The organism is Shewanella chilikensis (genome assembly GCF_002836945.1).
Taxonomy (GTDB): domain Bacteria; phylum Pseudomonadota; class Gammaproteobacteria; order Enterobacterales; family Shewanellaceae; genus Shewanella; species Shewanella chilikensis.
In genome coordinates this window covers 1-56,465 of the sequence record NZ_NIJM01000018.1, presented here as the reverse complement: position 1 = coordinate 56,465, position 56,465 = coordinate 1, and the positions used below count along the sequence as shown (strand labels likewise).

54 protein-coding genes and 1 tRNA gene are annotated in these 56,465 nt (G+C 53.7%); 19 read left to right on the top strand and 36 right to left on the bottom strand.

What is annotated here, in order from left to right:
* The first annotated feature begins 313 nt into the window (after nucleotides 1-313).
* The gene (locus tag CX651_RS09005) at nucleotides 314-736 is read left to right on the top strand and encodes a DsbA family protein (protein WP_224867892.1); all 423 of its coding nucleotides are present in this window, start codon (nucleotides 314-316) and stop codon (nucleotides 734-736) included.
* 11 nt (nucleotides 737-747) lie between these two features.
* On the top strand, nucleotides 748-1,350 hold the full coding sequence (locus CX651_RS09000) for a disulfide bond formation protein B (protein ID WP_101055732.1): 603 nt from the start codon (nucleotides 748-750) through the stop codon (nucleotides 1,348-1,350).
* A 75-nt stretch (nucleotides 1,351-1,425) separates the two neighbouring features.
* On the opposite strand, the gene CX651_RS08995 is transcribed toward CX651_RS09000, so the two are convergent.
* Together CX651_RS08995 and CX651_RS08990 are read right to left on the bottom strand one after the other, a co-directional pair.
* Nucleotides 1,426-1,845: a VOC family protein gene (locus tag CX651_RS08995; RefSeq protein ID WP_101055680.1), complete on the bottom strand. Its 420-nt coding sequence runs from the start codon at nucleotides 1,843-1,845 to the stop codon at nucleotides 1,426-1,428.
* A 42-nt stretch (nucleotides 1,846-1,887) separates the two neighbouring features.
* Nucleotides 1,888-2,490 (bottom strand): NADPH-dependent FMN reductase, encoded by a 603-nt coding sequence (locus tag CX651_RS08990; protein WP_101055679.1) that lies wholly within the window; start codon nucleotides 2,488-2,490, stop codon nucleotides 1,888-1,890.
* A 139-nt stretch (nucleotides 2,491-2,629) separates the two neighbouring features.
* On the opposite strand from CX651_RS08990, the gene CX651_RS08985 reads away from it, so the two are divergent.
* Together CX651_RS08985 and CX651_RS08980 are read left to right on the top strand one after the other, a co-directional pair.
* Nucleotides 2,630-3,268, top strand: a complete 639-nt coding sequence (locus tag CX651_RS08985) for a helix-turn-helix transcriptional regulator (RefSeq protein WP_101055678.1) — start codon at nucleotides 2,630-2,632, stop codon at nucleotides 3,266-3,268.
* Entirely contained in the window at nucleotides 3,258-3,971 is a 714-nt protein-coding gene (locus CX651_RS08980; protein ID WP_101055677.1) for a 16S rRNA pseudouridine(516) synthase, read from the top strand. The genes CX651_RS08985 and CX651_RS08980 overlap by 11 nt, the downstream gene beginning before the upstream one ends.
* A gap of 15 nt (nucleotides 3,972-3,986) precedes the next feature.
* Here the strand turns inward: CX651_RS08980 and CX651_RS08975 are convergent, their stop codons facing one another.
* Both CX651_RS08975 and CX651_RS08970 read right to left on the bottom strand, forming a co-directional pair.
* The gene (locus tag CX651_RS08975; protein WP_101055676.1) at nucleotides 3,987-5,069 is read right to left on the bottom strand and encodes a methyl-accepting chemotaxis protein; all 1,083 of its coding nucleotides are present in this window, start codon (nucleotides 5,067-5,069) and stop codon (nucleotides 3,987-3,989) included.
* Nucleotides 5,070-5,206: 137 nt separating this feature from the next.
* The gene (locus tag CX651_RS08970) at nucleotides 5,207-6,742 is read right to left on the bottom strand and encodes an MFS transporter (RefSeq protein ID WP_101055672.1); all 1,536 of its coding nucleotides are present in this window, start codon (nucleotides 6,740-6,742) and stop codon (nucleotides 5,207-5,209) included.
* Nucleotides 6,743-7,058: 316 nt separating this feature from the next.
* On the opposite strand from CX651_RS08970, the gene CX651_RS08965 reads away from it, so the two are divergent.
* Entirely contained in the window at nucleotides 7,059-7,316 is a 258-nt protein-coding gene (locus tag CX651_RS08965) for a putative hemolysin (RefSeq protein ID WP_198552048.1), read from the top strand.
* Between the two features lie 24 nt (nucleotides 7,317-7,340).
* On the opposite strand, the gene CX651_RS08960 is transcribed toward CX651_RS08965, so the two are convergent.
* Nucleotides 7,341-7,898: an acyloxyacyl hydrolase gene (locus CX651_RS08960; RefSeq protein WP_101055668.1), complete on the bottom strand. Its 558-nt coding sequence runs from the start codon at nucleotides 7,896-7,898 to the stop codon at nucleotides 7,341-7,343.
* A gap of 404 nt (nucleotides 7,899-8,302) precedes the next feature.
* Entirely contained in the window at nucleotides 8,303-9,304 is a 1,002-nt protein-coding gene (gene trpS, locus CX651_RS08955) for a tryptophan--tRNA ligase (protein WP_101055666.1), read from the bottom strand.
* Between the two features lie 336 nt (nucleotides 9,305-9,640).
* On the opposite strand from trpS, the gene CX651_RS08950 reads away from it, so the two are divergent.
* Nucleotides 9,641-10,240: a HupE/UreJ family protein gene (locus CX651_RS08950; RefSeq protein ID WP_101055664.1), complete on the top strand. Its 600-nt coding sequence runs from the start codon at nucleotides 9,641-9,643 to the stop codon at nucleotides 10,238-10,240.
* 74 nt (nucleotides 10,241-10,314) lie between these two features.
* Here the strand turns inward: CX651_RS08950 and CX651_RS08945 are convergent.
* The 11 genes from CX651_RS08945 to lptD all read right to left on the bottom strand — a co-directional run bounded on the left by CX651_RS08945 (nucleotide 10,315) and on the right by lptD (nucleotide 22,534).
* A tRNA-Pro gene (locus CX651_RS08945) sits at nucleotides 10,315-10,391 on the bottom strand.
* 112 nt (nucleotides 10,392-10,503) lie between these two features.
* Complete coding sequence (locus CX651_RS08940) at nucleotides 10,504-10,956, bottom strand: SufE family protein (RefSeq protein ID WP_101055662.1); 453 nt, start codon at nucleotides 10,954-10,956, stop codon at nucleotides 10,504-10,506.
* A 3-nt stretch (nucleotides 10,957-10,959) separates the two neighbouring features.
* The gene (locus CX651_RS08935) at nucleotides 10,960-12,174 is read right to left on the bottom strand and encodes an aminotransferase class V-fold PLP-dependent enzyme (RefSeq protein WP_101055660.1); all 1,215 of its coding nucleotides are present in this window, start codon (nucleotides 12,172-12,174) and stop codon (nucleotides 10,960-10,962) included.
* 79 nt (nucleotides 12,175-12,253) lie between these two features.
* Nucleotides 12,254-13,294 carry an NADP(H)-dependent aldo-keto reductase gene (locus tag CX651_RS08930; protein ID WP_101055658.1) on the bottom strand — a complete coding sequence of 347 codons (1,041 nt, stop codon included), beginning with the start codon at nucleotides 13,292-13,294 and terminating at the stop codon, nucleotides 12,254-12,256.
* A gap of 300 nt (nucleotides 13,295-13,594) precedes the next feature.
* Complete coding sequence (locus CX651_RS08925) at nucleotides 13,595-15,616, bottom strand: methyl-accepting chemotaxis protein (protein WP_101055657.1); 2,022 nt, start codon at nucleotides 15,614-15,616, stop codon at nucleotides 13,595-13,597.
* A 97-nt stretch (nucleotides 15,617-15,713) separates the two neighbouring features.
* Nucleotides 15,714-16,535 carry a symmetrical bis(5'-nucleosyl)-tetraphosphatase gene (locus CX651_RS08920; RefSeq protein WP_101055655.1) on the bottom strand — a complete coding sequence of 274 codons (822 nt, stop codon included), beginning with the start codon at nucleotides 16,533-16,535 and terminating at the stop codon, nucleotides 15,714-15,716.
* 13 nt (nucleotides 16,536-16,548) lie between these two features.
* Complete coding sequence (gene apaG / locus CX651_RS08915; RefSeq protein ID WP_025011370.1) at nucleotides 16,549-16,929, bottom strand: Co2+/Mg2+ efflux protein ApaG; 381 nt, start codon at nucleotides 16,927-16,929, stop codon at nucleotides 16,549-16,551.
* A 59-nt stretch (nucleotides 16,930-16,988) separates the two neighbouring features.
* A complete protein-coding gene (rsmA, locus tag CX651_RS08910; protein WP_101055654.1) occupies nucleotides 16,989-17,795 on the bottom strand; it encodes a 16S rRNA (adenine(1518)-N(6)/adenine(1519)-N(6))-dimethyltransferase RsmA in 807 nt (268 codons plus the stop codon).
* Between the two features lie 15 nt (nucleotides 17,796-17,810).
* Nucleotides 17,811-18,797, bottom strand: coding sequence for a 4-hydroxythreonine-4-phosphate dehydrogenase PdxA (gene pdxA / locus CX651_RS08905; RefSeq protein ID WP_071475819.1), 987 nt, complete (start codon nucleotides 18,795-18,797; stop codon nucleotides 17,811-17,813).
* A gap of 5 nt (nucleotides 18,798-18,802) precedes the next feature.
* Nucleotides 18,803-20,107, bottom strand: a complete 1,305-nt coding sequence (gene surA, locus CX651_RS08900) for a peptidylprolyl isomerase SurA (protein ID WP_101055649.1) — start codon at nucleotides 20,105-20,107, stop codon at nucleotides 18,803-18,805.
* Between the two features lie 114 nt (nucleotides 20,108-20,221).
* On the bottom strand, nucleotides 20,222-22,534 hold the full coding sequence (gene lptD / locus CX651_RS08895) for an LPS assembly protein LptD (protein WP_101055646.1): 2,313 nt from the start codon (nucleotides 22,532-22,534) through the stop codon (nucleotides 20,222-20,224).
* Between the two features lie 159 nt (nucleotides 22,535-22,693).
* Here lptD and CX651_RS08890 point away from each other — a divergent pair, with 159 nt between their 5' ends.
* From CX651_RS08890 to CX651_RS08870, 5 genes are all read left to right on the top strand, one after another.
* Complete coding sequence (locus CX651_RS08890; protein ID WP_101055645.1) at nucleotides 22,694-23,752, top strand: aminoglycoside phosphotransferase family protein; 1,059 nt, start codon at nucleotides 22,694-22,696, stop codon at nucleotides 23,750-23,752.
* Complete coding sequence (gene murU / locus CX651_RS08885; RefSeq protein WP_101055644.1) at nucleotides 23,749-24,432, top strand: N-acetylmuramate alpha-1-phosphate uridylyltransferase MurU; 684 nt, start codon at nucleotides 23,749-23,751, stop codon at nucleotides 24,430-24,432. Before CX651_RS08890 ends, murU begins: the two co-directional genes overlap by 4 nt.
* 81 nt (nucleotides 24,433-24,513) lie before the next feature.
* Nucleotides 24,514-25,287 (top strand): co-chaperone DjlA, encoded by a 774-nt coding sequence (gene djlA, locus CX651_RS08880; RefSeq protein WP_039033160.1) that lies wholly within the window; start codon nucleotides 24,514-24,516, stop codon nucleotides 25,285-25,287.
* A gap of 58 nt (nucleotides 25,288-25,345) precedes the next feature.
* Nucleotides 25,346-25,960, top strand: a complete 615-nt coding sequence (locus CX651_RS08875; protein WP_101055643.1) for an outer membrane beta-barrel protein — start codon at nucleotides 25,346-25,348, stop codon at nucleotides 25,958-25,960.
* Nucleotides 25,961-25,982: 22 nt separating this feature from the next.
* Entirely contained in the window at nucleotides 25,983-26,936 is a 954-nt protein-coding gene (locus CX651_RS08870; protein WP_101055642.1) for a D-2-hydroxyacid dehydrogenase, read from the top strand.
* Nucleotides 26,937-26,952: 16 nt separating this feature from the next.
* Here the strand turns inward: CX651_RS08870 and cyaB are convergent, their stop codons facing one another.
* Nucleotides 26,953-27,501, bottom strand: coding sequence for a class IV adenylate cyclase (gene cyaB / locus CX651_RS08865; RefSeq protein WP_101055641.1), 549 nt, complete (start codon nucleotides 27,499-27,501; stop codon nucleotides 26,953-26,955).
* Between the two features lie 11 nt (nucleotides 27,502-27,512).
* Entirely contained in the window at nucleotides 27,513-28,688 is a 1,176-nt protein-coding gene (purT, locus tag CX651_RS08860; RefSeq protein WP_101055636.1) for a formate-dependent phosphoribosylglycinamide formyltransferase, read from the bottom strand.
* A 184-nt stretch (nucleotides 28,689-28,872) separates the two neighbouring features.
* Between purT and CX651_RS08855 the strand changes: the two genes are divergently transcribed.
* Nucleotides 28,873-30,339: an AAA family ATPase gene (locus CX651_RS08855; protein ID WP_101055633.1), complete on the top strand. Its 1,467-nt coding sequence runs from the start codon at nucleotides 28,873-28,875 to the stop codon at nucleotides 30,337-30,339.
* Here CX651_RS08855 and CX651_RS08850 read toward each other — a convergent pair.
* Nucleotides 30,330-30,857 carry a DUF4136 domain-containing protein gene (locus CX651_RS08850; protein WP_101055631.1) on the bottom strand — a complete coding sequence of 176 codons (528 nt, stop codon included), beginning with the start codon at nucleotides 30,855-30,857 and terminating at the stop codon, nucleotides 30,330-30,332. The two genes, CX651_RS08855 and CX651_RS08850, sit on opposite strands and share 10 nt — an antisense overlap.
* 150 nt (nucleotides 30,858-31,007) lie before the next feature.
* Between CX651_RS08850 and CX651_RS08845 the strand changes: the two genes are divergently transcribed.
* Nucleotides 31,008-31,319, top strand: coding sequence for a DUF1289 domain-containing protein (locus tag CX651_RS08845; protein WP_101055629.1), 312 nt, complete (start codon nucleotides 31,008-31,010; stop codon nucleotides 31,317-31,319).
* Here CX651_RS08845 and CX651_RS08840 read toward each other — a convergent pair.
* Genes CX651_RS08840 through CX651_RS08825 form a run of 4 tightly spaced genes read right to left on the bottom strand, consistent with a single transcriptional unit; the run spans nucleotide 31,306 to nucleotide 34,613 of the window.
* Nucleotides 31,306-32,583, bottom strand: a complete 1,278-nt coding sequence (locus CX651_RS08840; RefSeq protein WP_101055626.1) for an ATP-binding protein — start codon at nucleotides 32,581-32,583, stop codon at nucleotides 31,306-31,308. The two genes, CX651_RS08845 and CX651_RS08840, sit on opposite strands and share 14 nt — an antisense overlap.
* A 19-nt stretch (nucleotides 32,584-32,602) precedes the next feature.
* Nucleotides 32,603-33,316: a response regulator gene (locus CX651_RS08835; RefSeq protein WP_101055623.1), complete on the bottom strand. Its 714-nt coding sequence runs from the start codon at nucleotides 33,314-33,316 to the stop codon at nucleotides 32,603-32,605.
* Nucleotides 33,316-33,735, bottom strand: a complete 420-nt coding sequence (locus CX651_RS08830; protein ID WP_039033170.1) for a DUF3019 domain-containing protein — start codon at nucleotides 33,733-33,735, stop codon at nucleotides 33,316-33,318. The genes CX651_RS08835 and CX651_RS08830 overlap by 1 nt, the downstream gene beginning before the upstream one ends.
* Before the next feature lie 5 nt (nucleotides 33,736-33,740).
* The gene (locus CX651_RS08825) at nucleotides 33,741-34,613 is read right to left on the bottom strand and encodes a MipA/OmpV family protein (protein ID WP_101055619.1); all 873 of its coding nucleotides are present in this window, start codon (nucleotides 34,611-34,613) and stop codon (nucleotides 33,741-33,743) included.
* A gap of 203 nt (nucleotides 34,614-34,816) precedes the next feature.
* Here CX651_RS08825 and CX651_RS08820 point away from each other — a divergent pair, with 203 nt between their 5' ends.
* Nucleotides 34,817-35,992: an acyl-CoA dehydrogenase gene (locus tag CX651_RS08820; protein ID WP_101055616.1), complete on the top strand. Its 1,176-nt coding sequence runs from the start codon at nucleotides 34,817-34,819 to the stop codon at nucleotides 35,990-35,992.
* Nucleotides 35,993-36,005: 13 nt separating this feature from the next.
* Nucleotides 36,006-36,539: a GNAT family N-acetyltransferase gene (locus tag CX651_RS08815; protein ID WP_224867864.1), complete on the top strand. Its 534-nt coding sequence runs from the start codon at nucleotides 36,006-36,008 to the stop codon at nucleotides 36,537-36,539.
* Here the strand turns inward: CX651_RS08815 and CX651_RS08810 are convergent, their stop codons facing one another.
* From CX651_RS08810 to pepA, 7 genes are all read right to left on the bottom strand, one after another.
* Entirely contained in the window at nucleotides 36,540-37,634 is a 1,095-nt protein-coding gene (locus CX651_RS08810) for a calcium:proton antiporter (RefSeq protein ID WP_101055614.1), read from the bottom strand.
* A 253-nt stretch (nucleotides 37,635-37,887) separates the two neighbouring features.
* Nucleotides 37,888-38,844, bottom strand: coding sequence for a TerC family protein (locus tag CX651_RS08805; RefSeq protein WP_101055730.1), 957 nt, complete (start codon nucleotides 38,842-38,844; stop codon nucleotides 37,888-37,890).
* 331 nt (nucleotides 38,845-39,175) lie between these two features.
* Nucleotides 39,176-42,055 (bottom strand): valine--tRNA ligase, encoded by a 2,880-nt coding sequence (locus CX651_RS08800; RefSeq protein ID WP_101055612.1) that lies wholly within the window; start codon nucleotides 42,053-42,055, stop codon nucleotides 39,176-39,178.
* A gap of 15 nt (nucleotides 42,056-42,070) precedes the next feature.
* Nucleotides 42,071-42,535: a DNA polymerase III subunit chi gene (locus tag CX651_RS08795; protein WP_101055728.1), complete on the bottom strand. Its 465-nt coding sequence runs from the start codon at nucleotides 42,533-42,535 to the stop codon at nucleotides 42,071-42,073.
* A gap of 441 nt (nucleotides 42,536-42,976) precedes the next feature.
* The gene (locus CX651_RS08790) at nucleotides 42,977-44,014 is read right to left on the bottom strand and encodes an NADP-dependent oxidoreductase (protein WP_101055608.1); all 1,038 of its coding nucleotides are present in this window, start codon (nucleotides 44,012-44,014) and stop codon (nucleotides 42,977-42,979) included.
* Between the two features lie 92 nt (nucleotides 44,015-44,106).
* On the bottom strand, nucleotides 44,107-44,712 hold the full coding sequence (locus CX651_RS08785) for a TetR/AcrR family transcriptional regulator (RefSeq protein WP_101055726.1): 606 nt from the start codon (nucleotides 44,710-44,712) through the stop codon (nucleotides 44,107-44,109).
* A gap of 510 nt (nucleotides 44,713-45,222) precedes the next feature.
* Nucleotides 45,223-46,731 (bottom strand): leucyl aminopeptidase, encoded by a 1,509-nt coding sequence (pepA, locus tag CX651_RS08780; RefSeq protein WP_028781604.1) that lies wholly within the window; start codon nucleotides 46,729-46,731, stop codon nucleotides 45,223-45,225.
* Nucleotides 46,732-46,969: 238 nt separating this feature from the next.
* On the opposite strand from pepA, the gene lptF reads away from it, so the two are divergent.
* Nucleotides 46,970-48,082 carry an LPS export ABC transporter permease LptF gene (gene lptF, locus CX651_RS08775; protein WP_101055606.1) on the top strand — a complete coding sequence of 371 codons (1,113 nt, stop codon included), beginning with the start codon at nucleotides 46,970-46,972 and terminating at the stop codon, nucleotides 48,080-48,082.
* Complete coding sequence (gene lptG / locus CX651_RS08770; RefSeq protein ID WP_101055604.1) at nucleotides 48,079-49,137, top strand: LPS export ABC transporter permease LptG; 1,059 nt, start codon at nucleotides 48,079-48,081, stop codon at nucleotides 49,135-49,137. Before lptF ends, lptG begins: the two co-directional genes overlap by 4 nt.
* Before the next feature lie 194 nt (nucleotides 49,138-49,331).
* Here lptG and CX651_RS08765 read toward each other — a convergent pair whose 3' ends face one another.
* From CX651_RS08765 to CX651_RS08745, 5 genes are all read right to left on the bottom strand, one after another.
* Nucleotides 49,332-49,841 (bottom strand): RDD family protein, encoded by a 510-nt coding sequence (locus CX651_RS08765; RefSeq protein ID WP_028781602.1) that lies wholly within the window; start codon nucleotides 49,839-49,841, stop codon nucleotides 49,332-49,334.
* Nucleotides 49,842-49,866: 25 nt separating this feature from the next.
* Complete coding sequence (locus CX651_RS08760) at nucleotides 49,867-50,118, bottom strand: DUF2960 domain-containing protein (RefSeq protein ID WP_025011397.1); 252 nt, start codon at nucleotides 50,116-50,118, stop codon at nucleotides 49,867-49,869.
* Nucleotides 50,119-50,144: 26 nt separating this feature from the next.
* On the bottom strand, nucleotides 50,145-50,495 hold the full coding sequence (locus CX651_RS08755) for a DMT family protein (RefSeq protein WP_025889282.1): 351 nt from the start codon (nucleotides 50,493-50,495) through the stop codon (nucleotides 50,145-50,147).
* A gap of 3 nt (nucleotides 50,496-50,498) precedes the next feature.
* Nucleotides 50,499-50,984: a GNAT family N-acetyltransferase gene (locus CX651_RS08750; RefSeq protein ID WP_025011398.1), complete on the bottom strand. Its 486-nt coding sequence runs from the start codon at nucleotides 50,982-50,984 to the stop codon at nucleotides 50,499-50,501.
* A gap of 66 nt (nucleotides 50,985-51,050) precedes the next feature.
* On the bottom strand, nucleotides 51,051-52,541 hold the full coding sequence (locus tag CX651_RS08745; RefSeq protein WP_101055724.1) for a carboxypeptidase M32: 1,491 nt from the start codon (nucleotides 52,539-52,541) through the stop codon (nucleotides 51,051-51,053).
* A 393-nt stretch (nucleotides 52,542-52,934) separates the two neighbouring features.
* On the opposite strand from CX651_RS08745, the gene CX651_RS08740 reads away from it, so the two are divergent.
* Nucleotides 52,935-53,567: a YqiJ family protein gene (locus CX651_RS08740; RefSeq protein ID WP_039033177.1), complete on the top strand. Its 633-nt coding sequence runs from the start codon at nucleotides 52,935-52,937 to the stop codon at nucleotides 53,565-53,567.
* Nucleotides 53,568-53,593: 26 nt separating this feature from the next.
* A complete protein-coding gene (locus tag CX651_RS08735) occupies nucleotides 53,594-55,426 on the top strand; it encodes a flotillin family protein (protein WP_101055602.1) in 1,833 nt (610 codons plus the stop codon).
* Nucleotides 55,427-56,465: the final 1,039 nt, after the last annotated feature.

Sequence of the window (56,465 nt, the reverse complement as noted above, 5' to 3'; positions counted from 1 at the left end):
TTGTTTATTTTGTTGTTACTCACAGTGTCATTAATTATCTGGGGTGGCTTGTTGTGATTGGTTTTTATATTGGCATTATGGGGTTGAATCTGAATTGATGGATAAGAGGTCGAAAATGAAATTTATTAAAAAAATTGTAGTGGGTGCTTTTCTACTGGGAAGCTGCAATGCAATGGCATTGGATTTGGAAGAAGGAAACCATTATCAAGTTTTACCGGAAAATGTTCAGTTTCAGGTTAATAAACAGGTAACCAAAATTTTTTCTGTCAACTGCCCGTTCTGCTACAAGTATGAGAAGTCTGTTGTTCCCGGGATGGTTAAAAATTTGCCATCCGGCGTGGATTACGATGCTTATCATATTTCCAGTAAATCGCCTTTTGGTGCCGAAGCCTCTGAGGTCTTGGCGGTGGCCAAGGTGTTAAGTGAAGACAAATATAAAGCCGCCAAAATGGCTTTATATGCCAGGATCCACGATAAGAAGGCCAAGTTTACCAGTGGTGATGAGCTCATCCGTTTTGGCCTGAGTCAGGCCGGGATCTCGCAAGAAGAGTTCAACCGTCTCAAGGGAACCCCTGAAGTGAAACAACTCTTGGCCAAGTGGGACCAAGGAATTGCCATCGCCAAAATCCAGGGGATCCCGGCGCTGGTGGTCAATGGCAAGTATCTGATCAATACCAAGTCGATTCGCAGTATGCCTATGCTGGACGAAATGATCCTTGAATTGTCCAAGAAGTGAGGATAATGCAGATGAATCTTGTTAGCCGTTTGTTTGGGGAGTTTAAACAGGCTCCTTTATTAGCCCTGGGCCGCTGGCAGGCCCAGAGAGGTGTGTGGTTGCTGATGGCTGGAGCTGCGCTGTTTCTGTTGTTGTCGGCAATGGGGTATTTCCAGTGGTTCTTGGCGATGGATCCCTGTGAGCTCTGTGTTTATATTCGTTTTAGTCAGTGCTGTATCTTGATTGCCGGTATTGCCATGGCGATTAAGCCTTCCAGTCAATGGCTCAAGGTCTTGGGATTGGCGCTGGCTTGGTATGGTGTGATCCAGGGGATGCTCTGGTCAGTTGAGCTGCAACAGATACATGCCGCGGCGCACATGCTGGATGGTGGCGATATCTTTGCTACCGGCGGCGGTGGTGCCGCTTGTTCCACCGAGCCGCATTTCCCCTTGGGGTTACCGTTGCATGAATGGTTACCCTATGAGTTCGCGCCGACAGGGGGCTGTGGTGAAGATGATTGGTCACTGCTGGGAATGAATATGGCTGACTATTGCATCATAGCCTACAGCATTTTCAGCCTGGCGCTGGGTGCCGTCACCCTGGGCTGGTTATACAGTTTGTTTACCAAGAGGTGAATCAAGGCGGCTCCCCCACCCAGTGAGCGAAGGTGAGGGAGCCTGTAAGGTTATGTTTGACTGCCCTTAGCTTGCTTAGCTTGGGCGATTGCGCTGTTTTGGCAGATCGCTCAGGTACTGGACAAACTCCACTTCAAACCCGGCCGGGTCGATAAAGTACACATTGCGGCGCCAGGGCTCGTCGGCTCCGTCTTTATCTATGCTATAGCCAGCGTCCTGCAGGCGCTCGATCACCCCGTCTATGTCAGCAGTGACAAAGGCGAAGTGGGCCAGCCCGGGTTGATGACCGCTCAAGTCGCGGTTATTGCCTTCGCCATTATCGCTGAAAGCCAGGTATTGATAGTCATCACCGAAGTGGAGCCATTTTCGTGGCTTGCCATACCAGCTTCCTTCTCCTTGGCAGCGGATCTGCCAGTGAGGAAACGCGGCGCGGTAAAAATCCAGGGTCTTGGGCAGGTCTGCAACCACCAGGTTCAGGTGTTCCAGTTGTATCATTTGCGTTCTCCTTGGTATTTGTCCTTTATTTGGGCCTTTTGTTTACATGCCGTAGCAATATTCCTGTTGTTTGGGAAAGGGGGCGTCCCTGTGGGCAAAACGTATCTGTGCCAGTGCGGCTGCATACTGGGCCAACATATGCAGGCTATAGCTGATCCTTTCTCTTAATCTGGCATCGCGGATGCTGTCGCATTCGGGGTTGAGCATTTTCTCGACATCGCGGACGATCAAATGATCCGGAACGGCCACCAGTTTGTTGTTTTTCATGGCGTTCATTCTCAATTCACTGATGGGATAGGCGCCGCTTATGCCTGAGACAACCGCAACCAGTAGCACTGGCTTATGGGCCGTATGTTGGCTGTCACACATCAGCAGAAAGTTCTTCAGCAAAGGTGTCGCCATGCCGCCCCATTCCGGAGTGATAAGCACCAGAGCATCGGCCTCAGTCACCTTGGCTTCTATCCGTTGCCAGTCGGCGCCCTTGTTTTGTTGCTCACCATCCCAGAAGGGAAGATTGAAACCGCAGAGCTCCAAATGCTCCGCCTCTGCGAGTTGCTTGGTCTTTATTTCCCGGGTGATGAATTCTGCGACCTTGGCACTCTGGGATTGGAAACGTTGGCTGGCGCTGACGACTAGGTATTTCATTTTAAGTAAACCTTTTTGTTTATTTATTATTTTATAAGGTATGTGCTTTACTTAATGATGTAAAGATAAAATAAACAAAAAAGTTTATTTATTCTGGATGCGGCGTCCTGATCCGGGCATAATCAGCGCTGGAGGTACCATGAAGACCACAGACAAGATAGTCGATATTCTCAAGTTGAACGGAGCCCAGACGGCCCAAAGCCTGGCCGCAGAGCTGGGGCTGACCAGTATGGGGGTACGTCAACATCTGCAAGCCCTTGAAGCCGAGGGGCTGGTGCGGACCGAAGACAGGGCCGAAGGCCGCGGCAGACCTGCACGTTATTGGACGCTGACCGAGCAGAGTCGCTCGCTGTTTGCCGACCGTCACGATGAGCTGAGCCTACAGCTGATAACTTCAGTGCGTCAGGTCTTTGGTGACGAGGGCTTGGATAAACTCATCAGTCACAGAGAGCAGCAAAGCCTCGAGAGCTATTCGAGCCAGATGGCCGCTGCCGCTTCCCTTGCCGATAAGCTGGAATGCCTGGCCGAGATCCGAAGCCGTGAAGGCTATATGGCGCAGATTGAAGTGGACAGTACCGGCTTTTGGCTGCTGGAAAACCATTGTCCTATTTGTGCGGCGGCCACGAGTTGCCAGAACTTTTGTCGCTCTGAGCTGGCATTGTTCCGGCAGCTGCTGGGGCCTGAGGTGGAAGTCAGTCGCCGCGAACACATGCTGGATGGCTCACGTCGCTGTGCTTATCGGATTGAAGCTAAAGGTACTTTAAACGATGCGCAGTAAGAGGGGGCGGCTGGACAGGTTTCTCGCTGGGCAACTGAATATTCCCCGCAAACAGGCCAGGCAATTGCTTGTCGATGGCAGGGTTTGGCTCGATGACGAGCAGGTGTTTGCCGCAGACAGGCTTATCCATGAGTTCAGTCATATTCGTTTCGATGAGCAATGGCTGCAGCGGCAAAACCCTGTCTATTGGATGCTGAACAAGCCTGCCGGAGTAGTGAGTGCCACTCAAGATCCCGAGCATAAAACCGTACTCGACTGCCTGCCCCCGGCGGCATTGGTGCCGGGGCTGCATATCGCCGGCCGCCTGGATAAGCAGAGTACCGGGTTGGTGCTGCTCAGTAATGACAGCCGCTGGACCCAGGCGTTGACCCTGCCTTCATCGAGTAAGGCCAAGCGTTATCGGGTGCGTCTGGCCAATCCGCTGGATGACACTTATATCGAGGCTTTCAGGGACGGATTTTTCTTTGAGTTTGAAAACGTCATTACAGCGCCGGCCGAACTGAGAATTTTGGCAAGCCATGAGGCCGAGGTGATACTCACGGAAGGCAAGTATCACCAGATAAAACGCATGTTCGGCCGCTTTCGTAACCCTGTGCTGGCGCTGCATCGCAGCCAGATAGGTCAGATAGTGTTGGATGACTCTCTGGCCGAGGGCGAAGCCAGAGAGTTGACCCGGGAAGAGGTGGAGTCGGTCGCTTACTGACGATTTTACTGACGGCTACTGAACTGCGGCGATAATGCTATCTATGGCCTGCACCACCTGCATACTGGCATCTTCCATCCGTTGCAGCGCCATCACCTGCTCTGTGGTGTCGCCGGCAGCGGCGTGCTCCAGCGCCAGGCGGCCACTCTCGTGCACCAATGCATGCGGCGCTTCCAACTCGCGGAAACCCGGGAGTGAGCTATAGAGGCTGGCGCCTTGTCCTTCGTAGTACCACTTACCCAAACGGCAGTCATGGTGGCTGTTTACCGGCTGATCAAAACACTGGTTTTGCAGCAGTTCATAGATATTCTGCTTCCATACCGCATGATCGAGCTTGGTGGTGTTGAGGAAAGACACTGTCGCGGCATGGCTGATCACCTGCTGCATCTGCGCCGATTGCGCCAACACCTGAGTGACCACAGTGTCTATCTGCACCGCTGAGCTGGCCACTTCATCGGCGCAGCCTTGGTTGTCATCTGTCAGGGTTCGTATGCTTTCCGACTGAGTGATGATCTGTTGCACCAACTGCTCTATCTGTTGGCTGGCGTCACTGGCCTTGGCCGCCAACTGCCGGACTTCATCGGCCACCACGGCAAAGCCGCGACCTGCCTCTCCGGCGCGGGCGGCTTCGATGGCGGCATTGAGCGCCAACAGGTTGGTCTGTGCCGAAATACCCTGAATGGCGCTGACAAACTGGCTGATGCTTTGGGTACTGGTATCCAGCTGCGCCACAGTGCTCAGGCTATGCTGTGACTGTGAACTGAGCAGATGGGCTCGCTCTCCCAGCCTGGCAACCGCGCTGCGGGTTTGCTCGAACAGGGCGTTGAGCTGCTGCAGTTTGCTCTGCTCCTCAAGCAGATGTCCGGCGTCTTCGGCCATGGCCTCGCGTACCGATTGCAACATGAGCCCCCCCTGGTTCTGGCAGGCCAGCATGGCGGCGAAGTCGCGGTTTTGCGCCAGTGCCTGGTCCCTTTCCTGTTTGAGCTGCCCCAGTTGCAGCTGCAGTTGCTCCAGTGTCGCCTGGTGCTGCTGGCCCTGTTCCTCGAGTCGTTGTTTCAATGAATCTATCTGTCGGTGAAGACGATGGTTAAAAAGCATAAAACTTCCTTGGATACAAATGGTTGCATTCTATTTATGGCTATTTTAAGCATAGGATTTGGCCCGTTCCCTTGGCGGGATCAAGCTCTCATTTACAATCAATATATAAAAACGCCACCCTAAGGTGGCGTTTCCAATTAGGCTTGGGCTTGTTGCATTCTCAGCAGCCACTTACCGTAGATATAGATGCCGACGGCGGAAATGGTGCCTATGGCGCCTATGATGTACCAGGCCATACCTATATTGTGGCTCTGGTAGAGGATTTCTGTCAGCTCGCGGCCACTTTGGCCGGTGAACTCAACCAGTTTATGAAAGGCTTCCCCCTGCGGAATGGCGGCCACATCGGTCTGTGACATGCCCTTATCCAGCAGCATCTCACGAGAGAAGATCTCTTTGGAGGCAAAAATTTCATAAAGTTTGGGGCCGAAATAGCCTTCCAGGCCCCAGCCAATGCCCTGTGGCAACATCACAAAGCCGAGGTACATGGCCTTCTTGCCTTCGGGGGCGATATTGCCCATAAACTCGTTCTTTTTTGGGCTTATCATCATTTCGCCGAGGGAGAACATGGCGATAGCCAACACTATAAACCAGGCCGCATGGGTGGCGCCAATCAACACAAAGGCAAATATAGACAGCAGACAGCCGGCCAACATGGCGCTGGTGATGCGGTACTTGGCGGTCAGGGCGGCTATCAGGAAGCAGCTGGTCATAATCAGACCCGCGTTGAGGTTGAGCATGCCTTCCGGCATCACCTTGGTGCCTTCGTTGTTCAGCCCGAGCCAGAATTGCAGTATGCCATTACTGGTGCCTTCAGGGCCAAACAGGCTGGTGACAATCACGCTGGTATCCACCCATTCGGCGATATGAATAGGCAGCACGTCAAACAGGGAGTTGAACAGGAACCAGAAGCCGGAGAACACCAGCATATAGTAGATGACTACCGGCTTTTTCAGCTCGCTCCAGGCATCTTTCCAAAGCATTTCCTGCTTGAGTTCGCCGGATTTGATCTTACGTTGCCGCTCCAGACGTTGCTCTTTACCCGGCTCTTTGTAAGTCAGCAGGAACAGGAAGTTGAGCGAGATAATGGCGGCGCAGGCGTAGAACACATTGTCCCAGGACAGCTGCCGCATATGCACTGCCACCAAGGGGCCAAGGAAGCCACCGATATTCACCACCTGATAGAAGATACCCCAGGCCATGGAGGTGTTGTTACGGTTGGTGGACAGCACCAGCGTCCCCTGGATGCCGGGCTTGAAGATGCCGGTACCGGCTGCCAGCAACATGGCGCCGAACAAAAAGCCCCAGAAGCTGGGGAAGAAGGCCATACAGAGGTAGCCACAGATCTTGATAATGGTTGAGGCAAAGATGGTCTCTTTGTAGCCGACCCTATCTGAGATCCCGCCGGTAAATACCGGCACAAAGGTCTGCAGTAAGGCCCAGACTGAAATAATGATACCGTAATCGCTGAGGCTGATACCTAGGCCACCTTCGGAAGCCGGTGCCTTGGCATAGAGTCCGGCACTGGCCTTAACGCCGTAGTAGGCGATACGTTCAACCAGTTCCATGCCGCCGACCAGCCAGAAGATATAGCTTAAACTGGCGATGGAGGCCCACATTCCCAGTTGCTTGACTTCGCGCAGGTCATTGCCCGCACAGGAGTTGGAGTCGCTCATACTCTTCCCTTGTCTGTATTATTATGTTTGTAGGTCTTTTATCAATTGCAGGCTAATGCCTTGTATCAAAAAAGGTGATAACCGCGACACTTTACCCGCTTTACTGTCAAACACCAAAAAACAAGCCTGATCAAATTGGAAAAATCACGATCTGCCTGGCAAAAACTGCTGCTCGTTTTTAACAATATTTATCATTTTCAATTTATTAACTTGGATAAATTGTTCGTGCCTTTGTAGCCTGAAGAGGGGGAGTGCTGACCGCGGACAATCTTTGGCTGCAATTGAGCGCGCCCAAGGGACTGAGTAAGGAGCCAAGATGCGAGTATTAACGGTAATGACTGTGGGCACTCTGTTGTTGTTGGGGGGCTGCTCTGAAGAGGCGGCAAAAACCGAGCCCGAGAGTCTGAAAGATGCTGTGGGAAGCCCTAATCCGGCAGCGGTATTTTGTGTCGAATCCGGCGGTAGGCTGCAGCTGGTTCAGGAACAAAAGGGCACAATAGGCTATTGTCACCTGCCGGATGGCAGCATTGTGGAAGAGTGGGCCTATTTTCGGGCCAATCATCCGCTAAATTGATTGGCCCGATTCCCTAAAAAGGGGTTAGAAACGGTAGCTGTAGGCCAGGTTGACAAAGTCGAGCCCAGGGTTGGGCTTGCTGAGGCCGGCATTGGAATAATGCAGGTAGGTGATGGAGACAGTCTGTTTGCGCTCCCGGCCAAATTTGAAGGCAAAGCCCAATCTGTCTTCAAACTGATAGTGTGAGCCGACATCCTTACCGGCAAATTGGCTGTCATCCAAGAGGGCAAAGCCGATCCCGGCCTCCAGATAAAAGTCCAGCCACTGCCCCCTCATCAGCGGATATCTCAATATGGGTGACATGGCCAGCACATGATTGACATCATGCTGGTTATTTTCGCCATATTCCCAAAAGTTAATACTGGCTTCCAGGGTCAGTTCCAAATCTTCACTGATAGGTGTCAGGGTATCCAGATACAGCTGATAAGCCAGTTTGATACCGTTGGCCTGGCCTTCGCCATGGATATAGTTGATTGCCACGCCCTGTTCGGCGGCGTTGGCATCTCCCGGCAATATAGAGCCCGGCAATATCAAGCTGAGCATGAGTGCCAGCAAGGGGAATCGTTTCTGTGAGTGTTTCATCTCGTTTCTGCCTCTCGAATGATGTCGGCAGTTTAAATCCGTAAAATCATAACAATGTCGCCATAAAGGCATTTTTCTGAATAAATAGAACTATTTACCTGTGCCAAATCGAATGCAAACCGAGCCTTGTTTGGGGTAAGCAAATGAGGTGGTTAGATTCAGTTGGTTAAGGCCAAGTGGATTTAACGCCTTTAAGGGGTATTACAGAGGGGATCTCGCTGTATGTGACTATTCTAACTCTGTTGGTATGCCAGGATTAGTCACTCAGACGGTGACAGTGTGTTGCATCTTGGCGGGCAATGCCGGCCGGCGAAAAGTCCGACCGATTGCGCTGCGAGAGGCTCAGCCAAGGGGCGGGCTTATGGCCCCTTGGGCTGAGCTAGTACAGCTGAGTGACCCATTGGTTAGCGAAATAGATTAAGCCCCATGGCGGCTTTGACATCTTGCAGTACAGCATCACTGATGGCTCTGGCTTCTTCCGTGCCCCGCTGCAGTATCGCCAGCAGTTGCCCCTTGTCTGCCATAGCCTGACTGCGCCGTTCACGCATGGGCGCGAGTAACTCCTGCAGGCAGTCGTTGAGTATCCGTTTGCACTTCATATCCCCGAGGCCTCCTCGGCGATAATGGGCCTTGAGCTCGGCTACCAGCGCCTTGTCCGGGTGGAAAGCATCGAGATAACTGAATACCGTATTGCCCTCGACTCTGCCCGGATCTTCTACCCTCAGATGGTTGGGATCCGTATACATGGAAAACACCGCTTGCTTGAGTTCGTCACTGCTCATTCCCAGTTCTATGGTATTGCCAAGGGATTTGGACATCTTGGCTTTACCGTCGAGCCCAGGCAGGCGGCCTGTGTCACTGAGAATAGCCTGACACTCCTTGAGCACTTCAGTCCCCACCAGATTGTTGAAGCGACGGACGATTTCATTGCTTTGCTCCAGCATGGGCAACTGATCTTCACCCACTGGCACATGAGTGGCGCGAAAGGCGGTAATATCAGCGGTCTGGCTGACGGGGTAGACCAGAAAACCCGCCGGGAGGCTGCGCTCAAAACCTTTTTGCTGAATTTCGGCCTTGACTGTGGGATTGCGCTCAAGCCGGGCAACCGTCACCAAGTTCAAGTAGATGCAGGTGAGTTCCGACAGCGCCGGTAGTGTGCTTTGCAGGCAAAAACGTGTCTTGATAGGATCCAGCCCGGCCGCCAGGTAGTCGGCCATGACTTCGAGAATGTTTTCGGTCACCTTGGCCGGGTTATGGCCGTTGTCGGTTAAGGCTTGATAGTCGGCAATCATCACGTTCTGATCGAACTCGTCCTGAACTTGGACTCTTTGCCTGAGTGAACCGACATAGTGACCGATATGCAGTTTGCCTGTGGGTCTGTCGCCTGTGAGTATGATCTGTTTCATCTTGTTCTCCTTGAAATTGCCGGAGCCATAAGACGTACAGATACACAAAGGCCGCCTTATGGCGGCCCGGAAGATATGATTTTACCTATGTTTAATCCTGACGCCGCCGGTTTGGGCTGCGCCACCAAGTCTGTAGCATGAGCAGTGAGTCTGCTGGGGAATACATAGGCTTTGAAATAACAATCGATTTAAAGACCCAAGGATAGTAAGGCTTGAGTCTGTGTTATGCAAGTTAATAAAGCTGGGTTATTTGTCAGGAGTTTGTGCCAGGTCAAGCATTTTCTGGCCCTAAGGTATAAAGTTAAAGAATAGTCACTCGGCAAGTGAGAGGTGCTTATGATGCGGTCCTTGTTTGCTGGCAGATCTTGGCTGTTCTTGGGTGTTGGCGCCAGTCTGCTGTTGTCGTTGGGGGTTGTGGGACGCTTTCCCGAGCAGGTGATGCAACTCAACCCATTGATGTTGTTGGCCAGTCTGCTGGTGGCTGTAGGAGTCGGCGTCTGGTCGGCGCAGCTTGGCGGCAAAGCCTTGTGGGTGGTGCCGCTATCTTTTGTGCTGGTGATGTTGGCCGGCACTTTGACGGCGCAAACCTCTGTGGCGCTTATCGTCAGTAAATCCTTTGTCCTCTTATCCATGTTTGTGCTCGGCATGTTGATTGCCGGCAATATCTGTTTTGCCACCCATATCGCTGCGGCCATGGTTGCCATGTTGGCATTTGCTCATGGCTACACCCTGGGCAGCACCAATCTGGGCGTAGCCGACTGGACCCTCAGTGGCTCCAATTTGTTTTTGGGCTATCTGGTGGGGATCGGCGCGACTGTGTTGATCCTCAGCATGGTGGGGGAGGTAACCTGTAAAGTGCTGGCCAAGAAACAACTGCAATACGTGCTCGGCACTTGTTTGTTGCTGGCCGGCTTGATGATGGTTGTGGCAGTGTGACGAAACAGAAACAACAAGGGCAAGTTCAATGAACCTGCCCTTGAGTCTTTATGCCGCTTGGGTAGCGGTTTGATTGGTCGGAGCGACAAGATTCGAACTTGCGACCCCTGCCTCCCGAAGACAGCGCTCTACCGGGCTGAGCTACGCTCCGACTCTGGAACCAGATGGTAAGTGAAGCTTAATTGGAAAAATGCCAACCAGGCCGCAAAATTATTCTCCGATGTGAGCTGGATAGTTGAAACGCTGAAAAAATCAGCATGCCATTACTCTCGGCTGAGCTCGATGATCCTGCTTATCAGGGCATAGAGGCCGTTGCTGCGGGATGGGCTCAGTTGCCCCTCCAAACCCAGTCGCTTGAGATAAGCCTTGGGCTCAAATTGCGCCAGGGTTTGGCTGTCGCTGTTATTCACCGCATGCAGCAACAGGGCGATTAGCCCCTTGACGATGCGGGCCTCGCTGTCGGCAATAAACAGATGTTTGCCCTCGACTTGGCAGTGGTAGAGCCAGGCGGCGCTTTCACAGCCGCGTACCCGGGCGGCTTCTGTTTGCAGCTCGGGTGGCAGGGCCGGCAACAGTTTGGCTCCTTGCATCAACTGGCGGTATCTGTCCTGCCAATTATTGGCTGAGGAAACGGCTTCAAATAAGTCGGCCAGGGGCGCCTGGGTTTGCTTGGCAAACTGGATAAAGTCGGCAGCAGTGAGTGTTTGCTCTGTCATGGTTCAGTATCCCAATAGTTCGGCGCTTGCCTTTAAGGCATCGAGAAAACGTTTGATATCTTGCTCATCAGTGTAGATCCCCACAGAGGCCCGGCAGCAGCCCTTGATACCCATCAGCGACATCAGTGGCATGGCGCAATGATGGCCGCAGCGTACCGCTATGCCTTGTTGATCCAGCAGTATGCCTACATCCTGGTGATGCTCACCCTTGAGGTTAAAGGCCACGGCGCCCAGATTATCCCTGTGAGCGCCGTAAAGTTCGACCCCGGCAATGGCGGATAACCCCTGTTGCAACTTGCTTAGCAGTTTTTGTTCGGCAAGTGCCAGGGCTTGTCTGTCCTGCTGTTTTAGAAAGGCGACGGCCTCTCCCAGACCTATGACCTCGGCTATCGGCGGGGTGCCGGCCTCGAGGCGGTTGGGCAAGTCGCCAAATGTACTGCCTTGGAAACTGACGGTTTTTATCATCTCACCGCCGGTCAGCAGTGGCTCCAAGGTGTCGAGCAATTCATAGCGGCCCCAGAGTACGCCTATGCCGCTGGGGCCATACATCTTGTGGCCGGAAAAGGAATAAAAGTCGCACCCCAGTTGCTGCATATCCAGCGGCAGATGGGCGACGGCCTGGGCACCGTCCACCACACTGATGGCGCCGGCGGCGCGAATATCCTGACACAGGGCTTGTATGTCATTGACTGTACCCAATACATTGGAAACATGGCTGAGGGCCACCAATTTGGGCTTTTGCTGGAGCAGCAGGCTAAAGGCCGCCTTATCGAGGCGCAGATCTTTATCCAGTGGTATGGGTTCCAGCCTGGCACCACTGCGTTTGGCCAGTTGTTGCCAGGGCAGCAGATTGGCGTGATGAGCGCAGCTGTCGACCAGAATGAGGTCATCCTTGCCAAAGCGCTCGCCAAGGCCCCAGGCCAGCAGGTTGATGGCTTCGGTGGTGCCGTGGGTGAAGATGATCTCTTCCCGCCGGGCAGCATGGATAAAATGCTGCAAGGCATCACGCACAGCTTCGTAGGCCTGGGTCGCCCGGGCAGAAAGCTGATGGGCCGCTCTGTGCACATTGGCGCAATCTTCACGGTAAAAACGCGCCATAGCTTCCAGCACCCGCTGAGGCTTTTGGCTGGTGGCGGCCGTGTCGAGATAGACCAGGGGATAATCCCCCAGCATTTGGGTGAGCGCGGGAAACTGGGCGCGCAACTGTGGAGTGCTCATTGCTGTGGATCTTCAATCAAAAGGGCGCACAGATCTTTATGGATTTGTGCGCCCAATGCAAGGCGAAATATCTCAGCCCTTAAGGACAGGGCAGGCGAAAGCGGCTCGACAGCGAGTTGAGTTCATTGAGCAGTTCATCACTCAGCTTAAGCTGCGAGGCGGCAATGTTCTCCTTTAACTGCTCCAGATTGGTGGCACCTATGATATTGCTGCCCACGAAGGGACGGGAGTTGACGAATGCCAGTGCCATCTGCGCCGGACTCAGGTGGAATTTTTGGGCCAGCTTGACGTAGGCTTCGGTGGCCTCAAGCGCCAACTCGGTGCCGGTATAGCGGGCGAAGCGCTTGAACAGGGTCAACCTGGCACCTGCTGGCCACTGACCGTCGAGATACTTGCCTGTGAGGGTACCGAAGGCCAATGGCGAGTAGGCCAGCAGTGGCAATTCTTCACGGTGGCTTATTTCACTCATGCCTACTTCAAAGCTGCGATTCAGCAGGTTATAGGGATTCTGCACGCTGACAATTCGCGGCAGGCCATGTTTCTCGGCCAGTTGCAGGTATTTCATCAGGCCCCATGGGGTTTCGTTGGAAACCCCGATATAGCGCACCTTTCCGGCGCGGATCACTTCGCTCAAGGCTTCCAGGGTATCCAGGATGGGAGTCATCGACTCCTGCTCCTGCTGCTCATAGAAGAGTTCGCCGAAGAAGTTACAGTTTCTGTGGGGCCAGTGGATTTGGTAGAGATCGATACAGTCTACGCCCAGGCGCTGCAATGATGCATCCACCGCCAGCTGGATATTGCGCCAGTCAAGTGCCATTTTACTGCGGATATAGTCACTCTTGCCGCCGGGAGCCGCCACCTTGGTGGCAATCACCAGGTTGTCTCTGTTGCCGCGGGCCTTGAGGTAGGCGCCAAGGATGCGTTCGGTCTCACCCTGAGTTTCGGGTTTTGGCGGCACCGGATACATCTCGGCAGTGTCGATAAAGTTAATCCCTTCGGCTAGGGCCATATCCAACTGGTCGAAGGCGTCGGCCTGGCTGTTTTGCTCGCCCCAGGTCATGGTGCCGAGGCACAGTTTGCTCACTTCCAGAGTGGAGTGGGGGATACGTCTGTATTCCATTGAAAGCTCCCGCTAATTTCCTTATCTGCAAGCTAACAAGCGACAGAGGTTGATTGTCAATAAATAAAACAGGTTTTTGTGTCACTTTTGTTGCTTGTGCCCGTTGCTGTAGAGAGGCGAAACACAGAAGTAATCGATGAGGGAAATAACCAATGACGAACTTATACCTTGTTTGAGCCCCTAAAGCTTGGTTCTGCTTTGGAGTCTGTGGGGCGTCAATCCACCGACCTCAGGATTGAGCGCCGAATTTTTTCTCTATTCAGACGATAAAACATTCTCGGCTCAGGCCAACTATTGGCATTAAACTTTGAACTCGCCAACGGAAGCCTGCAACTCTTCGGCGAGTTGTGCTACCTGGTGACTGGATTGGGCGGTCTGTTCGGCGCCTGAGGCAGTTTCTTCCGAGATCAGCGCGATCTGTTCCAGTTTTTCTGAAACCTGTTGACTGACCTGGTTCTGCTCCTGAGCCGCGTTGGCGATTTGGGTGCCGGCATCAAAGGCTTGATGTACAGATGTGCTGATGGTTTCCAGAGCCTGATTAGCTTGCTCTGTCTTGGCGACGCAGGAGTTGGTCTGGGCGCGCCCCTGTTCCATGACAGCGACTGCTTCTTGGGTGCCTGTTTGCAGCACCTGGATCATCTGCTGGATCTCTTGGGTCGACTCCTGGGTACGGGATGCGAGATTGCGTACCTCATCGGCGACAACGGCAAAGCCGCGTCCCTGTTCACCGGCCCTGGCGGCCTCGATGGCGGCGTTGAGTGCCAGTAAATTGGTCTGCTCGGCAATGCCACGAATCACATCCAGAATTGAGCCTATGGCGTCACTGTCGGAGTGCACCTTGTTAATCACTTCTCCTGCCTTGGCAACTTCCTCAGCCAGCGCTTCTATGGTGCGACGGTTTTCCTCGGCAATGATTCGCATATGCTGAGCTTCTTCATCGGCCTGTTTAATCTGGCTCAGGGCGTGATCGGCGCTGTGGGATACCTGCTGGGCACTGGAGCTCAGCTCTGTGGTGGCTGTGGCTACCTGATCCACCTGACTCTTCTGCTCCTGGATCCCGATAGTGGTTTGTGAGGTGACCGCCGAGGTTTGTTCGGCAGCGGCTGCCAATTGGTTGGATCTATCCAAAATGCCGCGAATAAGGCCTCTGAGACTGTCGATAAGGCGGTTACAGTTGCGGGAAAGCTCGGCAAACTCATCCTGGCCAGAGTCGTCCAGCTTATGGGTCAAGTCACCGGAAGCGAGGATATTCAATGCTTGATTGATACGGTTGAGTGAGGCGGTAAGAGGTTTCACCACGGCAATACTCACTGCGATGGCAACCACTATTGCCACCAGCACCACCAAAAGGGTCTGCATACTGGCCGAGTCGATACTAGCCAGGGTTTTGGCGTTGATCTCATTGGTCAGGGTTTCGATGGCTCCGGAAAGGGCAGCCATTGCCTGATTGACATTTTGTTTGTCGGTTTCCACCTGAGCCAGTGCTGCCTGAGTACTGGCTTGAAGTTCAAGTTGGGTCGCTTTCTGGGCCTGAATCGAGTTATTGCCCTTAAGATGCTGGCTGAGCTTGCCAAGCTCGGCGTTTATTTCGCTGAGCACATCGGCATCAATGACGCCGGCGCCATGGCGACCGATGTACTCCAGTTTGGCCTCGGCTTCGTTGCTGATATAGCTAAGTTCTTTGACTATGATTTCGTACTTGCTGCGCTCTTCGGTAGCCACCAGATCGTAAACAGTGCTGATCACATTGGTGACATTGCTGTCCAGTGCTGCAGCTGAGGCGGCAATTTCCCGCTCAGTGGTGTTTTCACTTTGCTCAAGATCCATCAGGTCCAGCAGCAAACTGGCGGCATCATCGGCGGTTGTTTCCAGTTGATCTCGCTGTTCATTGAGGCTTTCCTGCTGTTCCAGCGCTCTGAGGTGGTCAGCCATCATGCGTTCGCTGGTGTTAATAAAAGCCTGATAATTGCGCTCTACCTGGGGCAGGATCTCTTTGAGCCCGGGCTCCTGCTGTACCAGCTTCGACAGACTGGCAAATTGCGCCTTGAAGCTTTGCTTTTGACTGGCAAACTGCTGTTGGAGCGGCGGAAGCTTATTGGCCTTGGTGACATGGTAGCCTACCAGAACCAATCTTTGTTGTTCGCTGAGGGTCTCACTCAGCGAGCCGGTTGATTTCAGTGCCGGAATACTCAGTTGTTGCAGAACTTCGGTGGTGTTTTTCAGTTCATTGTTGGTGAACCAGGAAACAGCACCAAGCAGAATCAATAGCAGGGTGACTAAGGCAAACCCTGCTATGACTCGGGTCGCTACGTTCAACTTCATAGGCTACTCCGGAAAAGGTTATGGTTTTTCTCTTGGAAAAATCTTTTAGTTTTCATAGGCACGTTACCAAATGGTTATCGGCGTATGTTTGCTAAGCTTAACCTTTTTTTAACCTGGATTGGGTAATTTTTTGATCTGATTCCAGGTGCCAGAGTGTTAGGTGTTCTCCCCAACAGCAGCCGGTATCCAGCGCCTGCAGTTTTTTACCGTCGACTTTACCCATCAGGGCGGCCCAATGGCCAAAGACCTTGGTGTAGTCAGCGGTGTTGGATGGGAATAAAAACCAGGGTTTGAGATTGGGGTCGTCACATTTGGTCGGCGGCACTTTGCAACTGAAATCCAGAGTGCCGTCGAGATAGAGGTAACGCATCCGGGTCAGGGCGTTGATACAGTACCTGAGTCTGGGCAGGCCGCTGAGCGCATCAGACCAGTCTTCCGGCTCTTCTGTGTACATCCGGGCGATGAGACTGTCTAAATAGTCGGCTCGCTGCAACGCCTGGCTGACGGCATTCGCTTCCTGGCGTAAGGTTTGGATATCCCACTGGGGCGGCACGCCTGCATGGGTCATGATGAGTTTATGCTCGGGCAACTCGCGCATTAGGGGCTGGCTTCGAATCCAGTCAATGAGGCTGCCGATATCCGCCGCTTCCAGCAGCGGTTGCAGCTTGTCGCTGGGTTTGACCCGTTTGAGCCCGGCCTTTACCGCCAGTAGATGCAGATCATGGTTACCCAGCACAGACTTGGCCGAATCGCCGAGGTCGCGGAAGAACCTCAAGGTCGAGAGAGAATCCGGACCGCGGGCGATCAGATCGCCGACCGCCCAAAGCTCGTCCCTGGAGGGATTAAAATCGACTTTCTCCAGCAGGCGTTGCAACTCGTTGAAACAGCCCTGAATATCGCCGACAAAATAGTGAGCCACTGTTACCTGCCCATCAGTGTACCTGGCCGGGTACGGCCAGGCGGAAAGGAGGGATCTGGGCGTAGAAACTCTCGCCCGCATCGGTTTCCATCAGATAACGGCCTTCCATAAATCCCAGCGGCGTTTCCAGCACTGTGCCGCTGCTGTATTGGTAGGCGGTATTGGGCTTGATCCTCGGGGTCTCACCGACGACACCGGCGCCCTGGACTTCACTTTGTTGGCCATTGCCATCAGTTATCACCCAGTGGCGACTCTTGAGGGTCGCTGCCTCATCACCCAGGTTGATAATAGTGATGGTGTAACTGAAAAGATACTTGTCTTCATCCGGCGCGGACTGGTGTTCTATATACTGGGTCTGCACCTCGACTCTGATACGGCTCTTCTGGGGATTCATCTTAAGTTCCTGGCCAAAATCTCTGATGGAAAGGAAGGACGCCGCCCGGCGTCCGGATGTTATGCCTGACGGTCGCTCAGCAAGTTGGCGATGGCAACATATTGCTCGACGCTGATCTGCTCGGGTCTGAGGCCGGGATCAATTCCCAGGGCCTCATAATCGGCATCATCAAGTAGCCCCTTGAGGTTATTTCTCAGGGTCTTGCGGCGCATGTTGAAGGCGGTGCTGGTTACCTTGCTGAGCATGGCAACGTCTTTGGCCGGCCAGGGTTTGGTTTCATAGGGCACCAGGCGCACCACGGCGGAATCGACCTTAGGTGGCGGCGTGAAGCTGCCCGGTGGCACTTCCAGTACCGGCACTATCTGGCAATAATATTGGGCCATGACGGTCAGGCGGCCATAGGCCTTGCTTCCCGGGCTGGCCGAAAGCCGCAACACCACCTCTTTTTGCAACATGAAGTGCATGTTGGTGATCTGCTCGGCGTATTCGAACAGATGGAACATCAGCGGTGTGGAGATATTGTATGGCAGGTTACCGAAGACCTTGAGCTTCTTGCCTTCTACCATCAGTTTGTTGAAGTCAAACTGCAGGGCATCACCCTGATGAATTTCCAGTTTGTCTTTCAACACAGGATGCTGCTTTAGACGCTCCACCAGATCTCTGTCCAGTTCGACCACGGTCAGCTTGTCGATGGCGCTGGCCACAGGTTCGGTCAGAGCCGCGAGACCCGGGCCGATTTCGACCATGACATGCTCATTATCCGGGGCGATAGCCGCCACAATACGGTTGATCACATTGTCATCGGTCAGGAAGTTTTGTCCGAAACGTTTTCTGGCGGTATGGCCTAAGTGTACTTTATTGCTCATTGATACTCAGTTGGATCAGTTTTTACCGGCCAGTTCTATGGCCTTGTTGAGTGCACAGACGAAGCTGCCGATATCGGCCTTGCCTGTGCCTGCGAGTTCCAGCGCCGTGCCATGATCCACCGAAGTGCGGATATAGGGCAGGCCCAGAGTGATATTAACCGATTTGCCAAAGCCTTGTGACTTGAGCACAGGCAGGCCTTGGTCGTGGTACATGGCCAGCACCACATCGGCGTCTTGCAGATACTTGGGTTGGAACAGGGTATCGGCAGGCAGGGGGCCTATAATGCGCATCTGCTCCTGCTCTCTGAGCTCGTTCAGCGCCGGGATGATCACATCCAGCTCTTCCCGTCCCAGATGGCCATCTTCACCGGCATGGGGGTTGAGGCCACAGACATAAATCTTGGGGTTGTCCAGGGCAAACTTATTCACTAAGTCCTGATGCAGTATCTTAATGATCTGATGCAGGCGTTCGCGGGTGATTGCCTTGGAAACGTAAGCCAGTGGAATGTGAGTAGTCACCAGGGCTACCTGCAGACCAGGGCAGGCGAGCATCATCACCACATCCTGGCAACCGGCCTGATGGGCAAAGAACTCGGTATGACCGGAAAAAGGGATCCCGGCCTGATTGATAATGCCCTTGTGGACCGGGCCTGTCACCACGGCATCAAACTCGCCGTTCATGTTTTTTTCACCCGCATAGCGTAGGGTGTCGACCACATAGGCGCTGTTTTGCTCATTGAGCACGCCGCAGCGAGGCTCACAGGCCATGGGGAAGGGCACTATGGTTAAACTACCGGCTTGTTGTGGTTTGGCTGCTTGGCTTGGCTGATAAGGCTTGAGCTGGAGACTGAGCCCCAGCATCTTGGCGCGCGCCTGCAATAAGGCAGGATCCGCGCACACAACCAGCTCGGCCGGCCAGTCGCGCTGCGCCAGCTGTACTACCAGATCCGGGCCTATGCCGGCAGGCTCTCCGGGGGTAATGGCAATACGTTTAATATCCAAGCGACTTAACCTCTATCAGTTTCTGGGTCGAAGAGTTCAATGTATGCGTCGGCCCGCATTTCGTCCAGCCAGTTTTGTAACTCTTCATTGAATTTGCGGCGGAAGATCAACTGATGCGCACGGTTGGTGTTGAACTGATCTGTGGCATCTGTCTTGCGTCTCTCTTCCAATTGAGTGATGTGCCAGCCGTGAGTTGAACGGAACGGCTCACTGATTTCACCCTGCTTCAGGCTGTTAAGTGTCTGGGCGAACTCGGGCACATAAATGCTTGGGTCGGCCCAACCCAGCTCACCGCCTTTGGTGGCGCTGCCGGGATCTTCCGAATACTGGCGCGCCAAATCTTCAAACTTGGCTTCACCGCTGCGGATCTGCTTGAGGAACTGCTGCAGCATCGCCTTGGCTCTGTCTTCAGACAGAATCGGTGACGGTTTGAGCAGAATATGGCGGGCTTTGACTTCCTCAACTTCCTGGGTCTGCAGGCCGCGGGCGTCCATGATTTTGATGATATGGAAACCGGCACCACTCTTGATGGGGCCTATGATGTCGCCTGTTTTGGCATCTGTGATGACTTCGGCAAACAGAGTCGGCATCTCATTGATGTTCATGTAGTCCCAGATACCGCCTTCCAGTGCCTTGGGGCCTGCTGAGGAAGCAATGGCGGTTTCACGGAAGTTTGCGCCGGATTTCAGACGTTCCAATACGGCATTGGCACGTTTACTGGCCGCTTCCAATTGCTCTGAGCTTGGGTTGGAAGGCACTTCAATCAGTATATGGCCAACCTGATATTCCACGTCTTTCAGGCCCTGTTCTTTGATCAGTTTCACCAGGCTGTTGATCTCCTGGGGCGAAACCTGGATTCGGCGTTGCACTTGAATGCGCTGGATTTCACCCAGAGTCACTTCTTCACGCAGTTGTTCGCGGTATTGACTGAAGCTATTGCCATCGGCTTCAATCTCGGCGCGCATCTGGGCGACACTCATGTTCTGTTGCTTGGCGATATTTTCTATAGTTTGATCCAGCTGCAGATCCCCGATATGCAGGCCGATACGATCGGCCATCTGCAGTTGCAGACGGGTCAGGATCAAACGCTCAATAACCTGGGTACGCAGTGCCTGATCTGAAGGCAGACTCTGGCCGGCGGCTTTGGCGTTGGCCTTGACTGTGTCGACCATGTTCTGGACTTCACTTTCCAGCACTATGCCGTCGTTGATTTGCACCGCAACGCGATCCAGCAGTTGTGGTGCAGCCAGGGAAGCCTGGCTCATGACTAGAGCAAAAAATCCAAAAATCAGTTTCTTACAGGGTTTCATCCACAAAATCCTTGCCACATTTTCGTTTCGTTGGCCGCCGATGGCAGCGGCCCGGGTTGTCCAGATTGGACTCTCTGTCCTGTCCGAGGTTCAGCAATCTACCACAAATCTTGATTAATTCCTCAGATAAAGTGGTTTGCGGTAGTTGAACAGACCTTCATCCAACATGTCGTTGACCCCCAGCGGGCCTGAGCCGCCGAGACCTTTGATCACAAAGTTGAGGTAGACGCCGGTTTCGAACATTTCGCGTTCGTTGGGGGCCGCACTCCTGAGGTCGTCCTCATAGTTGGTCTTGATGCGGTAGTGGTAGCTCAAACGCACTGCCCAGCAGCATGATTCGTACTGGAAGCCGGTATAGCTTTCCACTGAGCGTTCCTCTTTAAGATCGTAATACCAGTTGCCGACAAAATAGAGTTCATCGGTAATAGGCCAGGTAGTACGGAAACCAGCCTGGGAGATATCCACTCTGTCGTTGGTGTTACTGTTGAGCAGATCCGGCACATAACGATAGCTGAACTGCAGCAGTTTGTTAGGGCCGGGGCGGTAGTCCAGAGATGCTTCGCTCTTCTTGTTGGAGCTGTTACGGGTATCGTATTGAATCGCACCGCTGACAAACCAGTCTTTGTAGACTCTGGCATCCAGCTCAGCGGCCAGTACCGAGGTGGATGGCTGCTCTGTGAGGTCATCTTCATAGAGGCTGACCTTGCTGTCGTCGAAGTAGATGATCTGGCCCAGGCTGAACTTCAGTTGTTCCAGGTTACGTTCATCAAACAGGCGGGTGGTCAGACCCAGGGTCAACTGGTTGGCATCGGCGATGCGGTCCAGCCCCGAAAACCGGCGGTCGCGGAACAGACCGAAATAGTCCTGTTGCAGTTCACCCGTGTCATAAAGACCGATTTTGGACTGGTCTTCATAGCCGACATACAGATACTGGAACTGAGGTTCCAACGTCTGGCGATAGTTCTGGTTAAAGTAGTCGGTATAGCGCTCGAAGTTTATCTGACCGTGAATCCTCACCTGAGGCAAGGTACGGCTGATACTGCTCTCCTGGTCGGGCTGCTGAATATTGTGTTGCCAGTAGTTGGTTTGCATCAACTTGACTTCACTGGTCAGCGACCCAGCCGGACCATGTATAGGCAAAAGGATACTGGGCTCCATATGTACCCGTGTTGCCGTGGTGTAGATATCTTCTTTGTGACGGAAGTTGGTTATCTCTGAGGCGAAGTTGAAATCCAGGCCTTGCCACATTCCCGGAGTGCGGTAGTTGAAGTTCAACTGCGGCATCACCTGATAGGGCCGCTCTTCCTTGCCCAGTACCTTAATGTCTTGCACCCTGGCACTGAAGTCCCAGTTATCGGTGAAATAGGCGATTTCGCCAACCCGGGACAGCTGGTTGTCCGTGGCACGATTGACATCAGAATTGAGATCGTTGAAGTAGTTGTTGTCCGAAACATCGGTATAGTTGGCCAGCACCCGCCAGTTTTCATCCAGGGCGTCGCTGTGTTCCCAGTGATACATATAGCGGTTGGGGCTGCCATCGAGCATGTTGTCGCTGCCCAGGTACTCCAGATTGAACTGGCCTGTAGGCGTTTGCCGATCGCCGGGGTCGCCCAGCAGATAGCGGAATTCTGTCTTGGTAAACAAGCCCCGCGACGACATATAGTGCGGGGTAAAGGTCAGATCGTACTCGGGGGCTATGTTCCAATAAAACGGCGCGGCAAATTCCACCCCGTTGGTGGTGCTGGAGCTGAAACTGGGAAACAGGAAACCTGTCTTGCGTTTCTCCGAAACCGGCACTGTCATATAGGGGATGTAGAATACCGGCACTCCGCCTATTCTGAGTTTGGCGTCCCAGATCTCCCCCCACTCTTCTTTGCTGTCGATTTTGATCTTCTCGGCTTCCAGCAGCCAGGAGACATTATCCGGTGGGCAAGTGGTGAAGTTGGTGTTGTTCAGGATCAGGTTGTTGTTTTGGGTGATTTCCAGTTTCTGGGCATCACCGTGAACCTGTTGACCGTGGAGCCAGTACTGTGCCCCTTCAAGGGTGGCGTTGTTGGAACGCATCTGCGCCATCAGCGAGTCGGCGGTCACGGTAAACAGCGGGTCTTGAAATACCAAGTTACCCTGAGCGGTTAATTGTTGTTCCTGCTGATTAACAGTAGCCCTTTCGGCGGAAATTTTGCGCCCGGCCTGAGAAAAGGTCACATTGCCTTCAAAGCTGGCCTCGAGCCCCAATTGCGCCGAAGAAGCATCCGAATGGATCTGTATTTTTTGATCGGCCAAAGGGCCGCTGCTTTCCCCATCCTGATGGTAGGGAACCGGAGGCAAGATAACACATTGAGCGTTGTTGCCGCCCTCCTGAGGAAGGGGTTCAGCCAGCGTCAGGGGGGGTAAAAGGCTCAGTGCCAGAAAATATCGGATCTGCATCTTAGGTCAATTATTTAGATTTCTTTGTCTGGACAAGTATTCGGAGGGAAAAGTTGCATCCTGCCTCGGGCAACGCAGCCATAAAAACTCTGTATTTATTGGCTGTTTCCTGTTTTTTACCTCGGTATAATAAAGCAATTTTTCGTCAAGAGCCATGAGATGACCTTGTCTGATCCCAGATTTCTTTCCATGTCGTGCTGGTTGCAGCAACTTTTCGGTAAGCCTTTGCAACCCAAGCTGATTTCCGGTGATGCCAGCTTTAGGCGTTATTTTCGTCTCAATGTGGATGGTCGTGACTACATAGTCACAGACTCTCCGCCCAACTTATTGGATAACAAGCCCTTTATTGCCTTGGCGCGGGCGTATCATCAAGCGGGTATCCGAGTGCCCAAGGTGCTTGAGTTCAATGAGGCGGAGGGCTTTATTCTGCAGCAGGATCTTGGTGATAAGTTATTGTTGCCCGAGTTGACTGAAACCAATGTGAGTGCTTGGTATCTCAAGGCGCTGGCGATTTTGCCGGATATCGCGGCGGTGCGGGAAAGTGAGCTTGGCCCCTTGCCTGACTATGATGCGGCCTTTGTCGAGCGCGAGCTGGCGATTTTCAGCGAGTGGCTGCTGGATAAACACTGGCAAGTCTCCCTGACAGCCGCTGAGCATACCATGTTGACTGAAAGCTTTGCTATTTTGACGGCGAGCGCGCTTGCGCAACCCCAAGTCGGCATGCATAGGGACTTTCACAGCCGTAATCTGATGCTTAAAGACGGTAAGCTTTGGGTGATAGATTTTCAGGATGCCGTGTTGGGGCCTGTGACCTATGATGCAGTCTCGCTGTTGAGAGATTGCTATATACGTTGGCCGGATGCGATAGTCGAGCCGCTGCTCAAAGCCTTCTTTGAACAGTGCCGCGAGCAGGGGTTGGTTGGCAAAGATGTTGATTTTGCCACCTTCAGTCGCTGGTTCGATCTCATGGGAGTGCAGCGACACCTGAAGGCGGCGGGTATCTTTGCCCGCTTGCACCACAGAGATGGCAAGTCAGGTTATCTCAAGGATATACCGCTTACACTCGGCTATGTGGCCGATATCTGCGAGCGTTATCCTCAGTTGCAGGCGCTTTCCTCCTGGGTCAGGCTAAGGTTATTGCCGCTGACTCAGCAGCCGGCTCAACCAGAATCTCAACCACAGCCCAGACCACAAGCAGAGGCAAAGGAGCACAAATGAAGGCGATGATTTTGGCAGCCGGCAGAGGGGAGCGTCTGCGTCCATTGACCGACAAGCTGCCTAAACCTCTGGTGTCCGTGGCCGGTAAGCCCTTGATTGAGTATCACATTGAACGTTTGGCCGCCATGGGCGTGACTGAATTGGTGATCAATTGCGCCTGGCAGGCGGACAAACTGATTGAACACCTGGGAGACGGTAGCCGTTTTGGCGTGACGATTCATTACAGCCGTGAGATTGAGGCGCTGGAAACCGGCGGCGGGATCAAAAAGGCTCTGCCGCTACTTGGCAACGCGCCTTTTTTAGTGATTAACGGCGATGTGTTTATCGATGTCATGCCTGAGCTGCCCAATTTGGCTGCCGATACGCTGGCGCACCTGTTTCTGGTAGATAACCCGGCGCAGCATCCCGAGGGAGACTTCGCCTTACAGCCGCAAACATCCGGCCATTCGAGGGTCTGCGACAGTGGCGCGCCCAGATACACTTTCTCCGGGGTGGGAATATATCGCCCAGAGTTATTCGATGGGATAACAGAAACACATTTCGCCTTGGCGCCGCTGCTGCGGCAAAAGATGGCGCAGGGGCTTATCAGCGGCAGTCATTTCACGGGTTACTGGTGTGATGTCGGCACTCTGGACAGGTTGCAACAGCTGGAGCTGAGGCAGGCTAAAGGGGCTGTTTAACCACGAGTCAGCAAGCGGACACAAGACAGTTCAAGATTGAATATTGGCCCGGCCAAGCGTGGGCAAACTATGGGATAACAGATGCGTATTTGGGGTAAATTTTTCGGCGGTGTCATCGGCTTTATGTTCGGGCGTTTCTTCGGCGCCTTGCTGGGGATCTGGCTTGGACATCTATATGACAAGCGGATGGCGGCAGCTCAAGGGGAAAGTGCCGGCAGTCGGCAGGCAGAGTTTTTCAACACCACTTTTGCCGTTATGGGGCATATCGCCAAGGCTTCTGGACGGGTGACTGAAAATGATATCCGCATGGCCACCAGTCTGATGGATATGCTGCGCCTCAGCGGCGCGGCGCGAAAAGATGCCCAGCAGGCGTTTCGCGAGGGTAAGGAGCCGGATTTTGAACTGGAAGCCAGTCTGCGCCGTTTTCGGCGTATTACCTTTGGTCGCCGGGAAGTACAGCAGATGTTTCTGGAAATTCAAATCCAGACAGCCCTGTCAGACGGTGAGCTACAGGACAAGGAATATGCAATACTGCAGGTGATTGCCAGAGAGCTGGGATTCAGCAGCTTTCAGCTCGATGAGCTGCTCAAGCGTTGGCAGGCAGAGTTTCGCTTCCAGCAAGCGCCCGGTGATCATAGACCATCGGTTGCCGATGCCTATGAAGTCTTGGGGCTGTCGGAGTCCGCCAGCGATCAGGATGTCAAACGCGCCTATCGTAAATTGATGAATGAACACCATCCGGATAAATTGGTAGCCAAGGGCTTACCGGAAGAGATGATGGAGTTGGCCAAGCGTAAGGCCCAGGATATTCAGGCGGCTTATGACAGGGTCAAGAGCAGTAGAGGAATGCGCTGAGCCTCGCCCTTGGGTGTCGGCTCATGCCGTTAAAGAGGGTTCACCCAAGGAGAGCGCCATGAAACTTGTTTATTCAATTCCCTTGCTATTGGCCCTGAGCGGTCAGGCTCAGGCCGAAGTGTTTGTTGCGCCGTTCGGCGGCTACAGCTTTGGCGGCAATGATCTGGACTACAGACCCAGCGAAAGCACGGTTAATAACAAGAGTAGTGCGGATATTACCGAGGCCGGTCATTTCGGCTTTATGTTGGGGCTGACGACGTCAGAGCCGGGTGACATGTATCTGCTTTACTCCCACCAGGGCACAGAGCTCAGTGGCAGCGGTTTCCCGGGCACTGACAAGCTGATGGACCTCAGCGTCGATTATCTGCATCTGGGGGGCACGCTCTATTTCCCCAAAGACAAGCTGCGGCCCTATGTCACCGCCAGTGCCGGTTTGACGCAATTGCGTCCCGAGTATGGCAGCAACGAAACCCGTTTTTCCATGGGGCTTGGGCTGGGGCTGGATTATCAACTGCTGGAGCAGCTATCCCTGTTTGTCGATGTGCGCGGCTATGCGACCCTGATAAGCAGCGACAGCAGCCTGTTTTGCGATGCCAATCAGTGCTTATGGCATATCAAGGGCGATACCCTGTGGCAGGGACAGGCCAATCTGGGGTTAAGATACCGTTTCTGAGTGGAGTAACAAAGAGGTGAGTATGAGCTTAAAAATAGTGGTTCTGGATGGCTTTTGTCTCAATCCCGGCGATCTCGATTGGTCGCCACTCAAGGCGCTTGGAGAGCTTAGCATCTATGACAGAACTCCGGCGGAGCTTGTGCTGCAGCGCGCCCAAGGCGCCGATGTTTTACTCACCAACAAGACAGTGCTCGGGGCGCAGCAACTGGCGGCGCTGCCTGGGCTCAAGTACGTAGGCATTCTTGCCACGGGCACCAATGTGGTTGACTTACAGGCCGCCGGCGACCTTGGCATCACAGTCACCAATGTGCCTGGCTATGGTCCGGATGCGGTGGCGCAGATGGTCTTTGCCCATCTCTTGTATCACACCCAACAAGTGGCGCAGCACCACCAGGCGGTGGTGGCGGGGGCCTGGAGCCAGTGCGCCGACTTCTGTTTTACTCTGTCACCGCTGATGTCACTCTCGGGCAAGGTGATGGGAATAGTCGGTTATGGTGATATAGGCTCGCGAGTGGCGAATATTGCCAGGGCGATGGGGATGCGGGTGCTGCTGCATACCCGAACCGAGCGCCATGACCTGGCCGAAGGCATCAGCTGGGCGCCACTGGAGCAGCTGTATCGTGAAGCCGATGTGATCTCGCTGCACTGCCCGCTGACCGCGGCGACCGAGAAGATGATCAATCAAGACTCGCTGCAGCTGTTAAAGCCCGGGGTTATTTTGATCAATACCGCCCGTGGTGGGCTGGTGGATGAAAATGCGCTTGCCACAGCACTCAATCAGGGCAAGTTGCGGGCCGGAGTGGATGTGCTCTCCAGTGAGCCTCCAATGCCTGACAACCCCTTACTCAATGCCAAAGGAGTCAGCATAAGTCCGCACAATGCCTGGGCGACGCGAGAAGCCAGGCAGAAGCTGTTGGATATTGCCGTGGACAATCTGCGCGCCTTTATTGGCGGAGACTCTGTTAACCAGGTTTAGACGCTATTAACCGAGTTTAACTGTTGCACAGTTGCCGATAGGAGCGGGACTCCAACATGGCTTGGGTCAGCCCGAACCGGGCCGCCAGTTGCCAAAGCTCGCTGCGAAGCTGCTCCAGCTTATCGCTATCGTCGGTCATGATCGCCAGCTCGGCAAAATCGCCGAGCCCCGCCAGGCTGTCCAGCGTCATATGCCACTTGCCGATAAAGTAGATGCTGCGGCATTTTTGCAGCCGCTGCACCGGCACATAGCCCATGGCGCTGAGCATGCTGCGGGCCCTGGCGGCATCCGAGATATTGACCGCCTCACAGCAATCCGCTCCTGGGCCCTTGAGGATCCACAGCAGATTGTTGGATGGCTGCATCTCCCGGATGCACAGTGACTTGTCCGCCGCGGCCAGTTGACCATCCGGGGTATCGAAGTAGCAGTCGTCCTCCTGATTATCGGCAAACATGCACTCATGCTCCATGGCATTGAGGTGCTCAAGCAGTTGTTGTTTGCTGCAAGACTCATTCAAACGGAACTTGAGTTCCACTTCATACTTACCCTGAAAATGCTGGCTCATGGCGGTCTCTTTTAAAAAATCACTTCCACTTTGGCGGCGCTGCGTAGCGCCTTGTCTATGGCGCTTTGAACATCCAGATCCCTTGCCAGGGCAACTCCCAGACGGCGGCGACCATGGATCTCCGGCTTGCCGAACAGTCGCAGCTGGGTGTCGGCTTCGCTCAGCGCTGCTGCAAGGCCCGTGTAGCGCAGGTTGTTTGAGTCGCCTTCTTTGAGCACCACAGCCGAAGCGCTGGGGCCGTGCTGGCGGATATTGGCGATCGGCAATCCGAGAATGGCACGCACATGCAGGGCAAACTCGGATAGATCCTGGCTTATCAGGGTTACCATGCCGGTGTCGTGGGGCCGGGGCGAGACTTCAGAGAAGTAGACTTCATCGCCCTTGATAAAGAGTTCTACCCCAAACAAACCATAGCCGCCGAGCGCCTCAACCACTTTGGCGCCTATCTGTTGTGCTTTTTCCAGGGCCGCTTGGCTCATGGCCTGTGGCTGCCAGGATTCGCGGTAGTCACCGTCTTCCTGCCTGTGGCCTATAGGCGCACAGAAATGAATGCCGTTGACTGCACTTATGGTGAGCAGGGTGATTTCGTAGTCGAAAGGCACAAAGCCTTCGACTATCACCCGGCCTTGACCGGCGCGGCCACCTTGCTGGGCATACTCCCAGGCCGCGGCTATCTGAGCTTGCTCGCGGATCACGCTCTGGCCCTTGCCCGATGAGCTCATCACAGGCTTGACCACACAGGGCAAACCTATTTGGGCCACCGCCTGATTGAATTCTGCCTCAGTGTCACAAAAGACGTAAGGCGAGGTGGGGATCCCCAGCGTCTCTGCTGCCAGGCGGCGAATGCCTTCTCTGTCCATGGTCAACTGGGTGGCTCTGGCGGTGGGCACTACCTTCAGGCCTTCGGCCTCCATTTGCGCCAGCGTCGCTGTGGCTATGGCTTCGATTTCCGGAATGACCAGATGGGGTTTTTCCAGCTCGATGACGGCGCGCAGCGCCTCGGGATCGAGCATGTTCACCACATGAAAACGATGGCTGACCTGCATGGCAGGGGCATTGGGGTAGCGGTCGACGCCGATGACTTCGACGCCCAGGCGCTGCAGTTCAATCGCAACTTCTTTGCCCAGTTCGCCGCAGCCGAGCAGCATGGCGCGCACGGCGCCTTGGCTAAGGGGAGTGCCTAACATAGTGTGGGTACCTTTGGTTATTGTAGCTGCCTGTGGCAGCGGATTTTTTTGCTAGTTTACCCTTTGGCAATCGGCTTGGGCGGAAGGCTTGATAAATTGTGCGCTGGATCACTGCTTGCGCTGCTGTGGCGGATGTTGAAACTTTGTTATTCTTAAGTCCGCTATTATCGTGCGGGAAGCCAGAATGCAGGATGTCAAAGACTTAACCGGGGTGCTCAGGGGCGGTACGCCCCTGGTGATAATTGAAACGTATGAGGAGCCCAGGGTATTGGAGCTGCTCAAACGAGTGGCCGGTGTGCTGATGCGGCCCCTGTATGGCTGGAGTGTTACCCAGGGGCTCAAGCGGCTGGACAGGGAAGTAGGTGTGCAGAAATTCAATGCCGAACCGACCGATATTCTGGCGCACATCAAGGCCAGCCAGCAGCAGGGGATCTATGTGCTCTGTGACTTTCACCCCTATGTGGTTGAGGCGCCGCGTAACGTGAGAATGATCAAGGAGATTGCCCTTGAGCACGAAACCTTGCAACACACCCTGGTGATGGTTAGCCACGCCTTTGATGTGCCCCCTGAACTGAGCCGATACTGCGCTCATTTCTCCCTCTCCATGCCAGGGCAGGCCCAGTTGGAAAACCTCATCATAGAAGAAGCGCGCCTGGCCCGAGCCAAAGGGGTTTTGAATCGTCTCGATGAAGCCGTGATCCCGCTGCTTGCCGGTAATCTTCGCGGTCTGAGCCATGCCGATGCCCGCCGTCTTGCCCGTAAGGCTATCTGGGATGATGGCGCCTTGTGCCACTCGGATATTCCCGTGGTCAACAAGGCCAAGTTTGCGCTTTTGGATATGGAAGGTGTGTTGCAATTTGAGTACGACACCTGTGACTTTGCCGATGTTGCCGGGCTGTCGAGACTCAAGGAGTGGCTGAGCCACAGGCGCCTTGGCAGCGATGAGCAAGCATTCGATACGCCCAAGGGCGTGATGCTGCTCGGGGTGCAGGGCAGCGGCAAGAGCCTGGCGGCCAAGGCGGTGGCCGGTATCTGGCAGCGGCCATTGCTGCGCCTGGATATGGCCGGACTCTACAATAAGTACATAGGCGAGACGGAGCGTAACCTCAAAAAAGCGCTGGAGATGGCGGAATTGATGGCGCCCTGCGTACTCTGGATAGATGAAATTGAAAAGGGGCTGGGCAGCAGTAACAGCGATGAAGGCACCTCGAAGCGGATCCTCGGCACCCTGCTGACCTGGATGGCAGAACGCAAGTCAGAAGTTTTTATGGTAGCAACCGCCAACGATATCAGCGCGTTGCCCCCCGAGCTGCTGCGTAAGGGACGCCTGGATGAGATATTTTTTGTCGACCTGCCGGATAGCGCCACCCGGGAGGAGATCTTCCGCATCCACTGCCGTAAGCGCAATATCGATGCGGCCGCGCTGGAATTGGCGACTCTGGCAAGCGCCAGTGAAGGTTTCTCCGGCGCCGAGATAGAGCAGGCGGTTATTTCTGCCCGTTATGCCGCGAGGGCCGCGGGGCAGGAGGCCAATCAGGCCTGGCTGCTCGATGCTCTGAGTCGGACTCGCCCCTTATCTGTGGTGATGGCCGAAAAGCTCAACGCTTTGCGTCAATGGGCTAACGGCCGCACTGTGATGGCTCACGGTTGAGGCGGAAACTGGCTCAGGATCCGCATCACGGTTTCCCGGGTTGCCTGAGCCTTACCTTCGCCGCCATCGCTGAAGCTGAACTGATCGCTGCCGCGCCAGATGAGGCGGTTGCTGCTCGCTTCTATGATATCGATTTGTATGGTTTGGAGTTTGACATCGGCTCCCAGAGGCACACCCACACTTGTGCCCACACCTATGCCGCCGCCAGATCCCCAGGTGCCGCTGCCAAGGCCGATGGAGAGGCCTGAATCTTTCGGCTTATCTGTAGTGCGAAAGGCAAAGGAAACCTTGAAGTCTGCTGACTCTTTGACTTCGATAAATTGTTTGCTTTTCAGCGTGTCGATAATCGCCTGATTGATCCGCTCGGCGCTCAGGGGATCATCACTGCTGGAAATCGGCAGCGGGGTGAACTTTTGTAGCTTGGCGAAGCTGTATCCTGGGTCGTAGTCTTGTTTCGGCTGCTGGGCGCAGGCTGTCAGCAGTAGGGGTAACAGCAGCAAGAGTGTCCTGAATTTCATCGCTTGTCCTCCGTGAAAGGATATACCTTACCCTGTGACTTTGTGCCAAAGCGGCCGTCTGTGCAAGGTGTGGATAAAAAATCGCCTTTTTAAGAATGAGATGATATACCTAAGGTTCAGCCGTCAGAGAGAGCCTGCATTTACGCCCCTATGGAACAACTGGTCTTTTTTGATATCCCCAGCCCCTGTATCGGTGTCTGCCAGACAGATGCCAAGGGCTATTGCAAAGGTTGTTTTCGGAACCGCGAAGAGAGGTTCGATTGGCTCAACTTCTCCAACGCCCGCAAGTTGGATGTTATTCGCCTTTGCAAGGCGCGTAAAAGGCGTTGGCAACTGGCGCAGATAAAGGCTCGCAGGGAGCAGCTAAAGGTGGAAGAGCTGCAGTTGAATCACAGCCTGGACTTTGATGCCAAAGGCGACGAAGACGAATCTCTGGATTTCAGTGATTTCAGTCTCGATTGAGTTCTCGCTTGGGCAGGCTTATGCAAAAACGGGTTTCCCCGGGGCGGCTGAACAGCAGGATTTCCCCATGATGGCGTTCGGCTATACGCTTGATTATTGCCAGTCCCAGCCCAAAGCCTTTATTGTTGTTGCGTGAGGTGTCGCTGCGAACAAAGGGTTCGAATATCTTGCGTTGTTCCTCTTCGGGGATCCCCTCACCATCGTCTTTAACCTCGATAGTCACTCTGTCTTTTTCATCACTTAGGGTTACTAGAATTTGGCTTTCGGCAAAGCGCTGGGCATTGGTGAGCAGGTTTTGCAGTGCTCTTTCAATCAGGGCCGGTTCACAGGTGAAGAGTAGTTTGGCGACGGAGCTATCCAGGGTTATCGGAATCGGGCTCAGGCTCTGCAGTCTATCTATCACTTGACGGCAGAGGGCGCTGAGATCGCAGCTCTCCTGCCTCAGCCCTGTTTGGGCCGACTCCAGGCTGGCGTAGGTGAGCATCTCCTGCAGCAAGGATTCCATCTCTTTGACATCTTCTGTCATGCCGGCAATAAAGTCGGCTCTGGCGGTTTCATCGGCGCCTTCACGGCAATAGTTGGGGATCAGCGCCAGGGCAAACTTGAGCCTGGCCAGCGGCGTGCGGATCTCGTGGGAGACGGCATTGGCCAGGTGGCGTTGGTTGTCGATAAGAGCACCGATATGCCGCGCCATCTCATTGAAGGTTTGTGCCAGGGGTTTTACCTGAGAGCGGGGTGACAGCTTGATACGGGTATCCCATTTGGCTTGTCCGAGGGCTTCGGTTGCTTGTTTGAGCACCTTGAGGTCTCTCGATAGCGGCCAGACCCAAACCAAGGCCACACCGGCCAGCGACAGATAGAAAAACAGGGTGAATAGGCCACGTAGTCTGGCTCTGGGATCTGTGTCTATCGGGCCTGTCATTAGCACCTGTTGGTCCAGGCGGATAAACTGCATCTGTCTACCTGAGTTGGTCAGGGTAGTGAAGACTTCACCGGGAGCCAACTCGCCATCATCGGCCAGGGTGATCTTGTCGGCACTGAACAGACGCAATGGATAGGTGGCATTGACATTGGCGGCAGCGATCGCCTGTTGCCGCTGTTCTGGGCTCATGGGCTTCAAGATGGCAGCCATGGCCATAAGCGGCGCATCGGCCAATAGTTCCGCCTCGTCATCGTGTTGCTGCCAAAGGGCGTCTAGGGTCCATCCCAGCCCGAGAAAGCTCAGGCTGATCAGTAGATACAAACTGATGAAGAGGCGTTTCACGCGGTAACCTATTTGGGGATTAGCTGTTCCAAGCTTCGGGGGCAAATAGATATCCCTGGCCCCAAACCGTTTTAATCCTGAATGGCGTTTCTATGTTATCGCCCAGCTTCTTGCGCAGGCGGGAGATACGTACGTCTATCTTGCGATCCTTACCGTCGAAGTCGATATTGAGCAGGCACTGATAGATATATTGGCGGCTCAGTACTTGGCCGGCCTGGGATGCCAGCAGCCACAGGAGTTCAAATTCGTGACTGGTGAGATCCACCTCTTTCTCGCCTAAACGAATTGCCTGAGTGTGAGGATCTATGCTCAGCTTACCAAAACTCAGGCAGTGGGATTCGGCCATAGGTGGCTTGGTATGACGTCTCAACAGATTGTTGATCCGTGCGACCAGGAGCGCCGGGTCAACCGGTTTTACCACATAGTCATCGGCGCCCAGTTCCAGGCCTTTGATCTGATCTTCATTGGAGCCAAGCGCGCTCATCAGCAGGATCGGGCCGGCAAAGTAATCCGGTAGTTTTTCGCAAAGTGATAATCCATCCATGCCCGGCAACATGATGTCCAGCAGGATAATGTCCGGCTTGTAGTTGAGTAGTCTGGTCAGTACTGTGTCTCCGCGGCGCTCAACTTCTACATGCATGCCATGGGACTTGAGATAATCCACAATAAGGTTGGCCAGACGAATGTCGTCTTCTACCAATAAAACTCGGTGAGTCGATTGAGCTGAGGTCATCAGAATAAACTCCAAGGGTTGCGATATCTGCGCCTGACATTGGTGTCAGATACGGGGGTCGTTCTAAAGTAAACGCCGGCTAAGGTTTGCCATGTGTCTTTATCTACCATGACAAAATGAATGTCCTCACTGGTTGTAAGCCGGAATGTGAGGCTGTGCACATCTTCAGTTTCACTGCACCAACGTTGTAACCCTTCATAATCAGAAAGGATACAAACCGCACCATTTGTATTTGTCCAGCTTAAACTGACGTCAAGCGAACAGGTGTCCTCTTCACTCTTGAGAATGCAGAGCTGAGGTGTGATAGCCAGCTTGATTTCTTGATTGTTATTATCTGGGTCAGCCTGCACCTTGGTTGCAAATATCATTGACAACATCAGCAGCAGGAACAGCCAACGCCAGCTGTTTGCTATGCGCACCTTGTTTAAAACCTATAGGCAGCACCAATGAAAAAAGCCCTGACATCATCTTCATCCAGCAGAGGGCTCTTGGCTATTTCATCGGCAAGTTTGGTATAACGCAGTCCCAATACAAGATCCCAGTCCTCGTTGAGGCTATAACGGCCGGTAAACTCCAGCCCGCGGTTAAAGCCTGAACTCCCCTGGTAAGCCTGACTCCAATAGGCATTCTCGCTTGGTCTTACGCCAAAGTAATAATCGACTATTTCTTTACTCTTCCACTCTATATTCAGGGCGAACTCAAGTTTCCAGCGTTCCAAATTCAGATGATACAACCACCTGGCTTTGGCCTCAGTGCCCTGGTGAACATTGAACATATCATGAGTAAGCGAAAGATTCAGTATACCGTATTGAGTGTAAAAAAAAGCCTCGGCTCCGCCAAGAAATGTAAAGTGTCTGTCTTCCAATTCATTAAATACTTTTGGTGGTTCATTGGCTTGCATTAACATCATGGGTGCCGCGCGACTCTCGGTGGCCTTGGACATCTGAGAGCTGCCACCGAAAGTAAACACATTGCTGGGATCCCAGCGATAGAAAAAAGCCCGCTCTCTGCTGTAAGCCGTCACCAGATTAATGGTGTAGTTCTCCGACTCTGCCAGGGTCAGTCCCAGATTACCATTGTCAAAAAACCAGTTTTCACCATAGTAGGCAATACTGGGAATGACATAGAGAGGAATATCGTCCTGCTGGCGTAAGGGGTTGGTTTTTTGACCGTAACCCAAGGCCAGTCCAAGATCCCATTTATCAGTAGGGATGCATTCTGTCTCTTTGCAATAGGGATGCGCCCAGGCATTGAGAGACAAGAGGCCGATTATGAATAAGCAGAGCCGTACAGACATTGAATACCGAAAATATTACTAAAAGCTATGACTAAGAATAGTGCTGAAGACTAACATTTGTCCGGCGCAAATTCAGAGATTTCTTTCATGAAAGTAGCAATTTGATACAGACGTAATCTTTGTTTGGCGGAGGTTTCAGCGCTGGGCAGAAATCCGGGACTGAGGTAGCATGATGAAAATCAGCTGAAAAAAAGGACAAAGCTATGGCCCGTAATCCCTTCGATTGGCAAGATCCCTTGCAGTTTGACAGTCTGTTGCAGCCGGAAGAAAGGATGATCCGTGACACTGTGCATGAATATGCCCAAAGCAAGTTGCAACCCAGGATCCTGCAGGCAAATCGCGAGCAATACTTTGATCCCGAGATCATGACAGAGCTTGGTGCTCTGGGGTTACTCGGGGCGACTCTGCCGACTGAATATGGCGGCGCCGGGGTCAACTATGTCAGCTATGGCCTGATTGCCCGGGAGATAGAGCGGGTCGACAGTGGTTATCGTTCGGCCATGAGTGTGCAGTCCTCTTTGGTGATGCATCCGATTTTTGCCTATGGCAGTGAAGAGCAGAAACAGAAATACCTGCCAAGGTTGGCACGGGGAGAGCTGATTGGCTGTTTTGGCCTGACCGAGCCGGATGTGGGGTCAGATCCCGGCGGCATGAAGACTCGCGCCGAAGCCATCCCGGGAGGGTATCGGCTCCATGGCAACAAGATGTGGATCACCAACTCTCCCATCGCTGATCTGTTCCTGGTTTGGGCCAAGCTGGATGGGGTTATCCGCGGCTTTTTAGTGGAAAAGGGCACTCTTGGGTTGTCGGCGCCCAAGATAGAGGGCAAGTTCTCTCTCAGAGCCTCGATAACCGGCGAAATCGTGCTGGACGGGGTTGAAGTGGGTGTCGAGGCCTTGCTGCCCAACGTCGAGGGGCTCAAGGGACCCTTTGGTTGTCTCAACAAGGCCAGATACGGCATCGCCTGGGGCGCGTTGGGCGCGGCCGAGTTTTGCTGGCATGCCGCGCGGCAATATAGTCTGGACCGAGTCCAGTTTGGCAGGCCGCTGGCGGCCAATCAACTGATCCAGAAAAAGCTGGTGGACATGCAGACAGAGATCACCACGGCGCTGTTTGCCTGCTTGCAGGCCGGTCGTTTGCTGGATCAGGGCAGTTTGGCTATCGAGGCTATCTCGCTAATCAAGCGTAACTCCTGCGGCAAGGCGCTGGAGATCGCCCGCCAGGCCAGGGACATTCACGGTGGTAATGGTATTAGTGATGAGTTTCATGTCATCCGGCATCTGATGAACCTGGAAGCGGTCAATACCTATGAGGGGACCCATGATATTCATGCCTTGATCCTGGGACGGGCCCAGACAGGCTTGGCGGCTTTTAGTTAAGGAGAATAACAGAGTGCAGGTAACAGAGTTTGAACCCAAGGTGAGTCAGTCACAACAAGAGGTTGTGGTGCGCCACAGCGAGCACACGGATATTCCGGCAATACGGGCGCTCTTTACTCAGCCCAGCTGTTATGCCGGCACCTTGCAGCAGCCCTTTCCGTCACTCGAAAAGTGGTATAAGCGTCTGGGCGAACTGCCGGATGGTTATTATTCACTGGTCGCAGAGTGGCAAGGGGAGGTGGCCGGTCAACTCTCCTTACAGGTACAAACCAACCCCAGACGTAAGCATGTGGCCGATCTGGGGATGGCGGTGAGTGAAGAGTGCCGCGGTATCGGCGTGGGTTCTACGCTGCTGGCAGCCGCTGTGGATTTGGCCCATAACTGGTTGGCGGTGAGACGCCTAGAGCTGACGGTTTATACCGACAATCACGCCGCCATAGCGCTCTACAAACGCCATGGCTTTGTGATTGAGGGCGAGGCGCGGGACTATGCCTTCCGTGATGGCGAATATGTGGATGTGTTTTTCATGGCCAACATCCGCGAATGATTATTCAAACATCAAGAACAGATAGACCACAAACAACACCAGGTGAGTCGCCCCGTGCAGTGCATGGGTGCGGCCACTGCTGAAACTCACCTTACAAACCATAAGCGTGGTCACCAGCAGTACCATATCTGCGGGACTGAGCCCCAGTCTGACCTCTTCACCGGCAATACTGCCCACCAGAAGTACCGCAGGTACGGTCAGGGCTATGGTGGCCAGTACAGATCCAAAATAGAGATTCATCGCTCTTTGCAACTGATTGTTGAGCGCGGCTTTTATTGCTCCCACGGCTTCCGGCGCCAGAATAATACAGGCTACCAGGAAGCCCCCCAGGCTCGCCGGTGCGCCCAGAGTGGTAATGCTGTAGTTGATGGGCATGGCCAGGGTCTTGGCCAGTAGCATCACGGTCAGCAGGCAGATGAGCAACAGCACTCCGTGGTAGAGGTTGGAGTGGCTGGAGGCATGATGATGGTGCTCATCATCCAGGTGATCGGCGTCGACAAAGAAATGGCTATGGCTCTTGGTTTGGATCATCAGGAAGATGCCGTAGAGCATTATCGACACCAAGCCAAGCATCCAGGACATGGAAACCGATAAGCCGCCTATGCTGCCGCCTTCGGTAAAATTGGGCAGCACCAGACACACCAGGGCCAGCGGGATAATGGCGACCAGGTAGGATTTTACCCCGTCGAGGTTGAATTGCTGGGTATGATAACGCCAACCGCCCAGCAGCAGCGTCAGCCCCACCAGGCCGGTAGAGATGATCATCACCACGGCAAACATGGTGTCTCGGGCCAAGGTTGGGTTGGAGTCACCAGTCAGCATCACAGAGGAGATCATCACCACTTCCAGTGAGATCACCGACAGGGTGAGGATCAGGGTCCCATAGGGATCGCCCAGTCGAATCGCCAGAATATCTGAATGGCGCACGACTCCGAAAATGGTCCAGATCACTACCACAAGCAGCAATATCGACAGCGGGATATAAACGGCGAGGGGAGCGCCGTCCGCCAGATACTCGGCGCCACCTGTCTTAAAGAACAGCAGGGTGACCAAGGCGATAAGCAGCGATATTTCTTCTTTGATAAAAGCTGGCATGGCAGGTTTCCGTTGTCGCGATAAACCGGCATTATACTTTGGCATTGGTGACAAAAAAAACACCAATGCACTGTTTTTCTCATTGTTTTCAGGTGTGATTCAAACAGACCCGTTGGGCGATTTTTTTCATTTCCTATTTAATTATCATAAGGCGGTGAGTTGTCGTGGAGTAAGTTGCTGCTGGGGAAAGCCGGACATTTTGTCCGGCGCTTTGATATCTCTTGAGTGACTCACAGTTAGCTGAAAAAATAAGCTATTGCTTTGGTGCTTGCTGACTTCGGGTCAGCCACAAACTACCCAGTATGCTGACCAGTAGAATAATTGCGATCACCGCCAGTGCCAGCATGATAGGCAGATGATAGATATCCAGTAGAAGCATCTTGATACCTATGAATATCAGGATCAGTGCCAGGCCATATTTGAGCAGTACAAAACGTTCGGCGGCGCCCGCCAATAGAAAGTACATGGCCCTGAGGCCCATGATGGCGAAGATGTTGGACGTCAGTACGATAAAGGGATCTGTGGTGACCGCGAAGATGGCCGGGATACTGTCGACAGCGAAGATGATGTCGCTGATTTCCACAGCGATCAACGCCAGCAGCAGAGGCGTGGCAAATAATATGCCGCGGCGACGCACCACAAAATGCTCACCTTGAAGATTTTTCACCACCCTCAGGTGTTTTCTGAGCCAGCCGAGCAGCTTGTTGTTGGAGAGATCGGTTTCATTATCTTCCTTCGTAAACAGCATCTTGACGCCGGTAAACAGCAAAAAGGCCCCGAAAAGATACAGCACCCAATGGAACTGATTAATCAGCCAAGTGCCGCCAAATACCATGGCGGTACGCATCACTATGGCGCCCAGTACCCCGTAGAGCAGCACCCGTCTTTGCAGTTCGGCGGGGATAGCGAAATAGCTAAACAGCATCAGCCAGACAAACACATTGTCCACGGCCAGGGCTTTTTCGATGAGGTAGGCGGTGAGAAACTCCAGCCCTTGTTGATTGGCGACTTCGAGACCTGCGGTCTGTTTCAGATAGAACCAGACTCCCAAGTTAAACAGCATGGCGACACTTATCCATACCAGGGTCCAGATCCCAGCTTCTTTGATAGAGACTTTATGGCTGTGGCCACCGCCGACAAACTTAAGATCTATCCAAAGGATCCCCAGTACTATTACCAGAAATCCGCTCCACAACCACCAGGTACCCATTTCGTTATCTCCAAATACAACAAAGCCCGCCACCGACGGCAGGCCAGCTGAAGGAGCACGGATCTTGCCTGTCGGCAAGGTCTCACTTACAAAGCACAGCTCAGTGGCTTTGCCCGGTTGCCGGGTGCGCAAACACCGTAATGACGACAAGCCGGCGAGAAGTTACTCCCCTTGGAATATTCCCCAATCTAACAATATGTTGTTCCGATAGCCAGATCTGACTGATGAAATTATCTTAATCTTGCTAGTCACTTGGAGCAGAGCGCAAGCGAATAATAAAAAAAGGGCAGTCCATTGACTGCCCTTACGTTTATCGCTCTAGGGTTAACCGTTAGGCTTCCAGTTTGGTCAGCTCGGCTTGCTGCTCTTTGAGCTTGTCCATATCGCGCTTGAGATCAGCCATCTTGCTGCGCTCTTTGTCGATAACGGCGGCCGGGGCTTTGGCAACAAAGCCTTCATTGGACAGCTTGCCTTCAATTCGGGCCACTTCGCCACTCAGCTTCTCCAGCTGCTTGTCGATACGAGCCATCTCGGCGGCTACGTCGATAAGCCCTGCCATAGGGATCAACAGTTCCATCTCGCCCACCAGTTGGGTGGTGGACATGGGCGCGTTGTCGCCATCGGCCAGAATCGTCATGCTTTCCAGCTTGGCCAAGGTAGTGAAGAAGGTTTGGTTGGCTTCGACACGGGCCTTGTCGCGGGCACTGACACTGCGCAGTAAGGCGTTGAGCGGCTTGGACGGAGCTATGTTCAGCTCGGCGCGGATGTTACGCACGGCAACAATCACCTGCTTGACCCATTCCAAGTCGGCCATGGCCTCGGTATCGACTTTGTCGGCCTGATACTCAGGGAAGGCGGCCAGCATCAGGGTTTCACCTTCCACACCGGCAAGTGGTTTGACACGGTGCCAGATGGTTTCAGTGATGTATGGCATCAGTGGATGCATCAGGCGCAACAGCTGCTCGAGTACAGTCACCAGAGTATGACGGGTGCCACGCTGCTCGGCTTCAGAGCCGTTTTGCAGCACAGGCTTGGTCAGCTCAAGATACCAGTCACAGAACTGGTTCCAGGTGAATTCGTACAGGGTATTGGCGGCCAGGTCGAAACGATAGGCGCCCATATGCTCTTCGAAGGTCTTGACCGTTTGGTTGAACAGACCTGTGATCCAGCGATCCGCCAGTGACAACTGCATCTCACCGCCGGCTTTGCCGTTGGGTGAGTTGGGGCCGCAATCCTGATCTTCGGTATTCATCAGTACATAGCGGGAAGCATTCCACAGCTTGTTACAGAAACTGCGGTAACCGTCCAGGCGCTTCATGTCCCAGTTGATGTCACGGCCGGTGGATGCCATGGCAGCCAGGGTAAAGCGCAGCGCGTCGGTACCGTGGGCTTCGATGCCGTCGGCAAACTCCTTGCGGGTGCTCTTTTCTATCTTGGCGGCCAGTTGCGGCTGCATCATGTTACCGGTGCGCTTGCCAACCAGAGATTCGAGATCTATGCCATCGATCATATCCAGAGGATCCAGCACATTACCCTTGGACTTGGACATCTTGTTGCCTTGCTCATCACGGATAAGCCCGGTCACATAGACAGTCTTGAAAGGCACCTGAGGTGTGCCGTCTTCATCCTTGATGAAGTGCATGGTCATCATGATCATCCGGGCTACCCAGAAGAAGATGATGTCGAAACCTGTCACCAGCACGTCTGTGGGGTGGAAGGTTTTCAGCTCAGGAGTTTGCTGTGGCCAGCCCAGGGTGGAGAAGGTCCACAAGGCAGAGGAGAACCAGGTATCCAGTACATCATCGTCCTGACGCAGAGCAATATCGCTTGCCAAGTTGTGCTTGGCGCGTACTTCGGCTTCGTTACGGCCGACATAGACCTTGCCGCTGTCGTCATACCAGGCCGGAATGCGATGACCCCACCACAGCTGGCGTGAAATACACCAGTCCTGAATGTCACGCATCCAGGAGAAATACATGTTCTCGTATTGCTGAGGCACAAACTTGATATCGCCGTTTTCCACCGCTTCTATGGCTGTCTTGGCCAGTGGTTTGACAGACACATACCATTGGTCGGTCAGCAGGGGCTCAATCACCACGCCACTGCGGTCGCCATAAGGCACTTTCAGGCCGTGGGGCTCGATTTTTTCCAAAAGACCCAGGGTCTCGAATTCGGCGACAACGGCATCGCGGGCCTTGAATCTGTCCATACCGGCGTAACGGCTTGGCAAAGAGGCGTCCAATTCGGTGTTGAGGCTACCATCGACATTCACCACTTCGGCCACGGTGCGGATGGCGGCATCCTGGGTGAGTATGTTGAACATGGGCAGATTATGACGCTTGCCGACTTCATAGTCGTTGAAGTCGTGGGCCGGGGTGATCTTCACGCAGCCGGTACCGAACTCCATATCCACATAGTCATCGGCCACCACAGGAATACGGCGGTTAACGATTGGCAGAATGATCTCTTTGCCTATCAGGGATTGATAACGTTCATCGTCAGGGTGCACGGCAACGGCGCTGTCACCCAGCATGGTTTCCGGACGTGTGGTGGCGACAATCAGATAGTCTTTACCGTCGGCGGTCAGGGCGCCATCGGCGAGTGGATAGCGGAAATGCCACATGTGGCCCTGCTTTTCCTTGTTTTCCACTTCCAGATCGGAAATTGCAGTGTGCAGCTTGGGATCCCAGTTAACCAGGCGCTTACCGCGATAGATGAGGTCATCTTCATAGAGGCGAACAAACACTTCCTGCACGGCTTCCGACAGACCTTCGTCCATGGTGAAACGTTCGCGGTCCCAGTCTACCGAGGCGCCCAGGCGACGCATCTGGCGGGTAATGGTGCCACCGGACTGGTTCTTCCATTCCCATACCTTGTCCATAAAGGCTTCACGGCCCAGGTCGTGGCGGCTCTTGCCTTCTTCGGCGGCGACTTTGCGCTCCACCAACATCTGGGTGGCGATACCGGCATGGTCGGTACCCACTTGCCAGAGGGTGTTCTTGCCTTTCATCCGCTGGTAACGGATCAGGGTGTCCATAATGGTATCCTGGAAGGCGTGTCCCATATGCAGGCTGCCGGTGACATTTGGCGGCGGGATCATGATGCAATAGTTGCCCTGGGACTCGTCACCGTGGGGCTTGAAGTAACCTTTCTCTTCCCATACACGGTAGAGCGCTTGTTCAATAGACTGCGGATTGTATGTTTTTTCCATGGGAACTGTCGTTTCTCAAACAAAATTAAGTGGTTGTGTTGCCAAATCCTGGGTGCTGAGCGTGACTCCCAGATTACGATACTGGCGGTATCTGTCCCTGGCCAGGGCCTTGTGTTGCTCATCTCCGGCAACAAAATCTATGATCCTGCCAAAGTTTACCGCAAATGCCGGGGCTTCATTGGCCAGATTGATCAGTATCGGGCGGCGTTGATTGGGCCCCAGCTTGTCAAAGCCGATTTCAACCGGTGCACCGGCGGCAGGGCCTTCCCCTTTGAGGTTGTGGGGCACAAAAGCACTGGGTTCAAACTGCCACAGCAGCTCGTCAATCCCATGGGCCTGAGCCAGATCCTCACAGTGAATATACAGCCATTCACCCTTGGCATAGTGCTGCCCGGCCAACTGACAGGCAAGCAGTTGTAACTGCTCGGCACTTGGTTGCTGTGCTGCATTCGGCAGCAGATAAAAAGTTGCCTTGCTCATCGCCTGCATCTCACCCCTGCACAGAACACTGATAGCCGTTTGACATAAGAGGAGGATTTTACACCTTTTGGCCAAAGGTTGAAATGGTCAGCGCCATCCCGATAAGGCTCTTGAGCTATTGGGTGATAAGTCACACATGCATAAAAGGGATAAGGATTCAGTTTGGCGTTGTCTTGCTGTTAACCATGTTGAGTTGCTGTTTGATGTTAAGCGTGAGGTTATTTTGAGGAAACCTAAGGAAGGTGCGAGCAAGTCCCATGTGTGCTCTGCGTCGGCCTACAGACTTGATCCAAAGCTTTGTTAAAGACGGAGTGATTAGCTTGAATTGAGTCTTCAAAATTTACGGCCCTCTTGGCGTTTATGTTTAAGAGGGCCGCAAGTCTTGCTTTGCTGGTTAGCGCATGGCCGCAGCAATCAATTTGGTGCAGCCATCAGTTTTTATCACAGCGGTTCGGCAACCTTGATCACCAGCTTGCCGAAGTTTTTACCTTCAAGCAGGCCGATAAAGGCTTGTGGTGCCTGCTCCAGCCCTTCGACCAGTTGCTCCTTGTACTGAATTTTGCCCTGAGAAACCCAATCAGCCATCTCGTTGGCGAACTCTTCATATCTGTGACCATAATCGTCAAAAATGATAAAGCCCTGCATCTTGATCCGCTTCACCAGAATGGTGTTCATCAGCAGTGGCAGGCGATCCGGTCCGGCCGGCAACTCAGTGGCGTTATATTGAGACACCAAACCACATACGGGGATTCTGGCGCTGGTATTCAGCAGGGGTAATACGGCATCAAACACCTTGCCGCCGACGTTTTCGAAATAGATGTCTATTCCCTGGTCGCAGACTCGGGCCAACTGCTCGGCGAAGTCCTCTGCCTTGTGATCCAGACACTCATCGAAACCCAGTACTTCTTTGGCGTGGCGACATTTCTCTGCGCCGCCGGCAATACCTATAACCCGGCAGCCCTTGAGTTTGCCTATCTGACCTACGGTAGCGCCAACCGGTCCGGTGGCGGCGGCAACCACCAGAGTTTCTCCTGCTTTGGGCTGGCCAATATCCAGCAGTCCCATATAGGCGGTGAAACCCGGCATGCCCAAGACTCCGAGGGCGTATGAAGGGGCTGCAGGCGCTTTGCCGAGTTTCAACAACCCTTCACCGTCTGAAAGGGCATAGTTTTGCCAGCCGGTGTAGGCGAGCACCCACTCACCGACTTCAAAGTCCGGATGACGGGACTCTTCTACCTGGCAAACCGTGCCGCCGACCATGATATCGTTCACGGCTACCGGCTCGGCATAGGATTCTGCATCACTCATGCGGCCGCGCATGTATGGATCCAGCGACAGATAGATGGTGCGCAGCAACACCTGGCCGTCGCTTGCCACCGGCTTGTTGCTGCTTTCCAGACGGAAGTTTTCTGCGTTGGGAGCACCGCTTGGGCGAGAGGCCAGCACAATGCGCTGATGTGGGTTTTGATTGGCAGTCATAATAGGCTCCATTGGGTTTTATCGCTTGATTAGACCGGTCGTCTAGTTTTTGGTTAAAAAAATCCCGCCACCTGTGTGGCGGGGAGTATCTGTTATTGGCCGCTGTTATCCAGCTTGCCTGCGAGTATGTTGTCAGTGGTTTGCATTGCCAGGTTGAGGGCGTTTTTATCCTGAGTCAGCTTGCTCATCAGGCTGGCCCCCAGCCAGAGGTTGTATAGTAGCTGCGCCGTCTGGTCACTGTTGCTGACTTTGACAGAGCCATCCCGGTTACCGGCTTCGATACATTCGGCAATGGTGGCAATGATCCGCTTGGCGCCTTGCAGCAGCGCCATACGCATAGGCTCAGAGAGATCGGCCACTTCGGCACTCAGCTTTACTACCAAGCACTTTTGCGCGCCACAGACATCGGCGTCGCAGTCCAGCCAGAGTTGCCAGTAGCTTTGCAGCCGCTGCAGCGCCGGAGTGCGCTCATGGCCCAGCAGTGCCTGCAGCTTATCCTGATAATCGTTGAAATAGTCTTTTATCAGGGCTTCACCGAACTGCTCCTTGGATTTGAAGTAGTGGTAGAAGGAGCCCTTGGGGACTTTGGCATGTTGCAGCAGTTGTGACAGGCCAACATTGGAAAAGCCTTTGGTTACGACGAGCTGGTAACCCGTGTCCAGTATGTGTTGGCGTGTGCTTTGTGTCTGTGTGTTCATGGCGGCCAGTATAATCACCATTAGACCAGTCGTCTAGTGTTTTATTTGAACAGCACTTGTTTTGCATGGAGCCTCGTTAGCACTATCAAGTGACAAAGGAAACGCGACAGGAAGTAACTGGATGAAAAGCTATGAATTAAAGCGTTCAGCGTTAAAGTAAACGGAGTCATGTCGGTAGAAACTGTATTTGCAAATTCAGTTGTACGAACTCAGCTGTGCAAACTCAGCTGTGCAAACTTAGTCTGAAGCCGAGTTTTATGGGCCGTATTGAGCCACTGCCTTTCAACAGGGCGGTTTATTGTGGCTTAGCTCTGTGGCTTAGCTCTGTGGTTTGAGTCCTGGATGAATACCATTTTGCCCAAGTGCCGGCTCTATCGGCGATAATCAAAAGGCGGGGGCGATCATCAAAAGACGGGGAAGGAGCAGGGCAAAGGGAAGATTGGCTTTATAAAATAGCCAATAAAAAGCGAAGCCCAGTGCTTCGCTTTTTATTGGCTGGGAGTCAGGCGCTTATTCGCCTTGCTCGACCCCGGCGCGGTTGAGCAGGAACTGCGCCAGCATAGGAACCGGACGACCGGTTGAGCCCTTGTTGGCGCCGCTGTTCCAGGCTGTACCTGCTACATCCAGGTGGGCCCAGTGATACTTCTTGGTAAAGCGCGACAGGAAACAGGCCGCCGTGATAGAACCGGCAGGGCGTCCGCCCAGGTTGGTCATATCGGCAAATGGGCTGTCCAGCATCTCCTGGTACTCATCCCATATCGGCAGGCGCCAGGCGCGGTCACCACTCTGCTCACCGGCATTGAGCAGCTCGCTCGCCAGTGGGTTATGGGCAGAGAACAGACCTGAGGCGTGTTTACCCAGCGCGATAACACAGGCACCTGTCAGAGTGGCGGTATCGACCACCAGTTCAGGGTCGAAGCGCTCCACATAGGTGAGTACATCACAAAGCACCAGACGGCCTTCGGCGTCTGTGTTGAGCACTTCCACGGTTTGGCCGCTCATGGTGGTGAGAATATCACCTGGGCGGTAGGCATTACCGGAAGGCATGTTTTCACAGCCGGCCAGTACCCCAACCACATTGATAGGCAGCTTCATTTCACAGATGGCCTTCATGGTACCCAGTACCCCGGCAGCGCCGCCCATGTCGTATTTCATTTCATCCATGGCTTCGCCCGGCTTGAGCGAGATACCACCTGAGTCAAAGGTCAGGCCCTTACCTACAAGCACTATCGGCTTGGCGGTCGTGTCGACGGCACCCTGATATTCCATCACTGTCATGATGGACTCATTGGCACTGCCACGGCCCACGGCCAGGTAGGCGTTCATGCCAAGCTTGGCCATCTGCTCTTCACCGACAGTGCTGACCTTCAGGTTCTCATGCACTTCGGCCAGTTGCCGGGCCTGCGAGGCCAGATAAGCCGGGTTACAGATGTTGGGTGGCATATTGGCCACGTCGCGGCACAACTGCATACCGGCGGAAACGCCGACACCGTGCTCAATGGCGCGCTCGCCGACCGTCAGTTCACGGCGGGTAGGGACATTGAATACCAGTTTGCGCAGTGGGCGGCGGGTCTCGCCCTTGCGGGTCTTGAGTCCATCGAAGCTGTAGAGGGTAGAGCTGGTGGTTTCCACGGCCTGGCGCACTTTCCAATAAGTGTCGCGGCCTTTAACGTGCAGTTCGGTCAGGAAGCAAACGGCTTCCATTGAGCCGGTATCATTGAGGGTGTTGATCGTCTTGGTGATGATCTGCTTGTATTGGCGCTCGTCTAGTTCTCGTTCTTTTCCGCAACCTACCAGCAGAACCCGCTCACTCAGTACATTGGGTACATGATGCAGGAGCAACATCTGCCCGGGCTTACCTTCCAGATCGCCGCGACGCAATAGGTTGCTGATGTAACCTTCACTGATTTTGTCCAGTTGTTCGGCGATGCCGGACAGGCGACGGGGTTCGTAAACGCCTACAACTATGCAGGCCGAGCGCTGTTTTTCGGGGCTGCCGCTCTTTACGCTAAACTCCATGAGCTCTCCTAGATTCTTTTAAAGACAAACTTTTTTATTTATTGGATAATGTCTGCTTGTGCCGCCCAAAGGCGGAAAATTTCCTGCAGCAGGGGGCTGGTTTGGCTGACAAGAATCATACGCCTGAAACAACCAAAATGCCGCCTGTTATGGTCAGAAAACTATCAAAAGTAGACAGTCTACATGAAAGTAACACTGACACCAGCAAAAAGATAAGTTTGGATACCGGATTCAGCCTGTGATTGTATTTAGATACTTGATCCGCGAAGTTTTGAAGGCACAAATAGCGGTGCTTTCAGTCTTGTTAGCTATTTTTATCAGCCAGCAATTTGTCCGCATCCTGGCCGATGCCTCCGACGGCGAATTTCCCGCCTCCCTGGTGCTGACTCTGATAGGCCTTAATCTGCCCGAATTGACGGTGCTTATCCTGCCCCTGAGTTTGTTTCTGGGGATCTTGCTCGCCCATGGCCGCATGTATGCAGAAAACGAGATGGTGGTCTTTCACGGGGTCGGTATCAGCGAATGGTATGTCACCCGGGTAACCCTGATCCTGGCGTTGCTCAACAGCCTGTTTACCGGTTATCTGGCGCTTTATGTTGCGCCTTGGGCGCAGGACAAACAGCACGCGGTTTTGGAAAAGGCTCAGTCAGAGGCCGGGTTAGCCGCCCTGGTTCAAGGGCGATTTCAAACCAGTGCCAATGGCCGGGCTGTGCTCTTTGTTGAAAAAATCAGTAAAGACAATGAGCTGGAAAAAGTCTTTGTGGCCCAGCTTCCCGATGCGGAAGATGAGAGCGGCGTTACCAACCTGGTCGTGGCCCATGGTGGCCGGGTGGTGGAAGACACAACAGGTGGCCAGCGGCTCAAGCTCGATGACGGCGTGCGTTATCAGGGAGCACCGAACCGGGTGGATTACCAGGTGATTGAGTTCGGCGGTTATCAGATGCAGCTCAAAGAGCAGGAAGTGAATGAGAGGGATCGCAAGTTATCTGCCGTGCCTTTCAAGGAGCTGCTCAATACGCCGGGGCCGGAAGCCGTAGCCGAATTCCACTGGCGACTGGCGATTCCGCTGGCTATCCCTTTGATGACGCTGATTGCTGTGCCGCTGGCGCGGGTCAATGTGCGCCAGGGCAAGTTTGCCAAGGTATTCCCGGCGGTATTGCTCTATCTTGGTTATTTCGGCTTGATGGTCGCCGGGCGCAAGGCGCTGCAGGATGAGGTGATCCCGGCCTGGCTGGGAATGTGGTGGATCCATGCCTCGGCATTGGTGATGGGCATCTTGCTGATAGGTAAGGGCAGACCTTTGGGCACTCGCCTGACAGGCCTGTTCAAACGCCGGGGGGCCGCAGCATGAAGATACTGGACTGGTATATTGCCAGAGTATTGCTCAGCACCTCTGCCCTGTGTCTGCTGATTTTGACCGGGCTTTCCGGAATCATCAAATGGGTCGATCAGCTGCGTTTGGTAGGGCGGGGCAGCTACACCATGATGGATGCCGCCGTTTATGTGCTGTTTTTGATCCCAAGAGATGTGGAGATGTTCTTCCCCATGGCCGTGTTGCTTGGGGCGCTCATCGGCATGGGCATGCTGGCCTCCAACTCTGAACTGATAGTGATGCAGGCCTCCGGCATGTCGCGGCTGCAGATCACCCTGTCGGCGATGAAGACGGCTGTTCCTTTGATGCTGATGGTAATGGTACTGGGGGAGTGGGGCGCACCGGTGGCGGAGCAGAAGGCCTATGAGCTTAAGACCAATAAGATCTCCGGCGGCAACCTGATTAAGTCCCACCGCGGGATTTGGGCCAGAGACGGAAACCTGTTCGTCAATATTGGCGAGATTGAAGATGTGACTCGTCTTGGCAATATTACCCTTTATGAGTTTGACTCTGAGCTGAAGCTGGCCAGTGTGGTGCACGCCGAGCAGGCTATCTATACCAAGGAATATTGGCGTTTATTGGAGGTTCGCCGCACTGTGTTCAAAAATGAGCAAGTGGTGCTGGATAACCTCAAGGAAGACAGATGGCCCTCCAGTTTGACACCGGACAAGCTGAGTGTGGTGTCGGTTAAACCCGATGCCCTGTCTATCCGCGGTTTGGTCGGTTATCTCGATTATCTGAAGAACAATAATCAGGATGCCAGTCGCTATGAGTTGGCGCTGTGGCGTAAGGTGATGCAACCCATCACAGTGGCTGTGATGATGCTGGTGGCGCTCTCTTTTGTGTTCGGGCCACTGCGAACCGTTACTATGGGAGCCAGGGTGTTACTCGGGGTGATAGCCGGCTTTACCTTCTATATCTGTAATGAGATCTTCGGCCCCATGAGCATAGTCTATGAGCTGCCGGCCTTGATGGGGGCCATGATGCCGAGTGTGCTGTTTACCGGCGCGGCTATCTACTATATCCGCCGCTGAGGACGCTGAGGATTGAGGGCTTGAGAGTAAAGCCGCTGTGGTTTAAAAGCCTCCTGTGCCGATTAACGTTATGAAAAAGCCCTGTCAGTGACAGGGCTTTTTGCTGTGGTTTGCGTATTGGAGACATCTATAAAGCGTTATTTTAATGCTACCGCTACCTGGGTATTTCAGGCCATTACCTCAGAATCAGTGCCTCAGGCTCCGTGCCAGTTGCGCAGTGAGTTGGCTTCTTTACTGAGAAGCACCACTTCGGAGCGGGTCATGCTGTCCTGCAGTGCCAGTTTGTCACCACTGAACAGGATCCACAGGTTGCCTATCCCCAATAAGGACCAAACCACCCGTGCCAGCGCGGTAATAAAACTCAGGTTTTGGCCGTTGGGATGCTGCACCTTGAGGCGCCAGGCGCGCATGCCCAGAGTCTGGCCGCCCTTGGACCAAAAGAGAGCGTAGAAACCGGCCACACAGCAGGCCAGCCACAGCTGATAGAGGCCGTGATAGAGGCTGTTGCCATTGAGCAGATCCGAAACATGTTCATAGTTCCCCATGGGAATGAGGCCGGAGGCGGTCAGGCCGGTAAAGATCCCAAACCCTATGGCACCAGCAAACATGTAGACGGCTACCGCCAGCAACAGATCATAAACGGCGGCACCGAGGCGCTTGAAAAAGCCGGCTCGGGGAAAATTGGCGTGCTCTGGATTTATCATGGCTTAACCCTCTTTTGGGCAGGTATTAACCCTGCTCTTCTTCTTTGACAAAGTGGATATGACGAAATCCCATACGGGCGAATTCACTGGTGCGATAGCTCTTCAGGGCGCCGCCGCCTTTGGCTGTCATGGCGACTTGCTGCTCCATCGCCAGAAAACGGCTGAGATCTATTCCCTCGGCGGCGGCAACAGCCTCGTACATGTCGTGGTATTTGTCATAGGCAAAGTTGATCACTTTCGCGACCCCCTTGTATTCATAGGCGACCTGACGTGCCATCTTGTGTCCTCATTAAAGCAGTGGGCTCAAGCGAACTTACTGCGAAATATAAAATAAACGGCGCCGAGCATACATAACCCGGCCCAGAGATAGTCCAGTTTCAGTGGTTCTTTAAGGTAATAGAATGAAAAAGGAACAAACAGACTCAGGGTGATGACTTCCTGAAGTATCTTGAGTTGGCCCACATTCATCACACTATAACCAATACGGTTGGCCGGTACCTGCAGAAGATATTCGAACAGGGCTATCCCCCAACTGACCAAGGCGGCAATTATCCAGGGTTTACCTGAAAGGGACTTGAGGTGGCCGTACCAGGCAAAGGTCATAAAGATATTGCTCAGGCACAATAAGCCTATGGTGATGAGTGTGGGTTGCATCTGTCAGCGGGCTACCGGATAGACCATATAACTGGCGTCATCGGTATAGGTGGCCAACGATTTTTCGATACGCTTGTGGTTAAAGCCAAGCTTTTCCCAGTAACCACAGGCGCCCTGTACTGCCACCAGTGACAAGGAACCCAGGCGCAGTTTTTCCGCCTGCAGTTTGAGGGTATCAAACAGTTTGCGTCCGGCGCCGAATCCCTGAGCCCTGTTGCTGATGGCAATATCATGCAGATAAAGGGTGTCGGCCTTTGGCAGTGTGGTAATCGCCTTGTACAGTGGCGGAGGGGTGTCTTCGGTCCAGGGATGAGCCAGACAATAGCCTACCACCTGGTCACTCTTTTCAAGGACATAACAGGTTTGCGGTGATGCCTGCCACTTGCTCTTGAGTACATGTAAAGGTTCGGGGGCCAGTGCGTGGTAGCACTCTGCTTGAATTTCGCCTATGGCTTGCCAGTCATCCTGGCTAATGGCGCGTATCAACATCTGAATTCACTTTCTCTTTGCAGTTACTTCGTAGAAACGCGCCATTATACCATTTTTGCAGATAAATTAATCCAGATAGCGCTGTTGCAGATGGCGCTGCAGGAAGTTGGGATCCAGACTCTGCCCTGTAGCGCTGCGGATCAGTTCATCGGTTTCCAGCAGGCACCCCTTGGACCAGATTTTTTCATCCAGCCAGTCGCAAATCTGCCCCAGCTTATCCTGGCTCAGCAGGGCTTCAATGGGGCCCAATTCGGCTTCCATGGCAAATCTCAGCTGGGCGGCGTACATGGCGCCCAAGGTGTAGCTGGGGAAATATCCCAGTTCGCCCAAGGTCCAGTGAATATCCTGCATGCAGCCATCTTTATAATTCCCGGCAGTACTCAGCCCCAGATATTGCTGCATCTTCTGATCCCAGAAATCGGGTAGGTCTTTCACCTCCAGGCTGCCGTCGATAAAGGCCTGCTCGGCTTCAAATCGCAGCAGTATGTGCGCCGGATAGGTGACTTCATCGGCATCGACCCGGATAAGACCCGGCTTGACCCGGGTGATATTGTCGATCAGTTCATGGGCCGATACCGGGCAGTCGAGATGTCGGCGAATTCTCGGATAGAGCTTGCTGATAAAGGCGCGGCTGCCGCCGAGTTGCATCTCAAAAAACAGGCTTTGACTCTCGTGGATCCCCATGGAGCGAGACATTCCGGCGGGTTGTCCTCGCCAATCCTTTGGCAGCGCCTGCTCGTAACGGGCATGACCCGTTTCGTGAATAGTGGAGGTGAGGGCAGCGATAAAGTCATCTTCCGTGTAGCGACTGGTCAGGCGGATATCACCGGGCACGCCACCGCAAAATGGGTGCGAGCTGACATCCAAACGCCCTTGGTTGAAATCAAATCCCAGGTATTGCATCACCTCCCGTCCCAGCAGCTTTTGGTCTGCTATCGGGTAGTCGCCGGCGCTGCTTTTGTAACTCTGGTGCAGCTGTTTGTGCTTCACTTTTTGGATAAGCTCGGGCAACCAGTCCCGCACCGCTCCGAGAGTGCTCTCCAGCCGTTTACAGGTCATGCCGGGTTCAAATCTGTCCAGCATGGCATCGTAACCTGCCTTGCCTGTGTGCGCCGAGCGAGCCTGGGCTTCTTCTCGCACCAAGGCGATTACCGCCTCGAGATTGGGGCGAAACCCTTGCCAATCGTTGTTATGCCGCTGTTCGCGCCATTGGTTTTCGCAGCGATAACCCGCCAGCGTCTTGGCCTGTACCAAGTCCCCCGGCACGGCGATGGCTTGGGCATAGTGCCAGCGCATCTCTCTGAGATTGGCCCTCTGTTCGATACTGAGTTCGGCGGCTTTGGCTTCGGCGCCATCCAGCCATTCGGCAAGCCTGGGCGAGGTTTTTAAACTGTGAATGTGTAATGCCAACTCGGCCATCGCCTCGGAGCGGGCCTCGCTGCCGCCCATAGGCATCATGGTGGCTTGATCCCAGTCCCCCAGGGCACTGAAATGCTCGAAGTGGCTGATGGTGCGAAAGTGCTGGCAAAGTTGCTGGTATTCGGTTTTGGCAGTCATGGTTTGCTCTAAAATATTGGCATGCATCAGAGGGAACAGTTCTTATGCTAACCAAGCCAAGGGATCGTTCTCAAGTGTTTTTCGGCAGTTTTTGTTTTTGCGAAATGTAATTAAATTAATGCCTTGTAATAAAAAACAAAGTTTAAAATTCGGTTTTGTCTGGGCGTTGCTGGCGTAAACCTTGTGGTTTGTTGCAACACTAACCCAAGCAAAGATAGCCTCAGTATGGAGTGGCTAACATTAATGTGAGCCGCTGCAGATTTCTGACGTTAAATGCAGATAAAAGCTATTGGAGTCAAAGCTTGCCAAGGGGTACACTCAGTAACGACCTGAAATAAACAGGCTTATATGGAATATTGACGACAGGTACAGTCGTCTACAAGGAGGAATCCTGTGCTGGACTTTTTTCTGGCCCAGTCCAATCTGCCCTATGCTGTAGCCTTGGCGATAGTGGCACTGCTTGGAGTGATAGAGGGACTCACACTAATCGCGGGTATCAGCCTGATGGCCGCTATGGATGACTGGCTTCCCGATGCCGATCTTGATACTGACCTACCTCAGGGGGGACTGACAGCGCTGGCCGGTTGGCTCTGCCTGGATAGGCTGCCTGTGCTCATCTGGTTTGTACTGGCACTGGGATGTTTCAGTATTACGGGCTACCTGCTTAACTATTTTTCCTGGCTGCTCACCTCAGCCCTGTTGCCGCAAGTGTTTTCTTTGCTGCTGGCCTTGCCGCTGGCTGCGGTTGCCTGCCATTTCCTCGGTGGGCAGTTGGCCAGAATTCTTCCCAAAAATGAATCCAGCGCCGTCTCAATCGAAGATCTCAGCGGCAGCGTAGGCACAGTAACGCTCGGCTGTGCCATCAAGGGTAATCCCAGCGAGGCCGTGGTTCAGGATCAGTACCGTCAGAAACACTATGTCCTGGTCGAGCCCGAGGACGAAGACACCGAATTCCCGGCAGGGGTGCAAGTGGTGCTGCTCAGACGCAGCGGCCGCGTGTGGTCTGCCACCCGTTTTGAACAATAATCTAACCAAAGAAGGAAACAACAGGAATGGAAACCATCCCGGGTTTAAATACCAGCGGCACCAGTATGTTGCTGTTTACCGCAGGCGCAGTAGTGCTCTGCCTGTTGGTGATAGGGTTTATTTTTGCCAAGCTCTATTGCCGCGCCACCAAAGAGATGGCCTTTGTGCGCACGGGTTTCGGTGGTGAAAAGGTAGTCAAAGATGGCGGCGCCATTGTCCTGCCGGTACTGCATGAAATTATTCACGTCAATATGAACACCCTGCGCATCGAGGTGGGCAAGACCCAAAAAGATGCCCTGATCACCAAAGACAGAATGCGGGTGGACGTCAAGGCCGACTTTTACTTGCGGGTGGCCCCCAATGCCGAAGGTATCTCCATGGCGGCCCAGACATTGGGCGGTCGCACCAATAGGGTGGAAGAGCTCAAGAAGCTGATGGAGTCCAAGTTTGTTGACGTGCTGCGCGCCGTGGCAGCCGAAATGAACATGACAGAGATGCACGAACAGCGGGCCGACTTTGTACAGCGGGTGCAGAACAACGTTGCCAACGATCTTGAGAAAAATGGTCTGGAACTGGAGTCGGTTTCTCTGACAGGTTTTGACCAGACAGAGCTGGAGTTCTTCAATGAGAACAACGCCTTCGACGCCGAAGGTCGTGCCAGACTCGCCAAGATCATCGAAGAAAAGCGCAAAGAAACCAACGATATTCAGCAGGACAACCGGATCCAGATTGAACTGCGTAACCTGGAAGCCGAAAAAGAGTCGCTGAACATCGAAAAGGCCGAAGAGGAAGCACGTTTGATCCAGCAGCAGGCACTGGAGTTCAAGCGCGCCGAGCAAAAGGCCGAGATCATCAAGCAGAAAGAGCAAAAGCAACGTGAGGAGCGGGAGGCGGAAATCGCCAAGGAACGCGCCATCGAGTCGGCGGAAATTGAAAAGACCAAAGACATAGAAACCCGCGAGATTGAAAAGCGTAAGCAAATTGAGCAGGCCAGAATTCAACAGCTGCGAGATATCGAAGTCTCCGAACAGGAGAAACAGATTGCGGTTGCCGCCAAGTCGGAAGAAGAATCTGCCGCCAGGGCCCGCGCCGCCGAGGCCGAAAAGCTCAAGGTTGAAAAAGAGGAAGCGGTAATCACAGTGCGTCAGGTGGCTGAGGCTAATCGTCGCAAAGAGATTGAAGTTATCGACGCCCGTAAAGAGGCAGAGCGGGAAGCCGTTGGGGTCACAGTTCAGGCTGAAGCCGAGAAACGCGCCGCCGAAGATAGATCCATAGCGATACTGACCGAAGCCCGCGCCAGTGCCGATGCCAAGATGCTCAAGGCCGAGGCCGATGAGAAGGTGTATGCGGTGGAAGCGGCCGGTAAACAGGCACTGCACGAAGCCGAGAACGTGTTGCGTGACGAGCAAGTCGCCCTGCAGCGCTCACTGGCGATCCTCAAAGTTCTGCCTGAAATCGTCGCTAATGCGGTTAAACCATTGGAAAACATCGAAGGCATCAAGATCCTTCAAGGCTATGGCAGCGGCGTAACCGGCCAACTGGGGACAGCTTCCGATGGCGCCGGTGTCAAGGGCGGTATTGCCGAGCAGGTTACCAGTGCGGCACTCAACTACCGTGCCAACGCGCCTGTGGTCGATGCCATGCTCAGAGAGTTGGGGTTGGTAGATGCCGAAAAGGGCGGGCTGAATGATCTGCTGAGTGGCAACAATATGCTCACCCATGAAGCGCTGCAAATCGCCCGGGATACCAAGGCCAGTGTCGAGCCCAAAGCGGAGACGGTAAAGCCTGTCAGCCAAAACAATGTGGCCTATGAAGTGACTTTGGATATAGATAAGCCTGAGCAACCGAGAAACGCTTAAGCCCAGTTGTACTCATCAATGAATGCCCTCCATCGGAGGGCATTTTCTTATCAGGCATAGCTTCTTATCAGGTATAGCTTCTTCTTATCAGGTATAGCCTTGGAAAATTCGTTTTCAATTTTCCAAGCCGGCCTCGGCTACGCCAATATGCAAATAACGCCTAGCGGCGGCTTTGAAGGGGAATTGGTGTAATTCTGTTAGCGCTGAGTAGCTTGAAACATCAGAAGTGCCTGCAGACATACACCTCATTTCCAGGCACAGGCGGAACTGTGACCTTCCGAGGCATGGATGCCGAGGCAGAGCTTACAGGGAAGTACTCGCAGCGAGTCACAGGATCGCCTGTGCATAAGCCTGCGGCAGGCAATGGGAGACGTCCGTCGCTGGAAGCTCAATCAACGTTATTTGGCTATTTGGGGCTGAAAGCCATGCTAGCCGCTGTGGCAGCGGCCTAAAGTCGTGGTGTTCCACTCCACACCGGGCAAGGGGCTTTGCTTGTCCAAAGCCCCTTGCATCCCCAAGGACACCCCGACGTAGCCGAAATCCCCGCTGGCTTATGAAACAAATTGGCTACACTCAGGGCTCGCATCCGTGCTCGACCTTCGAGCCTCGACATCCCTGTCTCGGCTACGCCAATTTGCAACAACGCCAACGGCGGCTCCGAAGGGGGATTAGTGCAACTCTGTTAGTCCTGAGTAGCTTGAAATATTTGAAAGATCTGCAGACATACGCCTATTTTCCAAGCATAGGCGGGACTGTGACCTTCCGAGCCAGGGATGGCGAGGCAGAGCTTACAAGGACGTACTCGCAGCGAGTCACAGGATCGCCTGTGCAAAAGGACCGTTCTCGGACGTCCTGTCCTTCACGGCATTCGGGCTTCCTGCCCATCCGCACTGCAGGTGATGGGTTACAACTTAGCTAGCCGCTAGGAGCAAGTTCATTAGTAAGTTTTGGCTTAAAGCCATGATAGCCGCTGTGCCAGCGGCGTAAAGTCGTGGAGCTTCGCCCCACACCCGACCAAGAAGGGATCAACAGCAATCCC

Excerpts from the sequence above, each read along its gene's own strand:
- CX651_RS09005 (WP_224867892.1), top strand. The coding sequence starts at position 314 with ATGGTTAAAAATTTGCCATCCGGCGTGGATTACGATGCTTATCATATT.
- CX651_RS09000 (WP_101055732.1), top strand. The coding sequence starts at position 748 with ATGAATCTTGTTAGCCGTTTGTTTGGGGAGTTTAAACAGGCTCCTTTA.
- CX651_RS08995 (WP_101055680.1), bottom strand. The coding sequence starts at position 1,845 with ATGATACAACTGGAACACCTGAACCTGGTGGTTGCAGACCTGCCCAAG.
- CX651_RS08990 (WP_101055679.1), bottom strand. The coding sequence starts at position 2,490 with ATGAAATACCTAGTCGTCAGCGCCAGCCAACGTTTCCAATCCCAGAGT.
- CX651_RS08985 (WP_101055678.1), top strand. The coding sequence starts at position 2,630 with ATGAAGACCACAGACAAGATAGTCGATATTCTCAAGTTGAACGGAGCC.
- CX651_RS08980 (WP_101055677.1), top strand. The coding sequence starts at position 3,258 with ATGCGCAGTAAGAGGGGGCGGCTGGACAGGTTTCTCGCTGGGCAACTG.
- CX651_RS08975 (WP_101055676.1), bottom strand. The coding sequence starts at position 5,069 with ATGCTTTTTAACCATCGTCTTCACCGACAGATAGATTCATTGAAACAA.
- CX651_RS08970 (WP_101055672.1), bottom strand. The coding sequence starts at position 6,742 with ATGAGCGACTCCAACTCCTGTGCGGGCAATGACCTGCGCGAAGTCAAG.
- CX651_RS08965 (WP_198552048.1), top strand. The coding sequence starts at position 7,059 with ATGCGAGTATTAACGGTAATGACTGTGGGCACTCTGTTGTTGTTGGGG.
- CX651_RS08960 (WP_101055668.1), bottom strand. The coding sequence starts at position 7,898 with ATGAAACACTCACAGAAACGATTCCCCTTGCTGGCACTCATGCTCAGC.
- trpS (WP_101055666.1), bottom strand. The coding sequence starts at position 9,304 with ATGAAACAGATCATACTCACAGGCGACAGACCCACAGGCAAACTGCAT.
- CX651_RS08950 (WP_101055664.1), top strand. The coding sequence starts at position 9,641 with ATGATGCGGTCCTTGTTTGCTGGCAGATCTTGGCTGTTCTTGGGTGTT.
- CX651_RS08940 (WP_101055662.1), bottom strand. The coding sequence starts at position 10,956 with ATGACAGAGCAAACACTCACTGCTGCCGACTTTATCCAGTTTGCCAAG.
- CX651_RS08935 (WP_101055660.1), bottom strand. The coding sequence starts at position 12,174 with ATGAGCACTCCACAGTTGCGCGCCCAGTTTCCCGCGCTCACCCAAATG.
- CX651_RS08930 (WP_101055658.1), bottom strand. The coding sequence starts at position 13,294 with ATGGAATACAGACGTATCCCCCACTCCACTCTGGAAGTGAGCAAACTG.
- CX651_RS08925 (WP_101055657.1), bottom strand. The coding sequence starts at position 15,616 with ATGAAGTTGAACGTAGCGACCCGAGTCATAGCAGGGTTTGCCTTAGTC.
- apaG (WP_025011370.1), bottom strand. The coding sequence starts at position 16,929 with ATGAATCCCCAGAAGAGCCGTATCAGAGTCGAGGTGCAGACCCAGTAT.
- rsmA (WP_101055654.1), bottom strand. The coding sequence starts at position 17,795 with ATGAGCAATAAAGTACACTTAGGCCATACCGCCAGAAAACGTTTCGGA.
- surA (WP_101055649.1), bottom strand. The coding sequence starts at position 20,107 with ATGAAACCCTGTAAGAAACTGATTTTTGGATTTTTTGCTCTAGTCATG.
- lptD (WP_101055646.1), bottom strand. The coding sequence starts at position 22,534 with ATGCAGATCCGATATTTTCTGGCACTGAGCCTTTTACCCCCCCTGACG.
- CX651_RS08890 (WP_101055645.1), top strand. The coding sequence starts at position 22,694 with ATGACCTTGTCTGATCCCAGATTTCTTTCCATGTCGTGCTGGTTGCAG.
- murU (WP_101055644.1), top strand. The coding sequence starts at position 23,749 with ATGAAGGCGATGATTTTGGCAGCCGGCAGAGGGGAGCGTCTGCGTCCA.
- djlA (WP_039033160.1), top strand. The coding sequence starts at position 24,514 with ATGCGTATTTGGGGTAAATTTTTCGGCGGTGTCATCGGCTTTATGTTC.
- CX651_RS08875 (WP_101055643.1), top strand. The coding sequence starts at position 25,346 with ATGAAACTTGTTTATTCAATTCCCTTGCTATTGGCCCTGAGCGGTCAG.
- CX651_RS08870 (WP_101055642.1), top strand. The coding sequence starts at position 25,983 with ATGAGCTTAAAAATAGTGGTTCTGGATGGCTTTTGTCTCAATCCCGGC.
- cyaB (WP_101055641.1), bottom strand. The coding sequence starts at position 27,501 with ATGAGCCAGCATTTTCAGGGTAAGTATGAAGTGGAACTCAAGTTCCGT.
- purT (WP_101055636.1), bottom strand. The coding sequence starts at position 28,688 with ATGTTAGGCACTCCCCTTAGCCAAGGCGCCGTGCGCGCCATGCTGCTC.
- CX651_RS08855 (WP_101055633.1), top strand. The coding sequence starts at position 28,873 with ATGCAGGATGTCAAAGACTTAACCGGGGTGCTCAGGGGCGGTACGCCC.
- CX651_RS08850 (WP_101055631.1), bottom strand. The coding sequence starts at position 30,857 with ATGAAATTCAGGACACTCTTGCTGCTGTTACCCCTACTGCTGACAGCC.
- CX651_RS08845 (WP_101055629.1), top strand. The coding sequence starts at position 31,008 with ATGGAACAACTGGTCTTTTTTGATATCCCCAGCCCCTGTATCGGTGTC.
- CX651_RS08835 (WP_101055623.1), bottom strand. The coding sequence starts at position 33,316 with ATGACCTCAGCTCAATCGACTCACCGAGTTTTATTGGTAGAAGACGAC.
- CX651_RS08825 (WP_101055619.1), bottom strand. The coding sequence starts at position 34,613 with ATGTCTGTACGGCTCTGCTTATTCATAATCGGCCTCTTGTCTCTCAAT.
- CX651_RS08820 (WP_101055616.1), top strand. The coding sequence starts at position 34,817 with ATGGCCCGTAATCCCTTCGATTGGCAAGATCCCTTGCAGTTTGACAGT.
- CX651_RS08810 (WP_101055614.1), bottom strand. The coding sequence starts at position 37,634 with ATGCCAGCTTTTATCAAAGAAGAAATATCGCTGCTTATCGCCTTGGTC.
- CX651_RS08805 (WP_101055730.1), bottom strand. The coding sequence starts at position 38,844 with ATGGGTACCTGGTGGTTGTGGAGCGGATTTCTGGTAATAGTACTGGGG.
- CX651_RS08800 (WP_101055612.1), bottom strand. The coding sequence starts at position 42,055 with ATGGAAAAAACATACAATCCGCAGTCTATTGAACAAGCGCTCTACCGT.
- CX651_RS08795 (WP_101055728.1), bottom strand. The coding sequence starts at position 42,535 with ATGAGCAAGGCAACTTTTTATCTGCTGCCGAATGCAGCACAGCAACCA.
- CX651_RS08790 (WP_101055608.1), bottom strand. The coding sequence starts at position 44,014 with ATGACTGCCAATCAAAACCCACATCAGCGCATTGTGCTGGCCTCTCGC.
- CX651_RS08785 (WP_101055726.1), bottom strand. The coding sequence starts at position 44,712 with ATGAACACACAGACACAAAGCACACGCCAACACATACTGGACACGGGT.
- pepA (WP_028781604.1), bottom strand. The coding sequence starts at position 46,731 with ATGGAGTTTAGCGTAAAGAGCGGCAGCCCCGAAAAACAGCGCTCGGCC.
- lptG (WP_101055604.1), top strand. The coding sequence starts at position 48,079 with ATGAAGATACTGGACTGGTATATTGCCAGAGTATTGCTCAGCACCTCT.
- CX651_RS08765 (WP_028781602.1), bottom strand. The coding sequence starts at position 49,841 with ATGATAAATCCAGAGCACGCCAATTTTCCCCGAGCCGGCTTTTTCAAG.
- CX651_RS08760 (WP_025011397.1), bottom strand. The coding sequence starts at position 50,118 with ATGGCACGTCAGGTCGCCTATGAATACAAGGGGGTCGCGAAAGTGATC.
- CX651_RS08755 (WP_025889282.1), bottom strand. The coding sequence starts at position 50,495 with ATGCAACCCACACTCATCACCATAGGCTTATTGTGCCTGAGCAATATC.
- CX651_RS08750 (WP_025011398.1), bottom strand. The coding sequence starts at position 50,984 with ATGTTGATACGCGCCATTAGCCAGGATGACTGGCAAGCCATAGGCGAA.
- CX651_RS08745 (WP_101055724.1), bottom strand. The coding sequence starts at position 52,541 with ATGACTGCCAAAACCGAATACCAGCAACTTTGCCAGCACTTTCGCACC.
- CX651_RS08735 (WP_101055602.1), top strand. The coding sequence starts at position 53,594 with ATGGAAACCATCCCGGGTTTAAATACCAGCGGCACCAGTATGTTGCTG.